Raw genomic sequence first — 49,892 nt, 5'->3', positions numbered from 1 at the left:
ATCATGACGCGCAAACGCTTCAAAATCTCCAGGTTCTTTTTTTAATACTCATAATGCCTAGCCTTTTGCAGAGTTTTACGAAAAATCCCTTAAGTTGACGGCATTGGGTCGCGACCTGTCCGTACGAAGAAGAGATGCATCAGAACAAGAAGCACAGCTACTGGAGGCGCAGAAATCCCTTTTATTTTCTTATCTTATATTGCTTTAACAGCCGCAAGAGAACAGAGCCGCACCGCCAATGATGCACAACTTTTTCCAGAACATATATGAGTCACTTCATACATACCAGGATCGGGAGCTAATCATCTGGCCTAAGGGCGGCGGAAATGGCCACACCTCCCTTTCGTATACAGGCAAAGACATAAAATCGCAGATTTCTGCTATCAGGCAGGCTTTGGAAGTGCTACCCGTACAGAACGGGCAAAAGGTGCTATTAGCGGTTCCGGTAGGTTTTAACCTGATTTGCGCTTTATTAGCAGTGATGGCCACTGGTGCTATTCCCGTTTTACCACCTGCCAGGAATTCTAAAATTGCTCTTTTCAGGCTATTATATAGCAGCAACATTAAAACTGTACTGCTAGCTACTAAACCTTCTCTCCTGTTCAGGTTGCTGGCTAAAACACTTCAGATTAAACTACTCTATGTAAGCCAGCTAATAGCAGACACAGCTGCAGTCTGGTTGCCACCGGCATCCGTTTCTCCTGAGCAGCCTGCCCTTGTCTCGCATAGTTCCGGCTCTACGGGTAAGCCCAAACCTATTTACCGAAGCCACTGCGTGTTGCAGGCACAGCACAAAGTGTTAACAGAAATATTCCCGCCCTGGCCCACGCAACGCGACTTCCCGCTCTTCCCGAACATCCTGCTCCATAACCTGTCGTTGGGTATTACCAGCGTTTTACCGGACCTGTCCTGGGCGGACCTGACTCAACTGGAACCGGAACGTATTGTGGCGCAAATAAAAGAGCAGCAAGTAGATACAATAACCGGTAATTTGTTTTATTTTAGAAAGCTGTATAATTACCTGCAGCAACAACATATCACACTACCGCAGGTGCAGGCAATCGGTATCGGAGGCTCTCCTGTGACAGAAGTGCTGGTGCATGACTTAAAAAGTTTTTTTCCTCAGGCAACGTTTTACATCATCTACGGGTCATCAGAAGCAGAACCGATAGCGGTCAGAAAGGCAGGTCCTGAAAAAGAGGTCCCTCATAAAGGGTATGCTGTTGGGAAGATACACCCTTCGCTGGAATATAAAATAGAGGCCATGGGTGATATTGTCTTACCAGGCGGTGCTGCTTATCGTGTTGGGGAACTTAAAGTGCGGGGGGCACATGTGGCCGTAGCCGATAGAGAAAGCTGGTTGAGCACGGGAGACTTCGGGTATGTGGATGAGGAGAACAGGCTCTACCTGACGGGGCGCAAGGGAAACGAGCAATTGCACAGCAGCGTGCAGCATTACCAACTGGAGCATGTGCTCCTGCACCAGCAGGGCATTGCCCGGGCTGCGGCACTAGCAACAGCTGAAGGATTTAACATTTACATAGAAGGCTCTGCACAGGAGGCGGATATCAGGCAGGCATTGCAGCAGCATTTCCCCGCCCATATCATTCGCCAGATTCTCTTCAGAGAGGAATTACCTGTAGATGCGCGCCATCATTCTAAAATACTTTACGCTAATTTAAAATAGATGCACTCGGAGTTTTACAATGTGGAGTTGGACAGGATCCGTTATTCCCTGGTTTGGGAAGACAGTAACACCTTGTATAGGGGGCTGGAGGTACACCCGCACGACCAGGTACTGGTTATTACCTCGGCGGGCTGCAATGTGCTGAATACCCTCCTGAAAGCACCTGCCAGCGTCACAGCCATTGACCTGAACCCGGTGCAGAACAAACTGCTGCTGTTCAAAAAGCACCTCATCCTGCAATATGATTACGCCGCTTTCCGGGCACTCCTGGGTCTGGATGGTCCGGAAAGTGTAGCCGAAGCCTGGAGACAAATAGAAGCGACCTTACCGGAGGACATGCGCAGGTACTGGTCCTCTTTCTTTCTATGCCACCCCAACGGACTAATGGCAGCAGGAAAACTGGAAACTTACCTCAACGGCTTTTATCATACATTAGACAGTAGCCTGCAGGAAAAGCTAAAGCAGTTAATCGACTTTGAGGAGGTAGAGGCACAATACCTTTTCTTTTTGAAAGAACTGCACCACACTCCTTTCCAGGAGCAGTTTACCTTCTATTTTGATGAAGCAAACCTGAGCAAGGGCCGCGACCCGAAGCTGTTTAAGTATGCAGCAGAATCGGGCGGCACTACTTTCTATAAACGGCTGCAAACACAGATAGCTTCCCAGCTGGTAAAAAACAACTTCTTCTTCCGGTTCTTCTTTTTCGGACCAACAGGAATACCACCTGAGATACTGCCGCCTTGTTACCAGGAGCAGAGCTTTAAGCTGCTACAAGGGCAACTGCACAAGCTGAAGGTGGTAAACGCGGAGGCCATAGATTATCTTTTGTCGGAGGAGGGCAGGCAAGTGAACAAGGCCAGCCTGTCTAACATCTTTGAGTACACCAGCCATGCGGAATTCAACCAGGTATACCAGCGGCTGTTTGCTGCCCAGGATAGAGACCTGCGCATGATTTTCTGGAATCTGCTACAGGAGCAAGGCGCCGGTACAGCCGCTGACAACTGGCTGAATGCGCCACTTTCAGCAGCACTTTCCAAAACAGATGCCTGTTTTTACTTCCGCAATGTGCGGGTGCAGGCAAATGTGTTTTCGGAGGCAAGTACTTCTCTAAGTTGAGGAGATTATGAAGTGCTCTGGAGAATTTTACCCACCCCTGCCCCTCCGAGGAGGGGAATAAAACAGAGGGCGAGTTCCTTCTCGGAGGGTCGTTTCATTCTACATCTAAACTGGCGCAAGTTTTCAGAATTGTGTCTAAAATTGATGTCGAATTTACAACTCTACTTGGCCAGAGGCACAATTATAACACACACTCGCGAGATGCGAGCGAAAGTAATTATAGCAGAAAACTCCCCTCCTCGGAGGGGCCAGGGGTGGGTTAATTCATCTGGATATGAACCCACTATTCATATGGCCAAGTAAAGAACGCCTTGCCATTGTTTTGATTCGCAGGTAAACTGATGAAGTTTTATGTAGAAGCCGCCACAGCAGCAAGATGATGTTCATTGTATTTTCACTTTAAACCACCACAAGCATGGAGTCTATTTATTTTACCGCGCCATTTATTCAGCACCTCATGCGGGAGCATGCGCTGGAGCAAAATATCAGGGTACTGGAAGTAACGCCGCTGGCAGTAGACAACTCCGCCAGTATACTGGTGGTGCTCACTGCTGGCAACACAGACAAGCTGATTGGCCACTTTGGGCTGGAAGTGACCTATGAGGCAGGCGGTAAATCAGAAACGAGACGCATGGTGCTGAAAGTGAAGCCGCACGGGAATGCGATTGTAGCCATGCTGAACAGCCTGGCGCAAGCTTGTGGCGGTGAGCTTGCCGAAGTGTATGAGAGGTACAAAGCGCTTACTGGTTTCCAGCACACACACATGCGGGAGCTGGAGGTATATGGAAAGCTACATAATCAACTGATGCCGGAGATATATGGCCTACACGCGGATCCGGAAAATGGAACATACCTGATTCTGATGGAGTACCTGGAGGAGGTGGAGCTCCTGAACTCCGTCAAGACACCGGAAAAGTGGACGGATGCTCACATCCGGGCTGCGCTGCAGCAAGCAGCCGCCTGGCACGCCACACATTTAAACAAAGAACTCCCGCTGGATAAAACCTACTGGTCAGACGCGCCCTCTGCAGTATATATGCAGGACCTCAGCCCCCTGTGGCAGGAACTGCTGCAAAATGCGGCCCTGCGCTTTCCGGAACTGTATACCCCCGTGCGTGTGCAGCTTCTGCAGGATGCTATCCGTCAGATTCCTGCTTACTGGCAGGAACTGGAGCGAATGCCTATGACATTCGTCCACAACGACCTGAACCCGCGAAACACCTGCTTCAAGAGGGATGGAGAAAGCCTGGAGTTCTGTGTATATGACTGGGAGCTTTCTACCTGGCATGTGCCCCAGTACGATGTGCAGGAATTCCTTTGCTTTGTGCTGGATGAGGACAAATATCAATTGCGGGAGGAGTACCTGGAGTCTTACAGAAAAGAACTGCACCTGCTCACAGGACTGTTTGAGGACCAGGAACAGTTTCGCAGAGGCTTTTACCTGGCCGCTTACGATTTTGGCCTGCACCGCCTGGGCATGTACATGATGGCGCACTCCGTGAGCCCCTACCCTTTCCTGCCGCGCGTAGTGAACAGCTTTTTCAATACCCTTGAGCAGGGTCAGATACTCACAGGCTTTTCAAATAAAGCATACCTGGCCGACTCGTAAGGGAGCATGTCGGTAAAGTGTGTAGAATAGTTATCGGATCGCATGAGGCAGAAAATTACCTCTTCGTATAGCTCCTGAAAGCAGAGCATGCCATAGGCCCCCAGGTAATTCATAAGCCCCTGCCCCCGGAAATCAGGATGCACACCTACTGATTTGGCCAGCAGTACTTTTTTCGCCAGCCTGGGATAATCCTGTGCAAAGGTAGGCGACACGGAAACTGGTAAAAGCAGGGGCTGGTAATTCGGGTGGCAGAAGCTCATGGCTGCAAACCTGCCGGACGCTCTGTGCCTGAATAGAACTGAAGAGTACGGGCAAAGCTTCTGCGCGTAAGCATTATTGTAGAGCATGTTAAACTGTTCCCGGGAAACAGGTTTATAGGCTGGGTTGCTCCCAAATACATGCTGCACTAATTCAAATATTTCGGACTCAAATTGCTGCCAGACCTCGGGGGTGACAGGTACAAAGTCATAAGGTATCTTCTCCAGTTCTTCCAGAAATAGCTTCTTATCTGAATATACCGCAGGTATGTCCTCTTTTCGAATGCATCTGCTCTCAAAAGTAATTTTTTGCTCAAAGCCCAATTGCTCCAGTATCGCACCATAGTAGCAAGGGTTGATCGGCTCCCGATCAAAAGCACCCCACGAAGGCTTCTCTGCCAAGCGCAACCGGTACCGCTGAAAAGTATTAAAGTCCAGAGGGCCTGTTATACTTGTCCTGCCTCTTTTGGCAGCATCTGCTTCGAGTAAAGCAAAAGCCTGCCTGTTCAATGGAAGGTTGTCTGTTGTTTCCCAGAAACCGAAATGCGCCTCTCTCCCATCATGCGGGAAAATACCTACCAGCCGGATTTGCTGGTGATCCATGTATACGATGATTTCGTTTCGCTCTGACTCCAGTTCGAAAAGCCTCAGAACTGCAGAACTATCCTCTTTCTGCTTGTAAGGAAGCTCCGCATATAGTTGGTGCACTAGTGTAAAAAAACGCTCTGGCAAGGTGCCGGTATAAGGGAAACGTTCTATCATGTTACAATTTGTATTTCTCCTGTGCTGCCATTCATCAGCACCTGCTCCCCGGACTTCAGGCGCTTTGTTAGTCCGGGCACATTGATGATAGTGGGTATGCCTAGCTCCCGCAATAAAATAACAGAGTGTGATAGCGAAGACCCTTTTTCAATCAGCACACCCAGGCAGGTAGGAAACAGGGCTGCCCAACCTGGATCGGTGCGGAGCGCGCAAATAATTTTCCCGGATACATTCAGGTCGCCACCCGGTTCGGTAATGACCAGCACCTCCCCTGTTACCACTCCCTGGAAGCAACCTGTGCCCCGCAGCATTCCAGCAACCTCAACACCAGACGTCTCCTCTATAACAGGCGGACTCGGTACTACCACCCTGGCAGGCACGTCTTCTTTTCTGTACAGACTAAACTCAAGGCTCCTGTGCTGCACTTTGCTTTTGAAATCTGCTTGTGCAGTTTCTTTCAAAGCCTGCTCAATTTCCTGCTCTTCCAGATAAAAAACATCTCTGGCTGCTTTCAGCATTTCCTGCTCCTGCAGGTAAGTGCCCATGCGCAGGTACAGCGCCCTGTACATACCAAACAGGCGCGTACGTTCTAATCGCAAAGATTCGCGGTAGCGGATAGCCTGTTGCAGTTTCTCCAAGCTCTTCCATAACTTTCTCCTAAACAGCCAACCGCTGTCTTTCAAAAGTTCCTGCAGTTCTGCCCGGGCTTCAGCATTCAAGCTGGTATTACTCTCCTGCACAGGCGCAGGAGCTGCATCGGATACCAGGTAGTTGCGCAGGTACTTATAAAAAATGAGGGGCTGCAGGCGCATGGTCTGCGTTTCCAGTTTCAGTTCACCCACAGTGCGGTCGCCGTACTGGGCGATAAAAGCTTCTGCCTGCGCATGAAAAGCGGGAAATTTCTCCTGTACCTGTTGATGGACGTCCTCCGGTAAAGCAAGAATCAGATTGCAAAGTTCTTCCAGTGGCCACGCCTGGTGGGCCAAAGCCTGCATGGCACGGGTGGGTTGTGTGCTTTCTATTTGGTGATCCCCGGAGAGATAGCGGCTCAAAAACTCATCTGTGTCCTGTATGTCTGCCTTCTTTAGCTTGCGAGCCACCCTACCGTTCATCATCATCACATAAAAATCATTGATGATGGGAGTCGTCCAGTTTTGCAGCAGTTCCCTGTCCAGCTGCTTTTTCATGTTTAACAGTTCTTCAGGACCAAGCTGATGTAAATGCTGCTGGTAAAATTGACTGTAATGTTTCTGAAAGTGCGCATGAAAAGCGGGTACAGCTTGATGAAGCCTGCTGAAAGCCCAGAGCAAACGGGAGAGGTTGATTAACAGGCCGGGCAACAGCTTGGCTTTCTCCAGTAGCGTCTTCTCTCTGTCCTCCACGAAATCTACTGGCTCTTCCAGGCCCATCATCCGCTCCATGTCGGCTTTATTCTGTTTGAAGGACGGGAGCAGTTGCAGCCCTCTGTACCAGTTATTGATGTTGTAGTAGATTCTTCCCTTAACCAGGCCTAGCAACTGCGTGACTACCTGCTCCTGGGCCTGAATCATGTGATGGGGCAAACCCAGCACCTGCATGGTTTGCCGGTATACGGTAGCATAAGCACGTCTGGCAAAGCTAAAGGTGAGCGGTGTGGTCACGCCGCAGTAGCTTTCCTGTATGTTGGAGTTATCGTATACAATAACTTCGGGTATAGCCTGTGTGATAGGTCGCGCCTGCACGATAAAAACAGCGTCTTCGCTTACAACAAATTCTATATCCTGCGGGGAACCGAATGCTTTCTCCACGTGCGTTCCAATGGCGTAAAGTTCCTGTAGCTGTGGGGCTGTCAGGCATGCTGCTTTTTGGATATCTTCTGCTACGGCTGCCGTTTGTAAGCCACCAGCCTCCTCTGATATAAGTTGCGCCTCTTTCTGCGCCAGCACTTTCCTATGGACGACACCCGTGCTCTTCAGGAAATAAAACTCATCCGCATCCACTGCTCCCTGTACCAACCCCTCCCCAAATCCCCAACTGGCATGTATCGCCAGTTCCTGCGGATACTCCGGAAAGGTGGAGAACATTACCCCGCTGGCAACAGGCTGCACCTGCCGCTGCAGGATAACAGCGGGTTTGGCTTCTTGTGTTAGGCCTTTCATTATACGGTAAGCAAGAGCCCTGTCGGAGTAAGCACTGGCGGCACAATTCCTGATGGCATCCAATACATCTTCGAAGGTGATCAGGTTCAGGTAAGAATCCATGATACCCGGGAAAGCATACTGTTTCCCATCCTCATCGGCTATAGAAGAGCGCACAACCACCGGCTGCTGCGGGAATTTCCAGCTTTTCAGCAAGGCTTCTATTGCAGATAAAACAGAAGCAGGAAGTGTAAAATTTTGAAGTTGCTTTTTCCGTTTTACAGCCCCGGCTTCGGTTGCAGGCAGCCCCTTCAAGGCTTTATCAAACACCTCGGCTGGAATCACCGCAAAATCCGGTACAGGAAAACCACTTCCTATAAGCCTGAAAAGCCCATTGGCTTTGCCGCCGACAGTAAATTTCTTTGCTTCATGCTGGTTTTGTAGGAGCATGGCTTTACCTGAAATAAACCTCCACAATAATTGAAAGGTAGCTCACCAGCATGAAGAGGGAAACAAAAACTTCTGCCATCTTCAGCGTTTTTTCCTGCGGCCTCCGGATAGAGAAAAGGTAGAGGCTGAGGGTAGCCAGGTACAGCACCCCCAGCAGCACAAAAGGCCACAGCCGTGCCTGCAGCATCCAAAGGAGGTAACTCTGTACCGCTATCCCCAGGAGTAGGATGACCAGCACACTTACAATAGCCACTACATAGCCCATCGACTTGGAATAGGAATCCACCAGCTCCCGCTCGGCCTCCTGTGCATGTATCTTCCGGGCAATTTCAAAAGAAAAGCCACCCAGCAGGCTCAGCATCGCCAGCATCAAAAAGGTGGTGGAGATACCGTAGTTTTGAACATAAGCGGACCATATCCAGAGAATCACGAGGGGCATGATGAGCATGTGCGTAATGGCATACAGCACCAGCCGCTTCTTCAGGTATTCACTTACAAAAAACTCGTACCGCATCAGCAAGCTATAACCAACCGCCAAAGCCCAGCAAACAAAAGTAGGAATCCCCATCATCCAGGCCCAGGCAAATTCCAGCACCGCACCAACAATGGCTAGTGTCACCAGTTGCTTTATACTCACCCTCCCCGATTGCAGCACCCGCTGCGGGTGGTTGATTGCATCCAGGTCATAGTCTTTTATTTCGTCGAACACCCGCAGCCGATAGAAAAAAGAAATGGTAGCCACAATACCAAGCACCTCTTTCCAGCCAAAAGCAGAAGGCCCTGCAACCGACGAAAACCAGGTAGCCACGGCATGCACCGTCAGGAACAGAATGGCAAACAAGGCCATGTTGATGACAGGGAATCGCTCTTTAAAATAAGCCCACAGGTTACTTGCCATACTATAACTGTAATTAGATATATTTGGTAAATATATAGCTTTTATGCTTCGTCTGCTACACAGGTTCCGTTACGCTTTACTACTGCTTATCGCTGTAGTTTGCGTACTGCTGTGGCCCGGCGTGAAGTCAGCCTTGGTAGTGGACAACAGCCTGACCGTATGGTTTCTGGAAGATGACCCGGCGCTTATTCCGTACCGCACGTTTCAGGAGCGCTTCGGCAACGACGAGGTCATTATACTGGTAGTCAAAGATAAAAAAAGTCTGCTTTCGCAAAAGCATTTCAACGCATTTATAAAGCTAAGCGAGGAACTGGAGGCCATACCGGAAGTGGCAGGCGTGTTGGGGCCCGGCAATGCTACCATCGCTACTCACAGCCCCCTTGGCTCTACCACCAGGCCACTACTTACCGCCAACGCCGACACAATACAATTAAAGAAAACATTAGCGGAACAGCCCATCCTGCGCCAGCAACTCTATACCGACAACTATAATGCCGCCCGCTTCTTAATCATATTGAAATCCCTTCCTGATTTTGATATCAGAAGAGGTGATATAATTGACAATGTAGAGCAGGTGATAGCAAAATACCTCGCTGATGGCAGCTATCATTTGGGAGGCGTGGGCGTAATTTTCGCAGGCCTGAACAAACTCTCACAACAGGACTTCGGGTTCTTTTTAGGGATAGGCTACCTGATGATGTTCCTGCTCATCCTGATTATCTACCGGAAAGCGCTGCTGCTGGTGTACGCTCTCGGCACCGTTGCCCTCGCCACTTACCTGACGCTCGGAATCTATGGTGCGCTGGGATACCGCTTAAACCTGATGACCACGCTCCTGCCCATTATCATTATTCTGCTTGGAATCATGGACGTGCTGCATGTGCTGAATGAACGGAATCAGCTTACCCGGCTAAATCAGGAAAATTCAGCCCCGAAAGAGGCTGCGCTTGCTGCCCTGGCTAAAGTTTTCAGGCCCTGCCTTTTTACCTCCCTCACCACCATGGCAGGTTTCCTGGCTTTGGCAGTAAGCCCGATGGCTATTTTACAAAGTTTTGGTGTGTTTGCTGCGCTGGGTATTTTTCTTTGCCTGCTACTTACTTTTGTTTTGGGCGTTCTGATACTCCCTCACGCAAAACCAGCTGCTAAGACAACAAAAGCAGCCAGCACAGGAATGGCGCGTTTGCTAACCGTTGTGCTACAGCGGCAGCAGTTTTTCTCCCTGCTCTCCTTCTTGCTTGTTAGTGTTAGTATAATGGGGATGTTCAGGTTGAAGAGTGACACCTACACCCTCGGTTATTTCCCGCAGGAGCATACTGTTGTAACCGATCACCAGGCCATGGAGGCTGCCTGGGGACCGTACATGCCACTGGAGCTTTTGGTGCAACCTGCAGAAGGTAAGCAGCTATCAGATAAAGATGTAGTGCAGGCAGCCCTGTCTTTTGCAGACTCAGCCAGACAGTTAAGCGGCGTCGGGCAGGTATTCGGATTCCACTCGCTTTACCAGGCTGGTCTGGAAGCGCAGTTTAAAGAAAAAGGCAGCCGAATGCTGCAAAGCCAGTTTTACCTGACACAGGTGCAAAAGCAATTGGCAACAGATTACCCTCAGCTAACAGAGCAGTTTATTCACGCCCCTACCCAAACGGGCCGTATCACTATTTTCGGGGCTATGTCTTCTGCCCGGGAATTAAATGCTAAAATGGATTCGCTCCTGCAGTACTCCTCTACCACACTGGGTAAAGTGGCAACCGTTACCCCCTCCGGCTATCAGCCCATGTATGCCGACATTGTGCAGTATGTAACCACCTCGCAGGTCAACAGTCTGCTGCTGGCCCTGCTGCTCGTTTTTCTGCTGGTGTGGCTGTTTATCCGAAATTTAAAACTGGCTGTACTTTCTCTTATACCGAACTTCTTCCCGATTCTCCTGATGCTGGGCTTTATGGGCTGGGCGGGCATTTACCTAGACACGGCTACTGCCAGTATAGCGGCGATTGTGCTCAGCTTCTGTGTGGATGATACCATTCACTTTATTTACCATTACCGGCAGCGCCGCAAAAGCGGCCAACCTGCCGCCGAGTCCCGTCTCTCCACCATGATACATGTCGGCCCTGCTATTGTCATCACGAGCGTGGTGCTGTTCTTTGGCTATGCACTGATGATTTTCGGATCTCTCAAAACGGTGGAGTTATTCGGTATCCTCACCACCCTGGCCATTGCAGGTGCCCTTTACAGCCAACTCTTTATCTTCCCGCTGCTTCTGAAGCAATTCGACAAATAATTCTGGGAAGGTTCCCATCTATTTACTCCACAACATTTTGATGTTAAATTTATATTATTTTTGTAATTAATCGTAACTATATCTGGAGTTGAACAAGCAGCGCCCTCTTGCCGGCGGCATTGCCCTGCGCTTTGTGAAAGGAACAGCCGCTCTGCTTGGCTTCACCAAATTTGAGAAAACCTGTGAAGTAGGCGAAATATAAATTGTCCGATAAAGTATAAAAGCTGCCGCATCACCCGCGGTCTACTTCAATCTGTTTACCATGCTTTTTTGGCCACACGCTTTTATATTAAAAAAACAAGCATACAGAATGCGTTAATCACAATAAAATCATATATATTACATAAACTTCACTTTCATTCCTGATTATCTGCACAGCATTAGCTGGATATTTTTATTTACCCTTACGTTCCGGTGCTATACTGTACTTACCATTATGGTAGGCTTGCTTACTGCCTCATAATTCTCCCTTTCACAAACAACATTAAATGAAATGGCTAAATATTTACATTCTTTGGCAGGGGCTGTGCTCTGCCTGTTTTGCACAATAGCTATGGCTCAGCAGCCTACGCTGGAGTGGGAGCAACGTTTTAACATGGCAGGCAACTCAAGTGACTATGCAATATCGGTGGCCATGGATGCGGAAGGGAATAGCTACGTGACAGGTACCAGTATAAGGCAAGACTTTCTCTCCCGAATCACTACCGTAAAATACGCTTCCTCAGGGGAGCAGCTTTGGAAGGCAACGGTTCAGGAGATATCAAATGCCAGAGGCATTGCTGTTGATAATTCAGGCGGGGTATACATTACTGGAGAAAGTAACGGAGATTATCTCACCATCCGTTACGATGCAGCGACGGGCAATCAGACCTGGGTACAGCATTACGACGGCCCCTCCAACAGCTACGATGAGGCAAATGCTCTTGTCGTAGACAATACCGGCGGTGTTTATGTAACCGGAAGTAGTATCGGAGAACATTTTTCGGACTATGCCACCGTTCGTTATGATGCTGCTACAGGTGAACAGACATGGGTACAACATTATAACGGTCCTGAAAATAATATTGATGTAGCCACCGCCATTGCCTACGATAATGCCAGTGGGATATATGTGACTGGTATAAGCAATAATACAGCATTTGTTTCAGATTACGCCACGGTCCGTTATGACGCCAAAACAGGGAATCAGATATGGGTGCAGCGCTATGATGGTCCTGCCAGCGGCGATGACCAGGCCGTAGCCATTGCTGCTGACAATATAGGTGGCGTTTATGTGACCGGAACCAGCATCGGCAGGAATAAGGCCCCTGATTATGCCACCATCCGCTACGACGCCACCACTGGCAACCAGGCGTGGGTGCAGCGTTACGACGGCACGGGCAAAAGCCACGATCAGGCCACAGCAATCGCGGTGGACGATGCTGGTGGCGTATATGTGACTGGTCATAGCTTTGGACCTGATAGCAATACAAACTTTGCCACTGTCCGATACGAAGCTACTACAGGTGAACAGATGTGGGTGCAGCATTATGACAGCCCGGCCAAAAGCCCAGACTATGCCAAAGCTGTCGGCGTGGACAATGCCGGTGGCGTCTACGTAACCGGATCCAGTGGCGGCATGGATTTCATAACAGATTACGCCACCGTCCGTTACGATGCAACTACAGGTGCACAGACATGGGTGCAGCGTTATAATGGGCCAGCCGGTAGTGAGGAGCAGGCCACGGCAATGGCCGTCGGAAATGCTGGTGTCATCGTCACAGGCTCCAGCCTCGACAGTGAATGGTCCTCCGACTACGCCACCGTTCGCTATGCCACAAGCACAGGCGAACAGACCTGGATACAGCGATTGGCTGGTGCAGACAATTCGGATGATTATTCTGTGTCTGTGGCCGTGGATGCAGAGGGAAACAGTTACGTGGCAGGAACCAGCATGAAACAGGAAAATTTTAGCCAGTTAACCACCGTTAAGTATTCTCCTTCAGGCGAGCAGCTCTGGGTAGTGCAGTACGAGAACTATTCCATAGCAGCAGATATAGCCGTTGACAACGAGGGGAACGTATTTGTTACCGGCCACAGCAACGGCGATTACCTCACCATCCGTTACGACGCCTCCACTGGGGAGCAGGCCTGGGTACAACGTTACGATGGCCCTTCTAACAACTATGACCAGGCTTACGCCATCGCCGTCGACAATTCCAGGGGAGTGTATGTAACTGGTTTGAGCACAGGGTTAAACCTTGATTCTGACTACGCAACCGTCCGCTACGACGCAATTACGGGAGAGCAGTCGTGGGTGCAGCACTATGATGGGTCCCTCAATATCTATGATGTAGCCACTGCCATTGCCGTTGATAATGCAGGAGGGGTATATGTCACCGGCTCTAGTCTCGGAACAGAATATAATTCGGACTATGCCACCATCCGTTATGATGCCTCCACGGGAGAGCAGATGTGGGTGAGGCGCTATGTTGGCCCTGACAAAGGAGTAGATAATGCCATCGGCATAGCTGCTGACAAAAGCGGCGTCTATGTAACCGGTTCCAGTGGCTTCAGTAATTACACAACGGATTTTGCCACTGTCCACTACTCCACCACTGGTGAGCAAATTTGGGCACAGCATTACGATGGCCCCGTTGATGGCTACGAATGGGCTATCGCAATTGCCTTGGATAATTCCGGTGGCGTGTATGTGACCGGCTCGAGTGAGGGGCTTTCTTACAATTCTGACTATGCCACCATCCGTTACGATGCCGCCACGGGAGAGCAGCTATGGGTACAACGATATGAGGGCTCTCCAAATGTATATAATACGCCAAGGGATATTATGGTAGACAACTCCGGTGGTGTGTATGTAACAGGCCTGAGCCAAGTTGATGATTCTAATATAGATTATGCCACTGTTCGTTATGCCGCTGCAACAGGCGAGCAGATCTGGGAGGAACGTTATGACAGTATGGGAGAAAGTATTGATGTAGCGGTAGATATGGCTATTGACAACAGGGGGAATATCATTGTCACTGGTTATAGTGATGTTGCTGAAACTGGCGTTGACTTTCTGACAATTAAATACAGCCAATGTCTGGTATTGGCAGAGGCAGACATAGCGGGCGGTACTACTGCAGCGGTCGGCACAGCAGGCGTGCTTTACTCCCTCCCTGGCACCGGTGCCAGCTCCTTTACCTGGAGTATTACAGATAGCGACGGCATGGCTTACACTGACTTTACTGGTCAGGGTACTGAGGCTGTCGCTGTCACCTGGCCGTCAGTGCCTGATTTCTACAAAGTGGCGGTCACCTACGGTGGTAACGCAGGATGCCCTACTATAACGGCAGTCATGTACGTCCACGTTTTCGACCCTGAAGCAGGTTTTGTGACTGGAAATGGCTGGATAGAATCTCCTGTTAATAGCGATTATGAGTTTATGCAGGATAGCAAAAGAGCCCATTGGAGCTTTTCTGCCAGGTATATAAAAGATGCTGAAAACACGGTGCAGGGTGCAACCAACTTTACGCTTCAAGCTGGTGCATTCGCCTTTAGAAGCACAAGCATCGACGACAGGACACTTGTCATCACCGATAACACCGCCTACTTCAGGGGCCGCGGCACCGCTTCTTATGAAGATAACTCAGGCGGATTCGTTACGGATTCCCGTCAGTTCGGCTATTTGGTGGCTGCCACAGATGGCCAGTTCCAGGAAAACACGGAAGCAGACAAATTCCGGCTTGTGGTATGGGTCATCAACGAGGATGGCTCCCAGGGTGCTATTGTATATGACAACCAGGTAGCCTGCCTGTCTTCCGGCATGGACTTGAACATGCCTCCCTGCAGTGCGATTGGGCAAGGTTTCATTGTTATACATAAGCCTATTACCAGGAGTGTGAGCGGGAACGGTTTAGCGTATGCGGAGTATGAACAGAGACTGGAAGCCTACCCTACTGCTTTCTCTGACCACACCACCCTCGCCTTTGCCCTGGAGCAAGACGCTACTGCTTATACCCTGGACCTCTATGACATGAAGGGTACGCTGGTACAGCGCATTGCCGCAGGAACAGCAGAGAGCGAGAGGCGCTATGAGCATGAACTGCGGGCAGGCAGTCTGGCAAAAGGATTGTACCTGGCGCGCCTGACAACCGGCAGCAAAGTGCAGACAGTAAAGCTAATTGTACAGCATTAAACTATAAAGCACCAGGCCTCCTGAAACATGAGGCGGCCTGGTGCTTTGTCCTGGCAAGTATATATTTTTCTTCTGAATAAATACTAGATTACTCTAATATCAGAATCTACTGCCACTAATAATAACTTCCTGGGAAATTGTGGCGAGCGTTTTGCCGCCATACATACTTCATTTAGCTACATCATAAGCAGCCTCTTTTGCATCTATAAAGTACAGTACTGGCACTGCATGCTCTGCCTCGGCTATGTAGGCGCACTCAAGCATATCCCTCGTTCCAATAATTGCCTGGTTCTTAATTATAGTGGAACCTCTGTTCACTGCAATATCATAGAACAGAATTCAGGAAAATAAAAAGCAATACGCCTCCTGATATTGCACATCCAAACAGAAGTGGCAACAGAGCCTTTCAATAAAATGAATAATGCATCAGCAGTTCAACATTAGTATACAATTACATTCAGAGAAATCTCTCTACGTTAGAATCACGTAAAGTGAAGCTTATCTTGATACTATTGTAATCAGAAGCCGCTACCAAAAGCTTACCATCAGTAAAAAAATTATACTCATGCTGAGCAGAACCTCTGGTATCTTTTGTAGTAAAAGATAGGTAGCAGGAAATTTTAGATATCATGGATCCACATTATTCTGAAGAAAGTATCAACTCCTTTTTTATAAACCAGATAAAGGATTATGCAATATTTGCAACAGATACAAAAGGCATTATTACCGCCTGGAACATAGGAGCTGAACGCCTTAAGGGCTATACTGAAAAAGAAATTGTAGGACAGTTTTATGGTATTTTGCACCCGTATGAATACCAGCAGGCTGGGGTACCCGAACAGGAATTAGATATTGCCTTAGAGAAAGGTTCCTATGATGTTGAGGCCTGGCGCAAACGCAAAGATGATTCCCTATTTTGGGCTACCGTTACGCTTACTCCTATTTTCTCTGCTGATGGGCAGCATGTGGGCTACACTAAGATTACCGGTGATATCAGTAAACAAAAAGAACTGCAGGACAAACTGGCCGAACGGCAGCAAGGTGCTTTAGAGCATAAAAACAAAGAACTACAAAAAATAAACCATGACCTGGATAACTTTGTCTATACAGCCTCTCATGATTTGCGTTCCCCTATTGCTAATATCGAAGCACTGACAAAGCTGTTAAAAGAAGAATTAACCGAATCTGACTGCCTTAGTACTGAAACAGATGAGATTTTGCAACGGGTGCTGACGTCTATCAGCCGCTTCAAAAGTACTATCGAAGATCTAACAGTGGTTAGCAGGTTACAGAATGACGTCAGCGAAGGTTTAACCGATGAAATAATTAATATTAAGGAAGTTTATGAAGATATAATTGCTGATTTAGGCTATCCTACTGAACTGAATGTATGTTTCATTCAGACAGATTTCAAGGTGTATCAGCTCAGGTTCTCAAAGAAGAATTTGAGAAGCATTCTATACAACCTCATCAGCAATGCCATTAAATTCCAATCGCCGGAACGTGACTGTATCATTAAAATTCATACCCAATTAGAAGAACCTTATGTAGTGTTAAGTGTAGAAGATAATGGCGTGGGCATCGACGAGCTTCATCATGAGCATCTATTTACCATGTTTAAGCGTTTTCATGAACATGTTGAAGGCACCGGAATCGGACTTTTTATGGTTAAAAGGATAGTAGAAAACGCCGGTGGTAAGATAGAGGTGGAAAGTAAAAAAGGGATCGGTACGGAATTCAAGATTTATTTTAAAGAAGACATGTAGAAATCAGGAGCAAATATATTACTTAATTTTACCGCGATTTCTATTCTACTAATACAGGTTTAATACAGGTTAAGGAGGTGGAACAACAAAGCACAATGGTTACAAAGCCAGAAAAATGGCAACAGATAAATGTAGTATTGGTAGTAGATGACGATGATAACTGGTGTTTTGTATCAAAAAAAATCTTACAAAAAGCCGGAGTCGGGAAAGATATCATTACGGCTAATAATGGACAGCAAGCGCTTGAAATTTTACAGGCGTTTGCAGCTGAAGGTAAAAAATTGCCTGAACTAATCTTTCTGGACATAAAAATGCCATTAATGGATGGCTTTCAGTTCTTGGAGATAGCAACAAAATCCGCAGAACTGGACCTAAGCCGTACAAAAATTTTTGTGTGTAGCAGCTCATTTCTTTCCAAAGACAAAGATAGGGCTAAACAATATCCTGTTGCAGGTTTTATCACCAAACCTTTAACTCTGGAAATTTTAAGAGACATTCTACCTTCTGATTGAAAGGCTTATACTGTATACGTTATAAACTTTAGCTGACGGCAAAAACAGACCAGCCCCTCCATTAACCAATGGAGGGGCTGGTCTGTTTTTGCCGTCAGCATTACTGTTTTATCAGCTTTATACTTTTTTTAATCCCACTGCTGTCCTGAAGGTTCAGGATATAAAGCCCGATATTCAGCTGTGGCAACGAGAGGTGGAGTTCACTTTCGGTGGCCTTCACCGCTTGCTCATAGACCACTCTTCCCGCTAAATCAGCTATTGTCAGGTACTCCACTTTACTTGCCTCCCCAGAGAGATAAATAGTGACAGAAGATGTAAAAGGATTCGGAACCACGACAACACCGTCATCAGGCAACATGCCGTTGGTCAGGGATGCAGGTTGTATGATCGAGGTCGAATGAGCCGTGGCAGACATATAAGGGGACAGCCTGCCGCCGGGGATGGGCCTTTCCTGTGTCCCATCAGGCAGCTGCCACCCTACGGCCAGGTTGTCTGCTCCCCAGCTTTGCTTGTGCAGCGCCTCGATGTAGTACTTCCTGCCCGCCTCCAGCTGGATGGCCGCTGACTTCTGCGAGGCGTACTTGTTCCAGTCGCGGGCATTGGTCCAGCCGCTCACAGAGGCTATCTTCTGCCTGTTGCCGGGGTTCTCGTCGGTGCTCAGCCACAGCTCCGAGTTGTCGTCGGAGGCGATGAAGAAGGTGTAGCTGCCCGTCTGCGGCGGGCAGATGTAGCCCCGCACCCGCGCCCCGTAGCTGCTGCCAAGCCCGCTCGGCGCCTCGAACAGGGGCAGCTGGCTGGTGCTGGACGGCGTGGCCTGCAGCGGGATGTCGGCCACGCTGCTGCCCGTTACCCCGCCCCAGTGCTCGCGCAGGATGGTGCCCGAGGCAGTGCAGGCGGTCGTAGTGGCAGGGCGCACCGTCACTGTAACATCATCCGTGGCCTTGGCGCCCCCGTTGTCAGTCACTGTCAGACGGAAGACATAAGCGCCCTCCACCAAAGCACTCACTGTGGGGGAAGCCACTGTTCTGCTGCTGAAGGTGGCCGTGCCCGGTCCGCTCACCTGGCTCCAGCTATAGCTGCTGATAGTGCCGTCAGTGTCAGTGCCCGAGCCGCTCAGCGCCACGCTGTTGACAGGGAGCGTGATAGTTATGTCTGAACCGGCGTCGGCAACAGGCGCCTGGTTCACAGGGGCTGCTGGGCTTACCAACACTCTGACCTCATCCGTGGCGCTAAGTTCTCCGTTGTCAGTCACTGTAAGGCGGAAGGTGTAGTCGCCCTCCACCAGCCCGCTCACTGTGGGGGAAGCCACTGTTTTGCTGCTGAAGGTGGCTGTGCCCGGGCCGCTCACCTGACTCCAGCTGTAGCTGCTGATGGTGCCGTCTGTGTCAGTGCCTGAGCCGCTCAACTGCACGCTGTTGGTGGGCAGGGTGACAATCATGTCAGGGCCGGCGTCGACCATTGGCGCCTGGTTCATGCCTGATGATGCCTTGACCTCTATAGCTGACACTTTCGGTCTGTTCACGCCGCCGTCGCTGGTCAAAGCGCTGAAGTACATATTCAGGTTGCCATCCGACACATTTACTGTAAAGGTCTCCTTGATGGCTTTAAACTGCCCCCCCGCTTTCTTAACGATGTCATAATTGTCTAGTACCTTCACTCCTTCCAGGCTAACGTCGAATACACGCTGCCCTGCACCTGACCAAAATATCTCAGCAAAGTGCAGCACCACTGTGTATTGCCCGTTGCTGACAGGAAGGGTGTAACTGAAGGTGCCATTGTTAGTGTCGGTTGAGCGCTCGGTCTGATACATGGCACCATCCTCAGTACCTGTAATGGCAGTTGATGTAGAGTGGGTATAGCCTGGTACAGGCGAGAAATAGTTGTCTGCGGCAAAGGTGCCGATAGAGTTTACCAACTCTTTACCCCCGGTGTTAATGCGGTAAACAGCAGCCGTACCACTGGTGTTATCAATTCCTTCCCCGGTTAAACCAACTTCTAATGGCGTAGTACTTCCAGAATGTTTGATACTTAGCCCGGCTACTTTTGTTCCTGGTGAGGCGGGCAAAAAAGTTATCATCACACTTGTGGATGCTTCTGCTTCTAATATAACTGGCTGCAAAAAATTATGAGCAAAATCACTGCTGTTCGCTCCTGCTATGGAAACAGAAGAGATCTCCACTGAGGTTGTTGCATTATTAGTCAAAGTCACAATCTGTGCTTCAGAGGTAGTACCTGCCTGCTGCGAAAAGAAGTGAACGCTGCCGGGTGAAGCCGCTATAGCACCTGATTCTCCATTTAAGGCAACAGCGGTACTTCCGTTTACCCCGGAATGGGTAATTAACATTTCCGCTTTTTGTGCCTCCGATGTAGTGGGGCTGAATGTTACGGTTATATCCAGACTCTGTCCGACAGGAAGAAGAAAAGGAAATGAATAAGGAGCACTATAGGAAAAGGAACTGGCGTCTTTTATTGTGATAGCAGATACAGCTATATCCTGGTTGCCTTCCGAGTTGCTTATCGTAATAGTTTTGCTACTGCTCGCATTGACATCAACTGCTCCAAAACTTACTGATGATGGAGCATTCAATTTACTTTCTGTTAATGCAAAACCATCAGGCGTAGATGGTGCAAACATATAAAACGCTTCCTGAGAACTTAACTCGGGGCTCCCCCCCCTGCTGCCAGAACCCGCAACAATATAGATGCCGTTGTTGCTCGTGATGGCTTGTGTGCCGTGTCTGCCCCTTACCAGGTCTGCTAACCTTCGCCAGGAATTTGTCCGCACGTTGAAGGCTTCTGTTTCCACATGAGCTGTTGACTGTGAACCACTTTCGCCTCCAATCACAAGCAACTCATCTCCGAGCACAGCAGTGGCTGTACCGGCTCTTTGCGTTGGTATGTTACTACTGCTGGGGAGCGTTTCCCATTTATTTGTTTCAAAATCAAAAACGTCTACCTCCGGTACTGTTAATTTGAATGTTTCGCCTGTGGCATCTGATGAACGGCGACCACCAGCCAGGTACAGTTTGTTATTGATTACTGCTGCATGGTAATGGTCTCTTGCCCGGGGAGCGTCTGGTAGTGTTTTCCAAGTATTAGTGAGCAGATCATACTCGTCGAACCAGGCGACATGTCCGGAACTATGCCCATCTGTAATACCACTAACCAGGTAAATTTTCTTGTTATGCACCACTACTCCTGCCGACCCCCTGCGTCTGGTTTCCGGTATTGTAGGCCCATCCAGCCATTTATCTGTTACAGGATTATAGATATACACCTTAGGCACAGGCTTTTCATATGGATAACCTCCTGTAAAAGCTCCTGCCACATATATTAAGCCGTCAATGGTAACTGCCTGGAAGTGGTGAAGCTCTATAGGGGTGCTGGCTTTGTTTGCCCAGGTTTTAGTTGCCGGGTCATATACCTGAACTGGCTTTACTCCCCGGCCACCCAAGAGGTAAAACTTGTCTCCTGCCTGTACAAAAGCGTTTTCATGCCTTGCCGTAGGAGCACCACTGGTAGGAATGTCTGCTTGCCAACTACCTGTAGTTGTTACAGGATCAGTAGTTACCTTTATCAAATCCCATGTGGCAGTAAAGGATCCAGCATCACGTGAAGTAGAAATGATACCAACAGCCAGGGCCGGCGCCCCCTGTATGGCCTCTAACAGTGCGCCGCTAACCTGAACAGGGGTCCCTAAGTTTATAACTGCTCCCCCATCCTGGCTGTACTTAGGCTGAACTGTCCCCGCAGCCGGATCTACAGACAAAAAGAGTTCGAGAGATGAGCCAGGCATTCCCCCGATCAATGCAAACTGCTGGGAGATAGGCTGCCCCGCATTCTCGTATACCACTTCTATTCCGCCCTGCCCGCTGTTTGCATTCAGGGTTATCTTCAGGTAATTATCCTGGTCGCCTGTGCCGATGTAGAGCCCCTGTGACTGTGCGCCCTGCGGAGCCTGATTATCAAAAAACGGCCCCAGCATGCCGGTCTGCACCGTGAAGGCCCCCGTTGCGGCATTAACATTCACCCCGAACTGGAAGGCGTTCTCCTGGTTGTTCAAAGCACCCAGTGCGTCACCGGCTGAAACTGCCACCACAGAAAAAGCACCCACGGCCCCGCCGGCAATCAGGTTCTCCTCTTCATAGAGGTTATAGTAGTCGTTCTCCGGTTGCATGTTGCTCATAAGGCCATCGAACCCTAAACCGAAAAGCCCGGTACCCGGATGGTTGTTGAACAGATCATACTCAATGGGGAGATAGGTGGAAAGGCCGTTGTTGGCATCTAACGCAAAATAATCGACATCGTCACCCAATCCATCGTTGTCATCATCAGGGTCATTGAGGTCTGAAAGCAAATCCTGGTCAGAGTCCATGGGCATACTGGAGGCCGAACAGGGGTTAGTGGCATTGTCTATCTCGTCAGCGTTGGAGTAGCCGTCCGCATCATCATCCATCGTAGTGCTGTAGATACCAGAACAAGTTGAAAAATCCTGCGGTTCGAATATGGTGATTACATCAGACCCGTAGGTAGCAGCCCACACCGAACCCGGGAAAATATCAGCGTCTCCCTGTGCTGTAACATCCAGTGGCTGGGAACCAAAGCCCGAAGCAAAAGCGATGTCTTGATTTAGCTTATTAGTACTCGATTTTAGATTTGTTACATTACTTCCATCTTCGGTTAAATTTATCTTAAAGATGTTTCCGTTATAGCCGGCAGCCAATAAAGCTCCTTGCATAGAACCGTCAAAATTAGAGGCGGTGTATTCCACCAGCCCATTGGTGGAGGTGGAGAATGTGAGCAGCGCCAGGTCTGTTTCACCGGGGTTCTGGAAATCCCCCTCAACCGGGTTCGCCATCGCCAAAGGCACAGGAGGCCAGTCTGCCGGCAAGGGGTGAGTGCCTGTCTTGCTGGTGCGCCATACGCCTGTTGTACCGTCATGGGTGTAAAGGCCTGCCCCGGCAGGGTTGGCACGCGTAGGCGCTGGGTGGCCGGCATAGTGGCTGCCAGGCACGTAGGTGTTGATGTTTCCGATGTAGTGCAGGTTATCCAGGTTGTTGACCTTCGGGTCGTTAGGGCCGGGCCCTGTAGACCCTGGCTCACCACTAACATAGTTATTCGTTACTCTACCGTCAGACCCTTCGTTCTCCGGATGCCCGCCCCAGCCACCGTTCGCCCCGTTGTCGATGGTGTACATCCTGCCTTCATTTCCGGGAGTCTTGGTGATGACTAAGTCATAGGCATTGCGGTAGCCTGGGGAAAACACCTGCACGGGGCCGCCCGCTACCAGCTTTGCCTGGTTCAGCCCGTCGTTGCCGCCGAAAGGGTCATTCACGTCCGAGCCGTCCGGATTGTTGGCCCTGGTAGGGTCGTCTAAAGTCGGCAAATTATACTTGTAAGCCGAACTGCCGCTTCCCTGTGTAGGCATAGCCTCTATGGCATCTAAATCGATGGAGAGTATAGCCGCCCCCAGGGCATATTCTGTGATGAAAGCGAAATTGTTGGATGGGGAACCCGCATTGGTAAAGCCCCCCACCGCCAGGTAGAGCGTGTTTGTCTGCTCATCCAGTTGCATCCCGTTCACGGCGTGGTTCTCCTCTGAGCGGGGCAGGCCCTTGACCAGGTCCACCTTCTGCCATCCGCTGCTGGTTTTGGTCAACCGGGACACGATGCCTGAGTTGGTGTCGAGGTTCTTGTCACCGGAGGATGAGCCGCCGCCAATCCGGCTGTCGCTTGAGCTGACATAGAGGACAGGCTGTGCGGCAGTGCCTGTCATAAGAATGCCTGTTACCTGGCGTGTCTTGACGTTTGTGTTGAGGGCGCCGTCATCGTTGTAGTTGGCAATTTGGTTTATCAAGCCGATAGTCTCTGTCGCAGTGACAGCATAGTCGTTCGCAGCGTTTCTTACAACAGTAAACGCTTTGATGATGCCGTTCTGCTGCGAGACATAGAGCCTGCCGTCAGGGCCAAACTGCAGGGAGGTCGGGTTAACCAAAGACACCCCCTGCAGGCCGCTGGAAGAAAAACTATATTGTATATTTGCCAACATCACACCGGTTAGGTCTTCCGGAGGGAGCTTTGCCTTCTTCTTCTTTTCTTTTGTAGGCTTATCGTTTGTTTGTGCCCAGCTATCAGGAACAGCAAATAAGAGAAAGATAATTGTGCATATCCAGAAAACAGTTTTCCAGACAGAGCGGGTAGTAAACGTTTTGCTCATAGGGTGTGTGTTTTACAATCAGATTATAATCGAAGCGGCATAAAAAAAATAATCCAAATACATATCACGCAAGCATTTTAATATCCTGCAATTTTTTGCGATGACACATAGCTGTAGAGGAAGGAGTTTATAGAATCATGTTGTAACACCAATATTTTTAATAGAAAACATATACTCAATGTGCTCTTTTAGGCTTATACATGAATTCATGCTATAATGTTGGCCTATTATCAGATATAATGTGATAATATTTTTAAATATCTTTTACACGGGCTGTGGATGATATGAAGTAGTGTCTTTTCTACTTTGTCAATCACTTAAAATATGCTTCTTATATAGCAAAAGAAATTCTTTTAAGGCTAAAACCAGTGCTATTACATCCCTCCTCCTCATTGCGATGAAGTGATACAACAATAATATTCTCAACTATAGTAAATCCTATATTATAGTTTCAGTTACGCTTCTACTTTGTCCTAAGGAAGATCAATATTTTATCAGTTTAATTCTATATAGTCATTGCCGTAATACTGTTTTCAATCCCATTGCCATCATGAACAAGATGTAAGGCTGGTGGAATAATGCTACCTGCTAGAGCCTGAGTGTAATAGGTTTCAGTGGCACAGGCTAAATCATCTGTTGCATTGCTGAAACCATTACCTGCTGAAACAAGCAATGTACTATCAGTGTCAAACACCAATGCTCCTACCCCATTACTTTGGTGCAGCACCGGAATACCAGTGGACCTGGTGGCCCCAATGAGAATTCTGATTCTGCTGTGTTTACTCTATAGCCACTGGCTGTTTTATTCGTCGTATAGCGGGTGAGACTTCCAGTGTTGTTGAAAGTAACTCCTACAGCCTCTTCTAATTGTGAAGGGACTGTGACAGATGAAAACCAAGTGGGTGGAGTTTGAGCCAGAAGCAACTGGCTCACTGATCCTGCAAATAGTAGAAGCAGCAGGAGGAGAGCCCTTATTAAGAGAAAAGGCTGCCAGGAAAATGTTTCAGGTGCCTCAAGGCCAGATTTACGTCTGTAAAACCGAGTGCTTTTGCTTTTAATAAAGTGTATACATAAAGGGGCAACTTCCCCCGGAAGGTTCTTAAACTTGTGAACGAGTAGCATAGGTAAAAGAGCAAAAAAAGAGTGAACAGAATTATTAGTTTGTAGGTTGGTGCGGATTATCAAGTGTTGCATTTCGCTTTGTCTTTCCCGCTCCTTCTTTAATGTGCTATACAATCACATTCCTTTGAGACATAGATAACCCATGCCTCCCAAAATGGAATGTTTGGGAAAAGAGAAATAACAAAGAGCCAAGCGTCGCAAAACTACAAGTACATACCACGTGTTAATAAGAGGAATGTCAGTGGGGGCTGCTATATAATTCCATCAACTGGAATCCGTAAAAATTCATGAATGGCAGGAATAACACCAGGTTGGATGGTGCTTGCCATAAGTAGATATGTGTGGGGAAAATGCTCAATAAATTAGTGATGCTCTAATCAAGAAGCTTTTTAGGTTCTGTAAAGTCTGGACATAGTATAGTAATTATTTAATAGGTATAAGACTGCAGTTTTCTGTTCTCACATTAACCTTAAGTCTTATACGTGCTGTTGCTAAAAAATGGCTACCAGAATAATGAATAAAATTCAAAATATTTTCACAAATTATAATTTAGGCATTTAATCTGTGTCTAAACATCTGAAAGACAGCAAATTCAAAATTAATTGTTTTGTTTGTCTGGCATCAGGTGTGATAAAAAATTGCTTGGATCCAGCAGATCCGCTCTTGAATAACATTAATAATAGTTATCTAACTATTCCCGTAGGTTAATATTCTGTAATTGCAGCTTATGATAATGAAACCAGAACTACATACTGAAAGACTGAAGCTGAGATTAATAGACGCATCAGATTTAGGTGCTATTCATGCGTTACATGTTTTACCTGAAACTGATGAGTATAATACATTGGGTATACCAGAGGATATCGCTGAAACCAGATCGACAATTACGCCCTGGATTTTGGACAATCAGCAAGAGGTTATCCAACAGTACACGTTTGCTATCGAGCAGAAAGCAGACAAGCAGTTTATAGGCTTAATTGCCTTAAAGCTGGGGAACAGCAAGTACAGCAGAGGCGAAGTTTGGTATAAGCTGGACGTAACCTGTTGGAACAGAGGATTCGGGACAGAAGCTTTAAGGCGCATGCTTAACTTTGGATTTGATACACTGAAGCTCCATAGAATAGAGGCAGGTTGTGCAGTTGACAATATCGGGTCCATCAAAGTGCTTGAGAAAGTTGGTATGACAAGAGAGGGAAGAAAAAGAAAAGTACTGCCACTAAAGTCAGGCTGGAGTGATAATTTTGAATACGCTATTCTAGAAACCGATTCAAGAGGCTAAAGTACTGTCCCTGTTACTCCCACGCCAATTGCAAAGCTTTACTATAAAACAGCAGCGGCCGGGTGGTTGATGAGCAGCTAAAAACCAATGCCTCATAAATTTTTCGTGAATTTCTATTATATCAGTTGTACCTTCCCTACCGTACTCAGTTACAAATTAGCATTCTTATGGAAGAAAATTTATCCAATGAAGACCAGATGCATGGTTCTATGTTTGTTTTACTACGGCGGTATGTAGAGAACACACATGATTTCAGCACCTGGATAAAGCTATTGGAGGCGGCAGGCATTGCGCATGGGCATTACCAGATGCAGGAGGTATATCCCACTAAAGAGATGTTCGCTATTGTAAATAAAGCCTCTGAACTTACTGGCATTACCGAATATGAGATGCTGGAAAATTATGGTGAATTTTTAGTGTCTGACCTTCTTTTAGTTTACAACAGATATATCAACCCCTCCTGGCGTACGTATGATATGCTGCTGAACACTGAAGCCGCCATGCACGCTGCAGTTAAAAGAGAGGATAACAGAGCCAATCCTCCGATGCTGCTCGTTACCAAAAAAGGCAGTAAACAGCTGATAGTTGATTATCACTCCAGACGCAAAATGGCTGGTGTAGCCGTAGGTATCATAAGAGGCATAGCAGGATACTTCCATGAAAAAGACATAGTGGAGGTTACGCTATTGACACCAGCTGATAAGGAAAGAGTCCAGATTAAGGTAGACTTTCTGGGTGATGTGTAGAGACAGCGGCTACCCCAGCAAATTCAAAATACTTCTGCATCAACATCGAGTAAAGGAAGTGCATGGAAATATATTGCCAGCCACGGCACAAATAATACCCATACTACCCGCAAATGAATAACTCTTTAAAAACGCAAAAGGGCTCAGCAGTAGCTGAACCATTTTGCGTTCAAATGGCAGGTAATATCAATTCAGCTTTACCAGCTTCATTTCAAGCTTCTCCTCCCCTGACTGTCGATCCAGCACCAGCACATACCCCGGTTTTGCAGGATATACAAAAGATACAACTTCATTGCTGGAAGAAACATCTATGTTATCTGATTTAAGTTGCATGTTGCCGGCATACATGATGTTCACCAGTGTCTTTTCTCTAAACTTGCTCTTTTTCACCTTCTTATAGTTGATGTAGGCGGTAGAAAAACTCGTCTGGCTATTGTCTTCCTGTGTAAACTGATAATCAAAGCCGCCATTCATGTTTATAACCAGGCCTAACAGGCCAGCACCATAAGCACCTGCTCCGGGAGGAAGTATGCAATCTGTCTGGTCTTTCTCAAAGAAGCTGACTTTTTCCAGGCTCAGGTCAGGGCCAAGCGTATAAATCAGCATGTTACCTATCACACCTTTTACCGTGCTGGTACCACCGCCCAGAACAGCAAGGGCAATTCCAACGCCATCAGCCTTCACTTTATACTGCTCTACAACAATATGCTGCTTACCATCCGCCCCCCGGATAATTTTATGCACAAAGTTCTCATAGCCTTCTTTCAGACTTTTCTTTGCCTCCTGTGGCAATAGCGGGTTTACGTCCTTCTCCCAGCCAAAGAACTTAGCAAAATTCTCCTTTCCATTCATGCCCATTCGTTTTACATAAAAACCTTTGCTTTGGTCCTCAAGCTCCTTGTCTTCCACACTGTAAAACTCTCCCATGGCTATAAACTCCTTTTTCTTTTCGTCAAAGCTAAAAGAGCTAACAGACAGCTGCTGCGTATTGTCATTTTCAACGGGCACATCTAACAGGTTGTCGCCAGTTTCTACATCAAAAGCAGCGACAAAAAAATTCAGCTTTTTTGACACCTTGCCTGACCTGCGGGCAATCGTCGCTAGTATGTATTTATCCGTCACCTCGTGCACGAGCAGCGACTCATAATTCTTAGACATTCCATCAGACGTATATGTCCACTTCAGGTTGAGGTTATTATCATACATTTCCAGCGAAAACCCCTTCATATTACCTGTGTACCCGTTTCTGATAAAACCCTTGTTAGGAACAGCATAAAGATTCATACCGGAAAGGGGCTTGCTGGCTCCGGTACGGGACACCTGCATTTCCTCTAATGCCGCGTGCTGGTCTGCCTTTGAGCGCATTGGAAATTCCTTTGAGGCTATTTTATTCAGCGAACTGTCAAAAACATCCATCTCTAACAGCTTACTTCTTGTATTGTAAAAATAAAAGCTGAAGGTCTTCCCGTTATAAGCTCGCCTAAGCAAATGACTGAAATGTCGTTCTTTAGGAAACAGGGCGCTTCTGACCTTCTGCAGGTCCTGATCATAGAAATCCACCCCATAGTTGGCAACCCTTGTATCAGCCCTGTCTTCACGGTATAACATCGTGTAGCCCTTCACCTCGTTTCCCTCGTATATGGGCGTGATGGCCTTTTTATTAGAAATAGTAAAACCTGACAGCGTATGCGTCTGTGCCTGGCTGGCTGCTGCACACAAAAGCAGAAGAAGTGTAAATAAAGATGGTAAAGGTTTTATCATATATAGAAATAAAATAAAGTTCGTTTCATACCGGTTTCAGGACTTAGGATTAAAATTTTCCACGTCGCGTACCGTCTTTATTGCTTGTAAAGTTTTTCAATCCTCCTTATATATCAGTACATCGCTATACCCTTGGATCCTTACTCTCTGAGTCATCATTACGCTCGAGCAGGACCCGCTGACAGCTTTCATGACGGTCACTTCCAAAAGGGACAATTTAAGCACTCATCTAAAACTACTTCAGTATTACTAGCCAAACATTTTTATTACTATTCTTATCCACTAGCGCTAACAGTAAAGAGTATCAGAAAATTGATATTAAATGAAGATTACTTCTCTATTGCCAGCATATATTGTTTCCTCTTATCACTGAATTCTAGTAAATCCGGCGCTTTCTCCTGCGTATATCAGGACAATCAACACAATTCATTACGATTTTAACTCCTAAACTTTATTTCCAGGTTATGATAAAAAAAGCAGAATTGCATCAAAAGTATGTCATTAGCGTCACAAATTACACAAATATTAATTTGTTAGCATATAAACTTATATTATTTTTCTAACAAACTAAAAACACTTATCTGGCACCGCAAAATAGCACTGAATAAAGGGATTGTTTTTGAAGTTGTGAAAAAGATATCTAATTAAGCTAACATCTTACCGAGGCTAATTTTCCCAGGCCAGCCTGGAATGATGCTTCTTTTTCGAAAGTTTCTTCGTACGAGATAATATGGCGATTTTAGTAAGAAGTGAAGACACGAGCTTATACACTGTTGTTAAACCAAACAGCGGCAAAGAAACAGTTATCCTGCTCCATGGCGGGCCGGGCGTACCTGAAAACCTTGAGCCAGTGGCGGAATATTTAGCAAGGGAGTTTCAGGTGATTTATTTTCACCAGCGCGGCACACTGAACTCCCCCTGTTCCTCTGGCAGTTATTCTATGAACAGCTACATTTCAGACATTGATAGTATTGCTGCACATTTCAACTTAAAGAAGTTTCACCTGTTCGGCCATTCCTGGGGCGGGCTCTATGCGCAGGTTTATGCAGCTAAAAGGCAGGACAGGCTACTCAGCATATTTGCATGCAGCCCCGCTACCGGCACTGGCTGGCAGTGGGCTAAAACGGTGCTGGAGGTAGGTAAATTCCACAAAAAGAAGAGCACCGGCCCGGAGTGGGCAGCAATGGTTAAAAATTCAGCACTGGGCATGCTGGGAAACTATAAGGCTTACGGTAAGTTTTACACCCAGTTCTCTATCAACTGCAACAGAGATTATCGGGTACAGAACCCTGTCCAGGTGATGTTGGACCATATCAATGCCAAACCCATCACCCGCACCTATTTTTCGCTGCTGTTATACCCTGCACTTCCGAAGCTGCCAGACCCGGGTTTTAAGATAACAGTGGTTTTCGGAGATGATGACATTTTTGGCGACAGCACATCTTACTTAAAAGAAAGATACCCAACCTGCACTTTTATTATCATACCCGCAAGCGGTCATTTTCCATGGCTTCATAATGAAGAAGCGTTTTTCAAAGTGCTGGCAGATCATTACCGGGTAGAAAGGCCTGCCAGCGTTACATTCAAAGAATAATATCAATCTACACTTGGCAGGGGCAAGTAAATCAATTGCCGCACCCCCTTGTTTCTCACGTTCGCTTCTGCTCTTGTTTAGCGTATCGTTCCCTCGCCGCTACAATATGATGCAGGTTCAGCTTCGCCCAATCTGCCAGTTCAAGTAACTGCAGCAGCAGGCTTTGCCCCAGATCTGTCAGTTCATACTCTACCCTGGGCGGTATTTCCGGAAAAATCGTCCGCTTCACCAGGCCGTCCTCTTCCAGGGATCGCAGCGTGACAGTGAGCATGCGCTGCGATATCCCTGATATCAGTCCCTTCAGTTCGTTAAAACGGAGCTTTTCGTTACGGCCCAGCATCAGAATAGCATAGATGGACCACTTGTCACCAAAGCGTCCCAGGATGTCCTTCACCGGGCAACATGGGGCTGCCGCCTCCTTGTCATCCATTATTTTATCTATCTTCTCCTGAACCTTAACCTGCTGATTCTCATCTTTAGTTACTCCCATGATACTTAGTGTCGTTAATGTACCTTCTTGCTTTAAACAAAGATACTAGGTTACTTTTGAGTTACTAAAAGTAACCTAGTATTGAATCAATACTGAAACATTATCGTTGAAGATATATGAGCAGGATAGTAGAATCACTGGAGTGGCGATATGATTCTAAGAGAATGAACGGAAGAAAGTGCCTGCTGATAAAGTAAACGATAATACTGGAGTCTATGGCCCCTTCAGTAGCTTCTGTGGTTACCTTGTAAATAAATGGAAAGGCTAAGAACCAACATTTCTCTAATTAAATTATGAAAAATTGAATTATGACTAAGCAGAAAATAAAAATAGATATTGTATCGGATGTAAACTGCCCCTGGTGCTATGTGGGCGAGCAACGCCTGAACAAAGCCATAAAAGAGGCAAATAAAGACTATGAATTTGACATCAGCTTCAAACCCTTCGAGCTGAACGCAAACATCCCGCAGGAGGGCGTGGACAGGCTGGAGTACTTTAAAAATGCCTACGGCCCTTCTATCGTTTCGCAAATAGATGCTATGAATCAGCGCCTGCAAGACGCCGGTGCGCCGGAGGGTATCGAGTTTAACTTTGAAAAACTGACCACAGTGAACAACACTTTCAACGGTCACAGACTTATCTGGCTGGCGGGTGAATGCGGTGTGCAGGAAGAGGTGGCGCATGCCCTTTTCTATAGTTACTTTACAGAAGGCAAAAACATGAACGACACTGCTGCCTTAAAAGAAATCGGAATAGCCAACGGAATTCCTGCTGAGCGCCTGGAAGGATTCTTTGAAAGGGAGGAGGGTAAAAACGAGGTGCGTGAGATGGAACAATGGGCACAAGCTTCAGGTATCACGGGTGTACCGGCCTTCATCATCAACGACAAATACCTCGTAAGCGGGGCACAGCCGGCAGAAACTTTTCACCAGGTGTTTTCACAGATTGCTCCTCAAACACCAAAATTTGAGGAAATAACAGCAGAAGGTCAGAGCTGCGGCATTGATGGTGACTGCTAGCAGCATACAGCCTAAGAGAGTTGTACGGTTGGTGTAAGGTCAGCACTTGACAGCCTCGCTGCCTCAACTATACGTACTAAGAATACAGGATTTGGAAGAAGGCTGATTAAATCAGGAAGTGTGTTGGGAAAATTGCCCCAACACACTTTTTTATAAATTAGAAAAGCGTTGAAATATGGCATCAGACTATACAACCCCACCGCAGACAAGAATTGGGCACGTTCACCTGAAAGTGGCAAACATGGAGCGCGCCCTGAAGTTTTACTGCGACCTGCTGGGCTTTGAAATCACCACCACCTATGGCGAAGACGCAGCATTTATCTCAGCAGGGGGCTACCATCACCACATCGGGCTGAACACCTGGTATAGCAAGAATGGATCCCCTCCCCCTGTTAGCAGCACCGGACTCTTCCATACTGCTATCCTATACCCTACCCGCAGGGATCTGGCTGCTATACTCCGTCGGCTGCAGGAGGCGAACTACCCTCTCACCGGCACCGCTGACCATGGTGTATCCGAAGCGCTCTACCTCATGGACCCAGACCGCAACGGCGTAGAACTGTACTGGGACCGACCTAAAGAAGAATGGCCGAAAAAGTCTGACGGTTCTGTGGAGATGTATACGCGTCCGCTTGACCTGGAGGGCCTCCTGAAAGAGCTCGATTAAAGCATCACTTACAAGCAGTAGTTATCAAAATTAAACCTGTAGATTAACTTCACTTTTCAGACCATACAAATTTATTAAAGAAGGCTGACTGATTTACTTCAGGCAGCCTTCTTGTTTTTTATGAACTGAAGCACCGTGCCTATAGTTGATAAAATAGTTGTACATTACAGCAATTGCGAAAAGAGACCTGCCTTTTTTTGTTTATTCAAATTATTGCCACCCGGAAGAATTACAAGAGAAAATGGGATCACAAAAAAATGAGACATCAAATTCTACCCCTAAGTCCTCCTCAGGAAAAAAAGATAACCAAAAAATCAGAGAACTGATAGAACTGAATGCTGAACTGGAGAATTACTTCAGGAACACGATTATACCGCAGCTCTTCGTGGATGCGGATCTGGTGCTTCGCAAGTTCACTCCCCCGGCCATGAAGCAGTTCAATCTTTCAGATAACCACATTGGCCGTCCTATGGAAGAATTGATAGATAATATCCGGTATTCTACTATCATAGACAATATACTTGAAGTAATAGAAACAGAACAGATCTTTGAGAAAGAGATACAAACAACGGATTTACATTGGTTCCAGATGAATATTATTCCGTATGTGCTTAAAAGAGACAACAGGACCAATGGCGTCATCATTACGTTTGTGGATATCACAGACCGCATGAAAGTGCTGCGAGACCTGGAAAAGCTGAATGCCTCTCATGAAACATTCATCTACTCCGTGTCCCATGACCTGAAGGCGCCACTCGCAAATATAGAAGGCTTGTTGCAGCTATTAAAGCAAACATCAAATGACCTCTTAGAACAATGCGACGCTGAAAACGAGGAACAGAATAAGATTGCCGCCATGCTTGAGAATTCTGTTAAGACAATGCGGAACATCATAGATGAGCTTTCAGAAATTGCTAAAATTGAAGGTAATTTTAAGGAAGTAGTAGAAAATGTACGTTTCGAAGATGTGCTTACGCAAGTAGAATTAACTATCAAAGATAATATCCTGGAGAGCAATGCTTCTATTACCTATGATATCAGCGAGCCGGATATTGAATTCTCAAGAAAAAACCTCCGAAGCATTATTTACAACCTGTTGAGCAATGCCATAAAATACAAATCACCTGACAGAGCTCCTGAAATACATGTCAAAACAGAAACCTTAAATGGTTTTATACAGATTTCAGTTAAAGACAACGGTATTGGCATTGCGGAGGAAAAGAAAGAACTCATTTTCACGCCGTTTACCCGTTTTGAAAAAAACACGGAAGGAACTGGCATCGGGCTATACCTTGTAAAAAAAATTGTAGAGAATGCAGGCGGTGAACTGATTGTGAAAAGTAAGCTTGGCGAAGGTTCTGAGTTTATCGTTTACCTGAAACCTAAAGCGTAAAAATGTCCTCTTCGGCAGACAATGAAATCCAGATTGCCTGGTGATAACCATAAACAAGCAGATGACCGGGAATAGCACACATCCGGCTCATCCAATACGAAAGCCTTTCAGTTAACCCTGAAAGGCTTTTTCATGTACTATAGAAAGCGCTCATGCAGATGATAACTGAAGACAGGACATTGCAAGGGCATGAACTTTACTAGCGGGTTCAGGGAATAAAACAGGTAACTGGCCGGCACTACAAACCCACCCTATTCTCTCCTGGGAGGGAGATTTATAAATATACAATTCCACTCCTCGGTAAAAGGATTGATACAATGAGCAAGGCAACCAGAGAAGGTTAATTTGTAAGCCATAAAAGACAACCAAATGGAAAAGAGTGATTTAATAAGAACAGAGGCTTACGTGAACGGAGCCTGGCAAAAGGCAGCAAGTGGCAAAACCTTTGATGTGACTAACCCTGCCACAGGCGAAGTACTGGCCGCTGTGCCCGATATGAACCGCAAAGATGTGCGCAAAGCCATCGACGCAGCTGATGCTGCCTGGCCCGCCTACCGTGCTTTGACAGCCAAAGAGCGTTCTAACATCCTGCGGAACTGGTTTAACCTGATAATAGAGCATAAGGCCGAACTCGCCCGCATCATGACCATCGAATCCGGGAAGGTGATGACAGAAAGCCTGGGAGAAGTGAACTATGGCGCATCCTTCATTGAATGGTTTGCCGAGGAAGCCAAACGTGCTTACGGAGACGTGATTCCACCCCATACCAAAGACAGGCGCCTTGTTGTTATCAAGCAATCCGTAGGGGTGGCTGCTGCTATCACGCCCTGGAACTTCCCGCTGGCCATGATCACCCGTAAAGTAGGTCCTGCGCTGGCCGCAGGCAGCCCTGTTGTCGTGAAGCCACCATCCGAAACACCGCTCACTGCCCTTGCATTGTGCGTTTTAGCAGAAAAGGCAGGCTTCCCTCCTGGCGTGTACAATACCGTTACCTCAACAGAGAGCAGTGAGGTTGGTAAAGAGTTTTGTGAGAACACGAAAGTCAGAAAGCTTTCTTTCACGGGGTCTACACCAGTGGGTAAAATCCTGATGAGCCAAAGTGCCTCCACTTTAAAGAAACTATCCCTAGAGTTGGGTGGCAACGCTCCCTTCATTGTGTTTGATGACGCCGATATAGACGAAGCAGTAAGTGGTGCCCTGGCTGCAAAGTATCGCCACAACGGGCAAACCTGTGTTTGTGTCAACCGAATTCTGGTACAGGACAAGGTGTATGATACATTTGTCGAGAAATTCACAAAAGCAGTTCAGGGCCTGAAAACAGGTAATGTGCTGGAAAAAGATGTACAGATAGGGTCGCTCATCAATGAGAAGGGACTAAACAAGGTAAAGGAGCACATCCGTGACGCCGTGGAGAAAGGTGCCAGAGTCACGACAGGCGGAGAAAGCATCGAAGGCTTGTTTTTCCAGCCAACTGTATTGGCAGAAGCCTCCGGAGCAATGCTCATTGCCCGGGAAGAAGTGTTTGGGCCCGTAGCCCCTATCTTCCGTTTCAGTACCGAGGAAGAAGCTGTACAAATGGCAAATGACACAGAATTCGGCCTTGCCTCCTACTTCTACAGCAGAGATGTGAACCGCTGCTGGCGTGTTGCCGAGGCGCTGGAATATGGTATGGTAGGCATCAACGAAGGTATAATTTCTACAGAAGTGGCACCGTTTGGCGGTATAAAAGAATCCGGCTTTGGTCGTGAGGGCTCCAAATATGGTATGGATTATTTTATGGAGATAAAGTACATGTGCTTCGGTGGCGTGAATAAATAAAGATAGCTAATCATGGCGCGAGCGTCCTCGCTCGTGTCTGCTTTTCCAGGGCCTACGGCCTGTGCAGTACATGAAGACTTGGAAGTTTTTCCAAGCCTCCAGCCACGAAATACGGCCAGCGACCGCGTGATACTAAGCACGAGCGAGGACGCTCGCTCTATGGAAAGTTAAGGGTAATTACAATCGAGCTCAGAATCGAACAACATAGAAAACAAACGACATGATGAAGAAAAGAACATTAGGAAAACATGGACTAGATGTATCCGCGATAGGCTTGGGCTGTATGGGCATGAGCGCCTTTTATGGTAACAGAAACGACGATGAATCAGTAGCCACCATCCATCGGGCACTGGAACTGGGAATAAATTTTCTCGACACCGCCGAACTGTACGGTCCGCACACAAACGAAAAGTTAGTAGGCGGAGCGATCAAAGGAAAAAGAGACCAGGTATTTATCGCCACCAAATTTGGTGTGGCCATTGGTGAAAATGGGATGCGCATAGACGGCAGACCGGAGACAGTGCGCAAATCTGCCGAGGGAAGTTTGAAAAACCTGGGAATAGACACTATCGACCTTTATTACCAGCACCGTATGGACCCAGATGTTCCGATTGAAGACACCATTGGTGCCATGGCTGACCTGGTATCAGAAGGCAAGGTACGCTACCTGGGCATTTCTGAGGCGGAACCCGAATTGATTAGAAGGGCGCATAAGACACACCCAATAACTGCTGTGCAAACAGAATATTCCCTATGGACAAGAGATGTAGAAACAAATGGGGTGCTGGACACGGTACGCCAACTAGGAATCGGTTTTGTGCCTTATAGCCCATTAGGCCGCGGCTTTTTAACAGGAGCCATTAAAAGTCCTGACGATTTTGAAGAGGGCGACTTCCGCAGACACAACCCGCGCTTCATGAGCGAAAACTTCAAAAAGAACCTCAACATCGTAGACAAGCTGAACAAGCTCGCATCTGATAAAGGGATTAGTGCAGCACAGCTGGCGCTGGCCTGGGTATTATCCAAAGGCGATGACCTGGTCCCTATTCCGGGAACAAAGCGCAGAAAATACCTGGAGGAAAATGTAAAGGCGGTAGATGTACTGTTAAGCGTAGAAGAAGTGCTTGAAATAGACAATATCTTCCCACCGGATATCACGGCGGGGAACCGTTATTAGCACTCAGTGCAAGCAAATTATAAGATGTGAGCACAAGCGCTTTATATCTTAACACCAATCGAAATGGCCTGCTATCGGCAGCTGTATTACTCTGAAACAGCCCCCGCCCGCACTCTGTCAGAACATGTAAGCCAGAGCCGGGCGGGGGTAAATTTGAAGAAACAAACCACTACCAACAGTCAGAATTAATCAATGGATGCAAAAAAGCTGGCAGCAGAAAGCGCAGTAGAATATGTAGAAGATGGCATGACAGTTGGGCTTGGCACCGGCTCTACCGCCTCATGGGCTATCAAAGCGCTGGGAGAAAAAGTGAAAGCCGGCCTCCACATTCAGGCAGTAGCTAGTTCAGTAGCATCTGAAGACCTGGCAAAGCAGTACGGTATACAACTGACTGACTTTTCAGAATTGTCCCGTATTGATGTCACCATTGATGGCGCAGATGAAGTTGATGCCCAGTGCAACCTGATTAAAGGCGGTGGCGGTGCATTGCTTCGTGAAAAAATTATCGCCTATAATAGCAGCCAATTCATCGTAGTTGTAGATGAATCAAAGCTGGTGCGCACACTAGGCAAGTTTCCCTTACCCGTGGAAATAGTGCCTTTTGCAGCAGAACTGACGCTAAAACAATTAAAAAACTTAGGTTGTGAAACAAGCATCAGGCAAAAAGACGGGAAGAACTTTGTAACTGATAATGGTAACCTGATTGCTGATTGTTTTTTTAACCAAATTGAAGTTCCTGAACTCCTGAATAACAGCATCCTGTTGATACCGGGGGTGGTAGAAAGTGGCTTGTTTTTGCATCCTAAAGTTCATAGGGTCATTGTCGGTTATGCAGATGGCACATTACATCTGTTGAAGGGGGATAAAAAGAAATAATACAGACTGCAGAAAAAATCAAGTCTTTTTATAAGTTATTTAATTAAAATAGTCTTGATTAAAGCAGACAGACCCGAACCATTATCTACCACATTACTTTTTATTCATACATAATTATCCTAGTTTAGTATCGGCTTTAGGGGTGTTCCGAAACAGGAACTGAGACAATACCCTTTGAACCTGATCCAGGTAATGCTGGCGAAGGGAAAAGCATGAATGGCTATTGCGGCTATTTCCTCTTTTCATCTATCCCTCCTTTTCCGGATACTCCTGGGCCATCATCTTATCTTTAAACAAGAAATTATGAAAGAGCAACTCTGGAGTATACTTTCGGCCGTCAGGCAGAATTCACCGCTGGTGCACAACATTACCAATTATGTTGTTATGAACAATACCGCCAATGCCTTGCTGGCTGCTGGTGCCTCTCCCGTTATGGCGCATGCACACAGCGAAGTAAGTGATATGGTCAGTATTGCAGGTGCCCTTGTCGTAAATATTGGTACGCTGGATGAGTACTGGGTGGAGAGTATGAAGCTGGCTGTAAAGCAGGCGAACGCACTTCAAAAAGCATGGGTGCTGGACCCTGTGGGAGCCGGCGCAACGTCTTACCGCAACAATGTACTGGAAGAGCTACTCAGTTACCGCCCGACGGTAATCCGTGGGAATGCCTCTGAAATAATGGCTTTGGCAAAATTCAGCTCCAATACGAAAGGAGTTGATAGCACCAGCCTCAGCGAAGAAGCCCTGGAAGCAGCACAACAGCTGAGCGAAACCACCAGCGCGGTTGTCTGTGTATCGGGTGCCACCGACTACATCGTGAACAAGAGTAATTACAATGCCCTCTCGAATGGTCACGTGCTGATGTCCCGGATAACGGGCATGGGCTGCACCGCCAGTGCATTGGTGGGCGCATGCTGCGCGGTTAGTGCGGACAACGCCTTTGCTGCCACTACTGCAGCTATGGCTTTGATGGGCATTGCAGGCGACATAGCTGCCGAAAAGGCACCGGGGCCGGGAACGATGCAGGTCCAATTCCTCGACGCGCTTTACCAGCTTTCTGAATATGATTTTAGAGAGCGCTTAAAGTTAGAGACAAATCCATGAGTACCTTTCCGTACCGCCTGTACCTGGTTACAAATGAACAGTCCTGCCTTGGCCGGGACCTGATGGAGGTGGTAGAAGCAGCAGTAAAAGGCGGCGTGGACCTGGTGCAGATACGCGAGAAAAATCTCGGGGAGGAGGCATTTCTGAAAAAGACCCTGCAACTGAAAGAACTGCTGGACCAGTACAATGTCCCCCTGATAGTCAACGACAACCTGCAGGTAGCGTTGAAAAGCAAAGCGGCGGGAATACATGTCGGCAACAACGACATAACGCCCGCTGCTATACTAGAGCAATGGTCTGATTGCGGTATCCTCGGCTATTCCCTGGAATATGCCGAACACCTGCAGCGCACTCATGCTGCCCTGGCAGATTACCTGGCGCTGAGCCCTGTCTTTTCCACGCCTACTAAAAAGGACACAGTGACAGAATGGGGCCTGGAAGGCATAAGCAGTATCAGGGCGTTAACACATAAACCACTGGTTGCCATTGGTAGAGTAAGTGAAGCAAATGCTGCCAACATCATAAAGGCCGGCGCTGATTGCCTTGCTGTGGTGTCTGCCATTTGCTCTGCACCTGACCCGGCACGGGCCGCTGAAAAAATCAGAAACGAAATAGAGAAATCCTTATGAAAACATATAAATACCCTGCCGTGCTTACCATTGCAGGGTCTGACAGTGGCGGTGGGGCAGGCATACAAGCCGACCTGAAAACTTTCTCGGCCATGGGCTGCTACGGCACTTCGGCCATTACCGCTATCACGGTGCAAAACACCCGTGGCGTCACGGGTATACACAGCGTACCGGCTTCTATTGTGCAGGGGCAGATAGAGGCAGTAATGGACGACATAAAACCTACGGCAATCAAAATAGGCATGGTGCATAGCGCGGAGCTTGTACAGGCTATTGCCAGCCAACTGAAGCACTACACAGTACCCGTTGTGCTGGACCCTGTGATGGTGGCTACAAGTGGTGATAAGCTGATAGAGGATAACACCATCGCATTGCTTAAAAAGGAACTACTGCCATTGGCAACGGTAGTTACTCCTAACCTGGATGAGGCACAGATTTTAGCTGGTATGCAGCTTCAGGATGTAAGGGACATGAAAGAAGCTGCCCGTATTATCCTGGAAACAGGTTGCCGCTCTGTACTTGTAAAAGGAGGCCACCTGAAAGGCTCCCGGCTCTACGATGTATACCTGCATCAAAACGGCGACATGCATGTGTATGAGTCAGCGGCGATCGACAGCAACAATACCCACGGCACAGGCTGCACCCTTTCCTCTGCCATAGCCGCCTTTCTGGCAATGGGCACAAACTTGCCGGAGGCGATTGAGCAGGCCAGGCAATATGTATACCATGCTATTGACGAGGGCAAAGATGTAAAAACAGGCGAAGGGCATGGGCCTTTAAATCATTTCTATCAACCAAAAAAACTTCAAAAATATGAGCTAGACTAAAGAAGCCTGGCAGGCGGGCAGCAGCATCTACGATCAGATAATTTCCATGCCCTTCATTGAAGAACTTATAAATGGAACACTCGACCAGGAGAAGTTTAAGTTTTACATCGCCCAGGATTCGCTCTATCTGGCTGATTTCGGCAGAGCTCTTTCACTTGTTGCGGCACGGGCGCACACTACGGATCATGCGCTGGAGTTTATGCGGTTTGCAGAAGGGGCCATTGTAGTAGAGCATGCCCTCCACGCCGGGTATTTCCAGCAGTTGGGCATACAAAAGAGCACCACCATCTCCCCTGCCTGCCAACATTATACCCGCTACCTGCTCAGCACAGCAGCACTTGACCAAGTAGAGGTAGCCATGGCAGGCTTGCTCCCCTGTTTCTGGATTTACAAAGAAGTCGGCGACTATATTTATAAGCAACCGCAGAAAGAAAATAACCCGTACCAGGAATGGATTAATACCTATGCAGGAGAAGAGTTTGCAGGTATTGTAAAAAGGGCCATTAATATTTGTGATGAAGCAGCCACAAAATGCACGCCTGCACAGCAACAAGAAATGACAGATGCCTTTGTTACCGCCTGCAAACTGGAGTGGATGTTCTGGGACAGCGCCTGGCGAATGGAAAAGTGGCCGGTGTAAAGGTTAATCTCATGGAGTAGATGGCACACAGCTTCACCTTTCCAGGCAGCTGTATCTGAAGGAGCTTCAGAGAAAATAATAATGCCTCTTCGCCATCAGGCGAAGAGGCATTCTATAATAAGAGAGGCTTCAAACCAGTTTATAACTTGGTTTAAGTCCCGGCGGGACGGCCTGTTGATAGCCTGATGGCTGGAGCTAAGGAAGCCTCGATATTGATTACTATCAACAGGTCGTCCCGCTGGGACTCAGGCATAACGTCAGTTAATTCCTTTGTGTTGAAAAGAAACAGCAAAAGCAGTTTACCTAATTCTGATATTCAGGAAAACACCTTTGATAACGCTTGTTTTACTTGCTGTCCTGCTCCTCCGTAGTTTGCCCTTCTGATAGTGGCTCCTTAGGATTCAATTTTGTTGTGTCGTCGCCTTTCATGCTTTTCAATGAACCAGAATTATCCTTGTTGGTAATGACTCCCCCTACGCCTACTTTCCCCATTGATTCCGCGCTGTTCTGGGAAGTAGTGGTGCTGTTCTTTAGTGCTTCAGCATCTCTGCTATAAGTTGCATCTGTTTTGGCATTGCTCTCTTTCCCTTTATTCTGGTCCTTATTCTGATTTTTATCTGTTGTCATAGCTTTCTTATTTATAAATGATTCAAGTCCCATACCAGTGGGACGATACTTTTTTTACGCGGTATCAACTTACCGGTTAAGAAGCAATGGAAATAATGCACTTCAGCTAAGAAAAATGCATACACTATTCGAGCGATAACAAGAAAAAAGCCGCACAGGATTCTGCCCGGCAAAGGAAGCACAAAGAGAAGTTAGAGCGTGGTTTCAACAGTGAAAAAACTTAAAACATATAAAGATGGATTTCATGTACAGGCATAACCAATTGCACAAAATACTCCGTACACTGTAGTTCCTGTAACCGTTCAAATCCATGAAGAAAAACAAGAAAAGAACATCAGCAAAACTTTCATCCAACGACCTGGTTAAGCTTGGATTTCCTTCTGGCAAGCCGCTGGGCACGGCCCTGAACATTGTGCATACCTACTATACTGACTTGGGCAAGAAACACCAGATAGAGCTGCTGCAGGATGTAATTGCCGCCCCTGATCAGTACGAGCTGCACACAACACTGGGCCCTCTGGCACTGGCGCTCATAGCGCACAAAGAAGCAGAGCCCATTGCCCTGAAGTCGGAGAAGCAGAACTATGCCGTGTATGGAGCAGAAGCCATAGAACAAGGTGCCATTGACCAGATGGAGATCGCCATGCGCCTGCCTGTCGCGCGGGCGGGGGCGCTGATGCCGGATGCCCACCAAGGCTACGGGCTTCCTGTTGGCGGGGTGCTGGCGACGCACAATGCCGTGATACCTTATGGCGTTGGCGTAGACATTGGCTGCCGCATGAGCATGAGCATCTACGATATCCACTCAGGCTACCTTGAAAAGAACCGGGAGCAGCTCAAGAAGATGCTCACCGACAGCACCCGCTTCGGCAACGCCTCCTTCAAAAGACCCATGGACCATGAAATTATGGAGCGCCCGGAGTTCTCTGAAATCCCGGTTGTGCGCGAACTCAAGGACCGTGCTTTCCAGCAGTTGGGAACATCTGGTGGTGGCAACCATTTTGTGGAGTTCGGCACAGTGGAGATACACGATGCTGATAATGTGTTTGACTTGCCAGCGGGCAAGTACCTGGCGCTCCTCTCCCATTCGGGCTCCCGAAGGCTGGGGGCAAACATTGCAGGTTATTATACCAAAGTGGCCATAGATGCCTGTCCGCTGCCCAAGGAGGCAAAGCACCTGGCCTGGCTCGACCTTGACACGGAAGCCGGTCAGGAATATTGGCTCGCCATGAACCTGGCCGGTGACTATGCCTCTGCCTGCCACCACCAGATACATGAACGTCTGACGGCAAAGCTGGGCGAGGCCCCCATGGCGAAGATTGAGAACCACCATAATTTCGCCTGGAAAGAACAAGATGCCTCTGGTAAGGAAGTGATCGTACATCGCAAAGGCGCTACTCCGGCGGGCAAAGGGGTAATGGGTATTATTCCGGGAACCATGGCCACGCCAGGATTTATTGTGCGTGGCAAAGGCGAGGCTGCCGCCATTAACTCTGCCTCACACGGGGCCGGGCGTGTTATGTCCAGAACGCAGGCCATACAAACGTTCTCCCAGCCCCAGATGCGCAAGTACCTGCAGAAGGCGGGTGTAGATGTTATCGGTTCTGGGTTAGATGAGGCGCCAATGGCCTATAAGGACATTCACCAGGTGATGGCGTCCCAGCAGGAACTGGTAGATGTAACTGGTACTTTTTATCCAAAAATTGTGCGGATGAACGGGGATGCGAAATATATTGAAGTGGATTAGGTTAAGCGAAAGAGGAAGCCGCTTCTGCCCCACTGCTAACGAAAACCGGCCTTTCGAGCTTCCACCAATCCATTATTCCGGCTGTCTTATAGCGAGTGAAGTGATTCTTCTCCAGCGTCCGGTGTGAGGGTAGATTTGTGTTTTCTGTTTCGGCTAGTATCGTTGTCACTTTCGGTTGCGTGAAAGCCCAGGCTGTTATTGCTTTAATAGCTTCCATCATAGTTGTTTCATTCGCACTTTCTGCTTTAGCTGTTTCTATTGCTACTTTATGCGCTGCCACTGAACCTGCAGCGCCCTCACGTGTCACGGTTTTGCCTGCAGCGCTGCGCGTTGGCCCATTGCGGTTTAAAGGAGTGGCAACGACAGTGTTCTTGTGCGGAAGCAGTGCTATAACCGGTATGCCCGGCCTGTTCCTGCCCGGATGCTCCTTGAAGACAACGTTGCGCCTTTTCATGCCTGCTAAAATAGCAAAAGGCTCAAAACTTAAAAAGAGGGTGACCTTTTTGGACACCCTCTTTTTAAGTTTTAAGCTGCTGTTTAGTAATTAAAATTACCCGTTGTTCTTCTGTCTGAATTGTGGGAGGAACTACCACCGGAACTACTCTGACCTGCACCATAGGTGCTGCCGCCCATTGAACCATAGCCACCGTAATTGCCGGATGAGTTGCCGTACATATTGTTGCCGAAGGATCCACCTCTGTTGCCGCTGTTATAGCCTGTGCCAGCGCCATAGTTTTTGCCGCCGTAGGAGCTTCCCATTCCGGTACCATAATTATCTGAAAAGTTTCGGGTGCCATAATTAGGTACTCCCCGGTTGGAGTTAGGGAATTCATCGCCAACACCGCCACCATAGCGTGTGCTACTTAAGCGGTCCCTGTTTCCGGAGTAGTAGGGTTGCGCCTCCTGCATGTTGCCTTCGCGCTGGTCACTGTTCAAGGTGTTGTACCGGTCAGAGGTACCATCAAAGCTTGATATCCCGTACCCCTGCCGAATGTTGCCCTGCCTGTTTTCATTGCCCCTAAAGTCAGCAGCGTAACTGGTGTCCCTGTCATCACGGCTGCGATAATTCCCGAAGCGATTTCCTCTATCATCGTCCCTTCCGTAGTCCCTGCTGTTTCGGTAGTCGTTTGGTCTGTGATCGCTGTCTCGGTAATCTCTTTCAAACTGCTGCTTCAGGTCACGTCCTGTTCTGTCTTCCCGGTTATACCTGTCGTTTCGACCATAATCATATCTGTTGTCCCGGTCGTAGCGGTTTCTGTCATTATTGTCGTAGTCGTACCTGTTTTGGTTGTTGTAGCCGCCGTTGTTATTGCGGTCCCTGTCATATCGTTCCATAGTGTATAATTAGGTTGTAAGTCATTTTATTATTTTAAACGTTAGCCTTGCGTCCTGGTTTATACCACTAATGGTGCTCTACTACTTAGTCTCTCATAGACTCCAGAGCCATACCATGGATTTTCAATTTAACGGCATCACCCACAGTTTTCAGGTTATAGCCATCTTCCCTGGCTTTGCGAATAAAACTGCTGTCTATACCATGTATTTTAGCTTCAACAGCCTTGCTGATGGTAAGACTCTCAAGTCCGGCTTTTCTCAGATCTTCGATGTAAGCTGCATCTACTCCATGAATTTTAGCGGAGATTATTTCTCTGAAACGCATATCTTTAAAGCCTAAAGATCTAATTTCTTTGATGGCAGCGGCATTAAGACCATGGATCTTCGCTTCCAGAACCTGATCAAGACTCAGTTCATCAAATCCTGCGGATCTTAAGTCCGTGATGTAAGCTGCATTCACCCCATGGATTTTCAACTCCATCATCTTGTCCAGGCTAAGATTCCCGAAGCCAAGGGCCTGCATTTCTTTGATGTTCGCCGGGTTTACGCCATGTATTTTAGCCCCGATGATTTTATCTATCTGAAGATTCTCAAATCCAGCATTTTGAAGCCCCTCTACATAGGCCCTGTTCACACCATGTATCTTCGCCTCCATCATCTTCTTTAAAGACAGATTTTCAAAGCCCAGCGCCTGCATCTCCCGCACATACGCCTGATCAATGCCATGTATGCGGGCCTCCACTACTTCTCTGATTGAAGGCTTTTTGTTGCTGTACTTCTGGAACAGGGCCATATAGTTCTGATAGTCCGCCATTGACACGCCGTGTATGGCTAATTCCAGCAGCCGTTCTCCCTCTAACTCATTGTATGTCTTTTTCAGGTAGTCGACATATTGCCTGTCTACATCACCGAAAAACAGATGGAACATCAGGTTCTCATTATTACTGGTGATGTTGTAGTCGGCCAGGTACTTTTTAAAAGAAGCGTCCTCGGTGAAGGTGTACTTCCCCTGCCCTACTTCCGCATCAAGGTTACCTGTTAGCTGAAGTGTACCGGTTTCCTTTTTCATCACGAAAGTATCGTTCCCCTGCTTCTGGAAGAGCCCTTTGTCAAAGCACCTGGACATGTTCCAGGTAGAGGAATTCCTGCTTCCTTTAAACTGCAAGCAATACTCACCGCCTTCCTGGTTGCTGTACCAATAGCCTTCCGACATATCTACCTGCTTCCCAATGATATTCATTGAGTATCCGTTTTCCTTTATTGCAGGAAGAACTTCCCTTATTACATCAGAAACAACATCTCTGTTTACTACCTCTTCCCTTACTACTTCCGCTATGTCGGGTGCAGGCTCAGGAGCGGGGGCAGGTTCAGGAGCCGGAGCTGCCTCAGGCATAGGAGCAAGCTCAGGAACCGAAGCAGTATCACTTTGCGATATAACCTGGCTAACAGCTGGCTCATTCATAAAAAGAATTGTCCCTAAAAACAGTGGGGCCAGGAAGGCATATTTCCAATAACTGTGTAAGTTTGATTTCTTTGCGTTCATCATGATAATTCGTTGTTTTAATAGCGACTGATTATAGTTGATGGTGATGCTGAGCGGCTTGTTTGGGCAGGCTATCTGCAACAGGCTCAGTTGATACTGGTCTTTATTTACCTGTTCTTTCTCCAGCAGAATCGCGTCTGTCTGGTACTCGATGTTCTTTTCAACTTCCTTTTTGTAAAGCCAGACAAACGGGTTAAACCAGAGGAGGATAACTGCGATTTCTGCGATTAATAAGTCGAGGCTATGCCCCTGCCTGACATGAGTTTTCTCGTGGGCAATTATTTGCTCATAGGTAGTGAAATCATAGTCATCAGGGTAGATAAAGATGTACCTGAAGAAAGAACAAGGAGCTTGTCTGTTTTCTGTATTCACAATAACATACTTATCCTCCAGTATCTTATCAGTGCTTCTTCTCACTCTAAACAGGATACTTGCTACCTGCACAAGCAGGTTAAGAGTAAATATAATAACGCCAAAGCCGTAGAGTATCCCAAGCCAGAACAGCCAGTCTTTTTGCCCGGAAATGACATCCACCTGCGGCACTTCTGCCTTCTCCTCTACTCCATCAGGGTGGGGCAAGGGTAACGCTGCATCCGTATGTTTTTCTCCGGCTTCTACTCCGGCACTTGTTACTGCCCTGGTACTTGCTTCCGGTGTTGCAGTAGCATCATTAAACTTTGCCGCTCTAGTTTCGGTTTGGCTGTTATCTAATGGTTTGTCTGGTTGAAAAACAGCTGACAAATACCCTTGGTGGCTGATAACCTGGGGCAGGGTAACAAAGGGCAGGGCAAAAGCCAACATTATGCACCCAATGAGATAGAACCTGTTTATGGTAAAGAAACTTTCCTGCTGCAGCACGAGTTTGTAAAAAAGTAAGGCTATTCCAATCACGAAAGAGACCTTTAGCAGATATTCAATCATGGCATAAAAGTTTAAGATGATTTTTGTGATTTGATAATCTGGATGATTTCATCGATCTCTTTGTCAGACAATTTTTCCTCCCTGGCAAAATGCGTAATCATTTTAGAAAAGGAGTTGCCGAAATACTTTTGCTTGATGTTGGCTACATCCTGCTTCCTGTAATCCGCCAACGCCACTAAAGGAGAATACCGAAAAGAGTTTCCGAGTTTTTCAGCACGCAAAAAACCTTTCTCCACCAGAATTTTTACCATGGTGGCCACGGTGTTATAATGCGGTTTTGGTTCTGGCATCTCCTCTATAACTTCCTTTATGAAGGCATTTTCGAGGCGCCAGATAACCTGCATGATTTGTTCTTCTCTTTTACCTAATCTCTGCATCGTCGTATCGTTTAGACAATACTACTAATAAGTTAGTAGTAATCCTAACCCATTAGTACTAAAACTAACGCATTAGGATTAGTAAATAAGTCAGTGAAGTAAATACCAGTGCCAGAAGACTTAATCAGGAAGGGAAAAGAAATGAAAATCAGATAGTAACTCTGCTGCTTTACTAGCTGTGGTAGCCGTAGCCTTAGGCCAGAAATAAGAGAAGGAGAAGAGAAGAAATTAACTGCGGCAGTAGTTCAAGTTTACCCTTTAGCGGAGATACATACAAGTATGCTTCAGGATAAGAGGCATGGAAATCAAAGAGAAAACAATATAGATAGCAGCTATCTCTAAGGCAAGACTATTTGCTTATCCGTCGCTGCCAGAGTAGAATCCTAAAACGGGAGCCCACTTCTGACTAATTCAGAAATGGGCTCCCGTTCTTTAAAACTCCATTATACAGAGCACAAGGGACTGCAGTTGATCTCGTTTTAGCATCGCAAAGCAGTTTCGTACAATGCTGGAGAATCTATTTGAACGCTATACTTTCAGGCGCAACTAATAGCCTTGCCTATACAAAGTGGCGCTAAACACAATGAGTTGTTTAAGCTATTACTTTTGCCTGCTCAGATAAATGCCATATGCGATAAAACCAGCTGCAGCAGCGAAGGCAACATACTGTTTATCTTTCACAGATAGGCCCTTATATAAGTCCATCCCATACTTGCCAGGGTTTTGCATCAACAATTCTATTTCGGAGGGGTCTTTTAGAATGTTTACTAAAGAAGATTTAAGTGATTGTGTATCTTTCATGGTCATATATTTTTTTGATTAGCGTACGCTTTTCAAAGTAATTAGATATCTACTGTACAATAAACTCATTATATGTGCTGCTCCAGGAGACGGAATTTTCACTTACCTCCTACTCCATCATCCACTGCTCCACAAGAATTCATTAAGTCCGGGGCAACCTTAGCAATAGAGATTTCCATCAATTCACCTGCAGGTTTAGCACCTTTCCAATATATATGGATGCTTTAACAAGAATAAACCTTATTTATAACTCTTTATAAGTGAAATATAAATTTTTTATTGCATATTGTAAAAGATATTGAACATATATGCCGCTAGAAATGTAGTAGGTATATAATAAACAAAGAAATATGAATAACGGAACAGTAAAGTTTTACAACGACCTGAAAGGGTTCGGATTTATCAAAGAAGCAAATTCAGATCAGGAATACTTCGTACACGCATCAGGACTGGTGCATGAGATTAAAGAAAATGACGAAGTAACTTTTGAACTTCAGGAAGGCAGAAAAGGACTAAACGCAGTTAATGTTAAGCGTTCTTAGTCTTAACGTATAAAATGCATTAAAAAGGCCTTACATGCAGTAAGGCTTTTTTATTTGCTTGATCGTTTTTACCCGCTGTCTCTCACAATCCTGCTCCGTTTTCAATTAAAATTGGGCCTATAATTTACTACAATGAACAGAAAATACTTAGTAGATACCACAACGCGCGAATATCTTTGCGTTGCACTGCAAAAAGGGCAAGAATGGGAGCCTAATAACCAGGATTCCCTTGAAAGCTTTATGGGCTCACGAGCCAATAAAAACCGCGCTGACTTCGAATTAGTCTCCGGCGAATACAACGATAACTCCTTCTTTGAGAAGTGGATACGTAACGGCACAAACTTTTTATTCCGCTACTAATATAGGCTGAGAAGCCTCCATTTCCGTAGAATGTATAGTATGCAACATCAAAAACCAAGAATAATATATGGGTAGATCTCAAGAAACTTTTAGTAAAAAAGAAAAAGAAAAGAAAAAACTGAAGAAAAGACAGGATAAAGAGCAAAAGAAGGAAGAGCGCTTAGCGAACTCTAACAAAGGAAAAGGCATTGACGAAATGCTTGCCTATGTAGATGACGAAGGAAACATTACGGATACTCCTCCGGATCCTACCAAAAAGAAGAAAGAAGTAAAGCAGGAGGATATACAGATTGGTGTGCCGAAGCATGAGGAAATGGATCCGGCTGACCTCATCAGAAAGGGAACGATAACTTTCTTCAACACCTCTAAAGGCTACGGTTTTATAAAAGACCACGATTCGCAGGATAGCATTTTTGTTCACCAGAACGGTTTAGAAGAGTCGGTGAAAGAAAATGACAAAGTTACCTTCGAAGTTGAGAAAGGTCAGAAAGGCCTGAATGCCGTAAACGTGAAGTTGATCAAATAAATACCTTTTGCCCAGTACCTGTCAGCTCCTATAAAGCAACAACAGGTAAACTACGTCCTTGACGCCGGGTGCCGAAGGGCCAGATAAAAGCTATAAAAGGCTTTGAACCTAACGCTGAACAGCGGTAA

General features: G+C 47.1%; 36 protein-coding genes and 1 riboswitch. Of the genes, 24 read left to right on the top strand and 12 right to left on the bottom strand.

Going from position 1 to position 49,892, the window contains the following annotated elements:
• The first annotated feature begins 238 nt into the window (after positions 1-238).
• The 3 genes from DXT99_RS14375 (at position 239) to DXT99_RS14365 (ending at position 4,412) form a co-directional block, all read left to right on the top strand.
• Positions 239-1,687: an AMP-binding protein gene (locus DXT99_RS14375; protein WP_115566262.1), complete on the top strand. Its 1,449-nt coding sequence runs from the start codon at positions 239-241 to the stop codon at positions 1,685-1,687.
• Positions 1,688-2,803: a DUF3419 family protein gene (locus DXT99_RS14370; RefSeq protein ID WP_115566261.1), complete on the top strand. Its 1,116-nt coding sequence runs from the start codon at positions 1,688-1,690 to the stop codon at positions 2,801-2,803.
• A gap of 415 nt (positions 2,804-3,218) precedes the next feature.
• Positions 3,219-4,412 carry an aminoglycoside phosphotransferase family protein gene (locus DXT99_RS14365; protein WP_115566260.1) on the top strand — a complete coding sequence of 398 codons (1,194 nt, stop codon included), beginning with the start codon at positions 3,219-3,221 and terminating at the stop codon, positions 4,410-4,412.
• Here DXT99_RS14365 and DXT99_RS14360 read toward each other — a convergent pair.
• Genes DXT99_RS14360 through DXT99_RS14350 form a run of 3 tightly spaced genes read right to left on the bottom strand, consistent with a single transcriptional unit; the run spans position 4,364 to position 8,896 of the window.
• Entirely contained in the window at positions 4,364-5,431 is a 1,068-nt protein-coding gene (locus DXT99_RS14360) for a hypothetical protein (protein ID WP_115566259.1), read from the bottom strand. The genes DXT99_RS14365 and DXT99_RS14360 overlap by 49 nt on opposite strands.
• The gene (locus DXT99_RS14355) at positions 5,428-7,998 is read right to left on the bottom strand and encodes a PEP/pyruvate-binding domain-containing protein (RefSeq protein ID WP_115566258.1); all 2,571 of its coding nucleotides are present in this window, start codon (positions 7,996-7,998) and stop codon (positions 5,428-5,430) included. Before DXT99_RS14355 ends, DXT99_RS14360 begins: the two co-directional genes overlap by 4 nt.
• Before the next feature lie 4 nt (positions 7,999-8,002).
• Positions 8,003-8,896 carry a UbiA family prenyltransferase gene (locus DXT99_RS14350; RefSeq protein WP_115566257.1) on the bottom strand — a complete coding sequence of 298 codons (894 nt, stop codon included), beginning with the start codon at positions 8,894-8,896 and terminating at the stop codon, positions 8,003-8,005.
• A gap of 43 nt (positions 8,897-8,939) precedes the next feature.
• Here DXT99_RS14350 and DXT99_RS14345 point away from each other — a divergent pair, with 43 nt between their 5' ends.
• From DXT99_RS14345 to DXT99_RS14330, 4 genes are all read left to right on the top strand, one after another.
• Complete coding sequence (locus tag DXT99_RS14345) at positions 8,940-11,171, top strand: efflux RND transporter permease subunit (RefSeq protein WP_115566256.1); 2,232 nt, start codon at positions 8,940-8,942, stop codon at positions 11,169-11,171.
• 553 nt (positions 11,172-11,724) lie between these two features.
• Positions 11,725-15,348 (top strand): SBBP repeat-containing protein, encoded by a 3,624-nt coding sequence (locus tag DXT99_RS14340; protein WP_181885134.1) that lies wholly within the window; start codon positions 11,725-11,727, stop codon positions 15,346-15,348.
• A gap of 629 nt (positions 15,349-15,977) precedes the next feature.
• Complete coding sequence (locus DXT99_RS14335; RefSeq protein WP_115566254.1) at positions 15,978-17,114, top strand: sensor histidine kinase; 1,137 nt, start codon at positions 15,978-15,980, stop codon at positions 17,112-17,114.
• Positions 17,115-17,191: 77 nt separating this feature from the next.
• The gene (locus DXT99_RS14330; protein ID WP_147294230.1) at positions 17,192-17,626 is read left to right on the top strand and encodes a response regulator; all 435 of its coding nucleotides are present in this window, start codon (positions 17,192-17,194) and stop codon (positions 17,624-17,626) included.
• A gap of 100 nt (positions 17,627-17,726) precedes the next feature.
• On the opposite strand, the gene DXT99_RS14325 is transcribed toward DXT99_RS14330, so the two are convergent.
• On the bottom strand, positions 17,727-23,843 hold the full coding sequence (locus DXT99_RS14325) for a PKD domain-containing protein (RefSeq protein WP_115566252.1): 6,117 nt from the start codon (positions 23,841-23,843) through the stop codon (positions 17,727-17,729).
• 1,855 nt (positions 23,844-25,698) lie between these two features.
• Between DXT99_RS14325 and DXT99_RS14320 the strand changes: the two genes are divergently transcribed.
• On the top strand, positions 25,699-26,244 hold the full coding sequence (locus DXT99_RS14320) for a GNAT family N-acetyltransferase (RefSeq protein ID WP_115566273.1): 546 nt from the start codon (positions 25,699-25,701) through the stop codon (positions 26,242-26,244).
• A 167-nt stretch (positions 26,245-26,411) separates the two neighbouring features.
• The gene (locus DXT99_RS14315; RefSeq protein WP_115566251.1) at positions 26,412-26,990 is read left to right on the top strand and encodes a heme NO-binding domain-containing protein; all 579 of its coding nucleotides are present in this window, start codon (positions 26,412-26,414) and stop codon (positions 26,988-26,990) included.
• A gap of 186 nt (positions 26,991-27,176) precedes the next feature.
• Here the strand turns inward: DXT99_RS14315 and DXT99_RS14310 are convergent, their stop codons facing one another.
• The gene (locus tag DXT99_RS14310; protein WP_115566250.1) at positions 27,177-28,751 is read right to left on the bottom strand and encodes a DUF6770 family protein; all 1,575 of its coding nucleotides are present in this window, start codon (positions 28,749-28,751) and stop codon (positions 27,177-27,179) included.
• 730 nt (positions 28,752-29,481) lie between these two features.
• Here DXT99_RS14310 and DXT99_RS14305 point away from each other — a divergent pair.
• On the top strand, positions 29,482-30,345 hold the full coding sequence (locus tag DXT99_RS14305) for an alpha/beta fold hydrolase (RefSeq protein WP_115566249.1): 864 nt from the start codon (positions 29,482-29,484) through the stop codon (positions 30,343-30,345).
• Positions 30,346-30,400: 55 nt separating this feature from the next.
• On the opposite strand, the gene DXT99_RS14300 is transcribed toward DXT99_RS14305, so the two are convergent.
• Entirely contained in the window at positions 30,401-30,835 is a 435-nt protein-coding gene (locus DXT99_RS14300; RefSeq protein ID WP_115566248.1) for a winged helix-turn-helix transcriptional regulator, read from the bottom strand.
• 308 nt (positions 30,836-31,143) lie between these two features.
• Between DXT99_RS14300 and DXT99_RS14295 the strand changes: the two genes are divergently transcribed.
• The 10 genes from DXT99_RS14295 (at position 31,144) to tenA (ending at position 40,985) form a co-directional block, all read left to right on the top strand.
• Entirely contained in the window at positions 31,144-31,854 is a 711-nt protein-coding gene (locus DXT99_RS14295; protein WP_115566247.1) for a DsbA family oxidoreductase, read from the top strand.
• A 175-nt stretch (positions 31,855-32,029) separates the two neighbouring features.
• Positions 32,030-32,521, top strand: a complete 492-nt coding sequence (locus DXT99_RS14290; protein WP_115566246.1) for a VOC family protein — start codon at positions 32,030-32,032, stop codon at positions 32,519-32,521.
• Between the two features lie 241 nt (positions 32,522-32,762).
• Complete coding sequence (locus tag DXT99_RS14285; protein WP_115566272.1) at positions 32,763-33,914, top strand: sensor histidine kinase; 1,152 nt, start codon at positions 32,763-32,765, stop codon at positions 33,912-33,914.
• 369 nt (positions 33,915-34,283) lie between these two features.
• The gene (locus DXT99_RS14280) at positions 34,284-35,732 is read left to right on the top strand and encodes an NAD-dependent succinate-semialdehyde dehydrogenase (protein WP_115566245.1); all 1,449 of its coding nucleotides are present in this window, start codon (positions 34,284-34,286) and stop codon (positions 35,730-35,732) included.
• Between the two features lie 220 nt (positions 35,733-35,952).
• Positions 35,953-36,909, top strand: a complete 957-nt coding sequence (locus DXT99_RS14275; RefSeq protein WP_317048144.1) for an aldo/keto reductase — start codon at positions 35,953-35,955, stop codon at positions 36,907-36,909.
• A gap of 192 nt (positions 36,910-37,101) precedes the next feature.
• A complete protein-coding gene (rpiA, locus tag DXT99_RS14270) occupies positions 37,102-37,785 on the top strand; it encodes a ribose-5-phosphate isomerase RpiA (protein ID WP_115566244.1) in 684 nt (227 codons plus the stop codon).
• A gap of 128 nt (positions 37,786-37,913) precedes the next feature.
• Positions 37,914-38,009: riboswitch (TPP riboswitch) on the top strand.
• Between the two features lie 79 nt (positions 38,010-38,088).
• On the top strand, positions 38,089-38,889 hold the full coding sequence (gene thiM, locus DXT99_RS14265; protein WP_115566243.1) for a hydroxyethylthiazole kinase: 801 nt from the start codon (positions 38,089-38,091) through the stop codon (positions 38,887-38,889).
• Complete coding sequence (gene thiE / locus DXT99_RS14260) at positions 38,886-39,518, top strand: thiamine phosphate synthase (protein WP_115566242.1); 633 nt, start codon at positions 38,886-38,888, stop codon at positions 39,516-39,518. The genes thiM and thiE overlap by 4 nt, the downstream gene beginning before the upstream one ends.
• Positions 39,515-40,345: a bifunctional hydroxymethylpyrimidine kinase/phosphomethylpyrimidine kinase gene (gene thiD / locus DXT99_RS14255; RefSeq protein ID WP_115566241.1), complete on the top strand. Its 831-nt coding sequence runs from the start codon at positions 39,515-39,517 to the stop codon at positions 40,343-40,345. The genes thiE and thiD overlap by 4 nt, the downstream gene beginning before the upstream one ends.
• A 25-nt stretch (positions 40,346-40,370) precedes the next feature.
• Positions 40,371-40,985, top strand: a complete 615-nt coding sequence (gene tenA, locus DXT99_RS14250; RefSeq protein ID WP_262511363.1) for a thiaminase II — start codon at positions 40,371-40,373, stop codon at positions 40,983-40,985.
• A 345-nt stretch (positions 40,986-41,330) separates the two neighbouring features.
• Here the strand turns inward: tenA and DXT99_RS14245 are convergent, their stop codons facing one another.
• Positions 41,331-41,612, bottom strand: coding sequence for a hypothetical protein (locus DXT99_RS14245; protein WP_147294229.1), 282 nt, complete (start codon positions 41,610-41,612; stop codon positions 41,331-41,333).
• Between the two features lie 310 nt (positions 41,613-41,922).
• On the opposite strand from DXT99_RS14245, the gene DXT99_RS14240 reads away from it, so the two are divergent.
• Positions 41,923-43,359: an RtcB family protein gene (locus DXT99_RS14240; RefSeq protein ID WP_115566238.1), complete on the top strand. Its 1,437-nt coding sequence runs from the start codon at positions 41,923-41,925 to the stop codon at positions 43,357-43,359.
• 1 nt (position 43,360) lies between these two features.
• Here the strand turns inward: DXT99_RS14240 and DXT99_RS14235 are convergent, their stop codons facing one another.
• The 5 genes from DXT99_RS14235 to DXT99_RS14215 form a co-directional block, all read right to left on the bottom strand.
• Entirely contained in the window at positions 43,361-43,813 is a 453-nt protein-coding gene (locus tag DXT99_RS14235) for a GNAT family N-acetyltransferase (RefSeq protein ID WP_147294228.1), read from the bottom strand.
• 83 nt (positions 43,814-43,896) lie between these two features.
• A complete protein-coding gene (locus DXT99_RS14230) occupies positions 43,897-44,694 on the bottom strand; it encodes a hypothetical protein (RefSeq protein ID WP_115566236.1) in 798 nt (265 codons plus the stop codon).
• An 85-nt stretch (positions 44,695-44,779) separates the two neighbouring features.
• Positions 44,780-47,158: a M56 family metallopeptidase gene (locus DXT99_RS14225; RefSeq protein WP_115566235.1), complete on the bottom strand. Its 2,379-nt coding sequence runs from the start codon at positions 47,156-47,158 to the stop codon at positions 44,780-44,782.
• Positions 47,159-47,169: 11 nt separating this feature from the next.
• On the bottom strand, positions 47,170-47,535 hold the full coding sequence (locus DXT99_RS14220; RefSeq protein WP_115566234.1) for a BlaI/MecI/CopY family transcriptional regulator: 366 nt from the start codon (positions 47,533-47,535) through the stop codon (positions 47,170-47,172).
• Between the two features lie 600 nt (positions 47,536-48,135).
• Positions 48,136-48,336 carry a hypothetical protein gene (locus DXT99_RS14215; protein WP_115566270.1) on the bottom strand — a complete coding sequence of 67 codons (201 nt, stop codon included), beginning with the start codon at positions 48,334-48,336 and terminating at the stop codon, positions 48,136-48,138.
• A 350-nt stretch (positions 48,337-48,686) separates the two neighbouring features.
• Between DXT99_RS14215 and DXT99_RS14210 the strand changes: the two genes are divergently transcribed.
• The 3 genes from DXT99_RS14210 to DXT99_RS14200 all read left to right on the top strand — a co-directional run bounded on the left by DXT99_RS14210 (position 48,687) and on the right by DXT99_RS14200 (position 49,764).
• The gene (locus DXT99_RS14210) at positions 48,687-48,878 is read left to right on the top strand and encodes a cold-shock protein (RefSeq protein ID WP_115566233.1); all 192 of its coding nucleotides are present in this window, start codon (positions 48,687-48,689) and stop codon (positions 48,876-48,878) included.
• A 132-nt stretch (positions 48,879-49,010) separates the two neighbouring features.
• Positions 49,011-49,238 carry a hypothetical protein gene (locus DXT99_RS14205; RefSeq protein WP_115566232.1) on the top strand — a complete coding sequence of 76 codons (228 nt, stop codon included), beginning with the start codon at positions 49,011-49,013 and terminating at the stop codon, positions 49,236-49,238.
• 67 nt (positions 49,239-49,305) lie between these two features.
• Positions 49,306-49,764, top strand: coding sequence for a cold-shock protein (locus DXT99_RS14200; protein ID WP_115566231.1), 459 nt, complete (start codon positions 49,306-49,308; stop codon positions 49,762-49,764).
• Positions 49,765-49,892: the final 128 nt, after the last annotated feature.

The organism is Pontibacter diazotrophicus, assembly GCF_003367245.1.
GTDB classification, from domain to species: Bacteria; Bacteroidota; Bacteroidia; order Cytophagales; family Hymenobacteraceae; genus Pontibacter; species Pontibacter diazotrophicus.
Note: the sequence above shows the minus strand (reverse complement) of the source record. Positions and strands in the feature narration are given on the sequence as shown.

What these genes read in the sequence shown, in the direction of transcription:
- DXT99_RS14240 (WP_115566238.1), top strand. Translation starts at nt 41,923, where the DNA reads ATGAAGAAAAACAAGAAAAGAACATCAGCAAAACTTTCATCCAACGAC.
- DXT99_RS14205 (WP_115566232.1), top strand. Translation starts at nt 49,011, where the DNA reads ATGAACAGAAAATACTTAGTAGATACCACAACGCGCGAATATCTTTGC.
- DXT99_RS14215 (WP_115566270.1), bottom strand. Translation starts at nt 48,336, where the DNA reads ATGAAAGATACACAATCACTTAAATCTTCTTTAGTAAACATTCTAAAA.
- DXT99_RS14355 (WP_115566258.1), bottom strand. Translation starts at nt 7,998, where the DNA reads ATGCTCCTACAAAACCAGCATGAAGCAAAGAAATTTACTGTCGGCGGC.
- DXT99_RS14295 (WP_115566247.1), top strand. Translation starts at nt 31,144, where the DNA reads ATGACTAAGCAGAAAATAAAAATAGATATTGTATCGGATGTAAACTGC.
- DXT99_RS14370 (WP_115566261.1), top strand. Translation starts at nt 1,688, where the DNA reads ATGCACTCGGAGTTTTACAATGTGGAGTTGGACAGGATCCGTTATTCC.
- rpiA (WP_115566244.1), top strand. Translation starts at nt 37,102, where the DNA reads ATGGATGCAAAAAAGCTGGCAGCAGAAAGCGCAGTAGAATATGTAGAA.
- DXT99_RS14245 (WP_147294229.1), bottom strand. Translation starts at nt 41,612, where the DNA reads ATGACAACAGATAAAAATCAGAATAAGGACCAGAATAAAGGGAAAGAG.
- DXT99_RS14200 (WP_115566231.1), top strand. Translation starts at nt 49,306, where the DNA reads ATGGGTAGATCTCAAGAAACTTTTAGTAAAAAAGAAAAAGAAAAGAAA.
- DXT99_RS14365 (WP_115566260.1), top strand. Translation starts at nt 3,219, where the DNA reads ATGGAGTCTATTTATTTTACCGCGCCATTTATTCAGCACCTCATGCGG.
- DXT99_RS14350 (WP_115566257.1), bottom strand. Translation starts at nt 8,896, where the DNA reads ATGGCAAGTAACCTGTGGGCTTATTTTAAAGAGCGATTCCCTGTCATC.
- DXT99_RS14315 (WP_115566251.1), top strand. Translation starts at nt 26,412, where the DNA reads ATGGAAGAAAATTTATCCAATGAAGACCAGATGCATGGTTCTATGTTT.
- DXT99_RS14320 (WP_115566273.1), top strand. Translation starts at nt 25,699, where the DNA reads ATGAAACCAGAACTACATACTGAAAGACTGAAGCTGAGATTAATAGAC.
- thiE (WP_115566242.1), top strand. Translation starts at nt 38,886, where the DNA reads ATGAGTACCTTTCCGTACCGCCTGTACCTGGTTACAAATGAACAGTCC.
- DXT99_RS14345 (WP_115566256.1), top strand. Translation starts at nt 8,940, where the DNA reads ATGCTTCGTCTGCTACACAGGTTCCGTTACGCTTTACTACTGCTTATC.
- DXT99_RS14235 (WP_147294228.1), bottom strand. Translation starts at nt 43,813, where the DNA reads ATGAAAAGGCGCAACGTTGTCTTCAAGGAGCATCCGGGCAGGAACAGG.
- thiM (WP_115566243.1), top strand. Translation starts at nt 38,089, where the DNA reads ATGAAAGAGCAACTCTGGAGTATACTTTCGGCCGTCAGGCAGAATTCA.
- DXT99_RS14325 (WP_115566252.1), bottom strand. Translation starts at nt 23,843, where the DNA reads ATGAGCAAAACGTTTACTACCCGCTCTGTCTGGAAAACTGTTTTCTGG.
- DXT99_RS14210 (WP_115566233.1), top strand. Translation starts at nt 48,687, where the DNA reads ATGAATAACGGAACAGTAAAGTTTTACAACGACCTGAAAGGGTTCGGA.
- DXT99_RS14290 (WP_115566246.1), top strand. Translation starts at nt 32,030, where the DNA reads ATGGCATCAGACTATACAACCCCACCGCAGACAAGAATTGGGCACGTT.
- DXT99_RS14280 (WP_115566245.1), top strand. Translation starts at nt 34,284, where the DNA reads ATGGAAAAGAGTGATTTAATAAGAACAGAGGCTTACGTGAACGGAGCC.
- DXT99_RS14360 (WP_115566259.1), bottom strand. Translation starts at nt 5,431, where the DNA reads ATGATAGAACGTTTCCCTTATACCGGCACCTTGCCAGAGCGTTTTTTT.
- DXT99_RS14375 (WP_115566262.1), top strand. Translation starts at nt 239, where the DNA reads ATGATGCACAACTTTTTCCAGAACATATATGAGTCACTTCATACATAC.
- DXT99_RS14340 (WP_181885134.1), top strand. Translation starts at nt 11,725, where the DNA reads ATGGCTCAGCAGCCTACGCTGGAGTGGGAGCAACGTTTTAACATGGCA.
- DXT99_RS14220 (WP_115566234.1), bottom strand. Translation starts at nt 47,535, where the DNA reads ATGCAGAGATTAGGTAAAAGAGAAGAACAAATCATGCAGGTTATCTGG.
- DXT99_RS14305 (WP_115566249.1), top strand. Translation starts at nt 29,482, where the DNA reads ATGGCGATTTTAGTAAGAAGTGAAGACACGAGCTTATACACTGTTGTT.
- DXT99_RS14285 (WP_115566272.1), top strand. Translation starts at nt 32,763, where the DNA reads ATGGGATCACAAAAAAATGAGACATCAAATTCTACCCCTAAGTCCTCC.
- DXT99_RS14230 (WP_115566236.1), bottom strand. Translation starts at nt 44,694, where the DNA reads ATGGAACGATATGACAGGGACCGCAATAACAACGGCGGCTACAACAAC.
- DXT99_RS14300 (WP_115566248.1), bottom strand. Translation starts at nt 30,835, where the DNA reads ATGGGAGTAACTAAAGATGAGAATCAGCAGGTTAAGGTTCAGGAGAAG.
- thiD (WP_115566241.1), top strand. Translation starts at nt 39,515, where the DNA reads ATGAAAACATATAAATACCCTGCCGTGCTTACCATTGCAGGGTCTGAC.
- DXT99_RS14225 (WP_115566235.1), bottom strand. Translation starts at nt 47,158, where the DNA reads ATGATTGAATATCTGCTAAAGGTCTCTTTCGTGATTGGAATAGCCTTA.
- DXT99_RS14275 (WP_317048144.1), top strand. Translation starts at nt 35,953, where the DNA reads ATGATGAAGAAAAGAACATTAGGAAAACATGGACTAGATGTATCCGCG.
- DXT99_RS14310 (WP_115566250.1), bottom strand. Translation starts at nt 28,751, where the DNA reads ATGATAAAACCTTTACCATCTTTATTTACACTTCTTCTGCTTTTGTGT.
- DXT99_RS14335 (WP_115566254.1), top strand. Translation starts at nt 15,978, where the DNA reads ATGGATCCACATTATTCTGAAGAAAGTATCAACTCCTTTTTTATAAAC.